Source organism: Amycolatopsis sp. NPDC058278, assembly GCF_042881395.1.
In the GTDB taxonomy this organism is placed as follows: Bacteria; Actinomycetota; Actinomycetes; order Mycobacteriales; family Pseudonocardiaceae; genus Amycolatopsis.
The window spans coordinates 1-51,940 of the sequence record NZ_JBHVXZ010000070.1 but is presented as its reverse complement, the minus strand read 5'-3'; the positions used below and the strand labels follow the sequence as shown (position 1 = coordinate 51,940).

Annotated in this window: 55 protein-coding genes; 15 read left to right on the top strand and 40 right to left on the bottom strand. The window is 69.2% G+C overall.

From position 1 onward, the window contains the following. Window positions 1-202: 202 nt before the first annotated feature. The 21 genes from ACFVYA_RS31140 to ACFVYA_RS31040 all read right to left on the bottom strand — a co-directional run bounded on the left by ACFVYA_RS31140 (window position 203) and on the right by ACFVYA_RS31040 (window position 18,845). A complete protein-coding gene (locus ACFVYA_RS31140) occupies window positions 203-706 on the bottom strand; it encodes a single-stranded DNA-binding protein (RefSeq protein WP_387050043.1) in 504 nt (167 codons plus the stop codon). 404 nt (window positions 707-1,110) lie between these two features. Continuing rightward, window positions 1,111-2,145 carry a DUF4192 domain-containing protein gene (locus ACFVYA_RS31135; RefSeq protein WP_387050041.1) on the bottom strand — a complete coding sequence of 345 codons (1,035 nt, stop codon included), beginning with the start codon at window positions 2,143-2,145 and terminating at the stop codon, window positions 1,111-1,113. Between the two features lie 63 nt (window positions 2,146-2,208). Next, window positions 2,209-2,646, bottom strand: coding sequence for a hypothetical protein (locus ACFVYA_RS31130; protein ID WP_387050039.1), 438 nt, complete (start codon window positions 2,644-2,646; stop codon window positions 2,209-2,211). A gap of 3 nt (window positions 2,647-2,649) precedes the next feature. Continuing rightward, window positions 2,650-3,057: a hypothetical protein gene (locus ACFVYA_RS31125; protein WP_387050037.1), complete on the bottom strand. Its 408-nt coding sequence runs from the start codon at window positions 3,055-3,057 to the stop codon at window positions 2,650-2,652. Window positions 3,058-3,267: 210 nt separating this feature from the next. Continuing rightward, the gene (locus ACFVYA_RS31120; RefSeq protein WP_387050035.1) at window positions 3,268-3,558 is read right to left on the bottom strand and encodes a hypothetical protein; all 291 of its coding nucleotides are present in this window, start codon (window positions 3,556-3,558) and stop codon (window positions 3,268-3,270) included. 29 nt (window positions 3,559-3,587) lie between these two features. Further along, entirely contained in the window at window positions 3,588-4,130 is a 543-nt protein-coding gene (locus ACFVYA_RS31115) for a hypothetical protein (RefSeq protein ID WP_387050033.1), read from the bottom strand. 70 nt (window positions 4,131-4,200) lie between these two features. Continuing rightward, window positions 4,201-5,007: a hypothetical protein gene (locus ACFVYA_RS31110; protein ID WP_387050031.1), complete on the bottom strand. Its 807-nt coding sequence runs from the start codon at window positions 5,005-5,007 to the stop codon at window positions 4,201-4,203. After that, window positions 4,995-6,296: a hypothetical protein gene (locus ACFVYA_RS31105; RefSeq protein ID WP_387050029.1), complete on the bottom strand. Its 1,302-nt coding sequence runs from the start codon at window positions 6,294-6,296 to the stop codon at window positions 4,995-4,997. The genes ACFVYA_RS31110 and ACFVYA_RS31105 overlap by 13 nt, the downstream gene beginning before the upstream one ends. Window positions 6,297-6,867: 571 nt before the next feature. After that, complete coding sequence (locus ACFVYA_RS31100; protein WP_387050027.1) at window positions 6,868-7,902, bottom strand: DUF4192 domain-containing protein; 1,035 nt, start codon at window positions 7,900-7,902, stop codon at window positions 6,868-6,870. A 56-nt stretch (window positions 7,903-7,958) separates the two neighbouring features. Further along, window positions 7,959-8,216, bottom strand: a complete 258-nt coding sequence (locus ACFVYA_RS31095; RefSeq protein ID WP_387050025.1) for a hypothetical protein — start codon at window positions 8,214-8,216, stop codon at window positions 7,959-7,961. A gap of 214 nt (window positions 8,217-8,430) precedes the next feature. Beyond that, complete coding sequence (locus ACFVYA_RS31090; protein WP_387050023.1) at window positions 8,431-8,655, bottom strand: hypothetical protein; 225 nt, start codon at window positions 8,653-8,655, stop codon at window positions 8,431-8,433. Window positions 8,656-8,850: 195 nt separating this feature from the next. Continuing rightward, a complete protein-coding gene (locus ACFVYA_RS31085; RefSeq protein WP_387050021.1) occupies window positions 8,851-9,243 on the bottom strand; it encodes a hypothetical protein in 393 nt (130 codons plus the stop codon). A gap of 5 nt (window positions 9,244-9,248) precedes the next feature. After that, a complete protein-coding gene (locus tag ACFVYA_RS31080; RefSeq protein WP_387050019.1) occupies window positions 9,249-10,268 on the bottom strand; it encodes a bifunctional DNA primase/polymerase in 1,020 nt (339 codons plus the stop codon). Beyond that, window positions 10,265-11,221, bottom strand: coding sequence for a PP2C family protein-serine/threonine phosphatase (locus tag ACFVYA_RS31075; protein WP_387050017.1), 957 nt, complete (start codon window positions 11,219-11,221; stop codon window positions 10,265-10,267). The genes ACFVYA_RS31080 and ACFVYA_RS31075 overlap by 4 nt, the downstream gene beginning before the upstream one ends. 152 nt (window positions 11,222-11,373) lie before the next feature. Further along, window positions 11,374-13,398 (bottom strand): hypothetical protein, encoded by a 2,025-nt coding sequence (locus ACFVYA_RS31070; protein WP_387050015.1) that lies wholly within the window; start codon window positions 13,396-13,398, stop codon window positions 11,374-11,376. A 367-nt stretch (window positions 13,399-13,765) separates the two neighbouring features. Continuing rightward, complete coding sequence (locus tag ACFVYA_RS31065) at window positions 13,766-15,262, bottom strand: ATP-binding protein (RefSeq protein ID WP_387050013.1); 1,497 nt, start codon at window positions 15,260-15,262, stop codon at window positions 13,766-13,768. 74 nt (window positions 15,263-15,336) lie between these two features. Continuing rightward, the gene (locus ACFVYA_RS31060; protein ID WP_387050012.1) at window positions 15,337-15,597 is read right to left on the bottom strand and encodes a hypothetical protein; all 261 of its coding nucleotides are present in this window, start codon (window positions 15,595-15,597) and stop codon (window positions 15,337-15,339) included. Beyond that, window positions 15,594-15,938 carry a response regulator transcription factor gene (locus ACFVYA_RS31055; protein ID WP_387050010.1) on the bottom strand — a complete coding sequence of 115 codons (345 nt, stop codon included), beginning with the start codon at window positions 15,936-15,938 and terminating at the stop codon, window positions 15,594-15,596. The genes ACFVYA_RS31060 and ACFVYA_RS31055 overlap by 4 nt, the downstream gene beginning before the upstream one ends. 345 nt (window positions 15,939-16,283) lie before the next feature. Continuing rightward, window positions 16,284-17,264, bottom strand: a complete 981-nt coding sequence (locus tag ACFVYA_RS31050; RefSeq protein WP_387050008.1) for a DUF4192 family protein — start codon at window positions 17,262-17,264, stop codon at window positions 16,284-16,286. A 166-nt stretch (window positions 17,265-17,430) separates the two neighbouring features. Next, a complete protein-coding gene (gene dprA / locus ACFVYA_RS31045) occupies window positions 17,431-18,405 on the bottom strand; it encodes a DNA-processing protein DprA (protein ID WP_387050006.1) in 975 nt (324 codons plus the stop codon). A gap of 41 nt (window positions 18,406-18,446) precedes the next feature. Beyond that, a complete protein-coding gene (locus tag ACFVYA_RS31040; RefSeq protein ID WP_387050005.1) occupies window positions 18,447-18,845 on the bottom strand; it encodes a hypothetical protein in 399 nt (132 codons plus the stop codon). A 685-nt stretch (window positions 18,846-19,530) separates the two neighbouring features. Here ACFVYA_RS31040 and ACFVYA_RS31035 point away from each other — a divergent pair. Beyond that, the gene (locus tag ACFVYA_RS31035) at window positions 19,531-19,977 is read left to right on the top strand and encodes a hypothetical protein (protein ID WP_387050003.1); all 447 of its coding nucleotides are present in this window, start codon (window positions 19,531-19,533) and stop codon (window positions 19,975-19,977) included. Window positions 19,978-20,134: 157 nt separating this feature from the next. Here ACFVYA_RS31035 and ACFVYA_RS31030 read toward each other — a convergent pair whose 3' ends face one another. From ACFVYA_RS31030 to ACFVYA_RS30990, 9 genes are all read right to left on the bottom strand, one after another. Next, the gene (locus ACFVYA_RS31030) at window positions 20,135-20,461 is read right to left on the bottom strand and encodes a helix-turn-helix domain-containing protein (protein WP_387050002.1); all 327 of its coding nucleotides are present in this window, start codon (window positions 20,459-20,461) and stop codon (window positions 20,135-20,137) included. A gap of 241 nt (window positions 20,462-20,702) precedes the next feature. Then, window positions 20,703-21,944: a tetratricopeptide repeat protein gene (locus ACFVYA_RS31025; RefSeq protein WP_387050000.1), complete on the bottom strand. Its 1,242-nt coding sequence runs from the start codon at window positions 21,942-21,944 to the stop codon at window positions 20,703-20,705. A 121-nt stretch (window positions 21,945-22,065) separates the two neighbouring features. Then, window positions 22,066-22,497 carry a hypothetical protein gene (locus ACFVYA_RS31020; protein WP_387049998.1) on the bottom strand — a complete coding sequence of 144 codons (432 nt, stop codon included), beginning with the start codon at window positions 22,495-22,497 and terminating at the stop codon, window positions 22,066-22,068. A 220-nt stretch (window positions 22,498-22,717) separates the two neighbouring features. Next, window positions 22,718-23,521, bottom strand: coding sequence for a Scr1 family TA system antitoxin-like transcriptional regulator (locus ACFVYA_RS31015; RefSeq protein ID WP_387049997.1), 804 nt, complete (start codon window positions 23,519-23,521; stop codon window positions 22,718-22,720). A 269-nt stretch (window positions 23,522-23,790) separates the two neighbouring features. After that, the gene (locus ACFVYA_RS31010) at window positions 23,791-24,801 is read right to left on the bottom strand and encodes an SAM-dependent methyltransferase (RefSeq protein ID WP_387049995.1); all 1,011 of its coding nucleotides are present in this window, start codon (window positions 24,799-24,801) and stop codon (window positions 23,791-23,793) included. Next, window positions 24,798-25,271, bottom strand: a complete 474-nt coding sequence (locus tag ACFVYA_RS31005) for a hypothetical protein (RefSeq protein WP_387049993.1) — start codon at window positions 25,269-25,271, stop codon at window positions 24,798-24,800. The genes ACFVYA_RS31010 and ACFVYA_RS31005 overlap by 4 nt, the downstream gene beginning before the upstream one ends. Window positions 25,272-26,116: 845 nt before the next feature. Further along, entirely contained in the window at window positions 26,117-26,434 is a 318-nt protein-coding gene (locus ACFVYA_RS31000; RefSeq protein WP_387049991.1) for a hypothetical protein, read from the bottom strand. 68 nt (window positions 26,435-26,502) lie between these two features. Beyond that, window positions 26,503-26,859, bottom strand: a complete 357-nt coding sequence (locus ACFVYA_RS30995) for a hypothetical protein (RefSeq protein WP_387049990.1) — start codon at window positions 26,857-26,859, stop codon at window positions 26,503-26,505. Continuing rightward, window positions 26,856-27,044: a hypothetical protein gene (locus ACFVYA_RS30990; protein WP_387049989.1), complete on the bottom strand. Its 189-nt coding sequence runs from the start codon at window positions 27,042-27,044 to the stop codon at window positions 26,856-26,858. Before ACFVYA_RS30990 ends, ACFVYA_RS30995 begins: the two co-directional genes overlap by 4 nt. A gap of 116 nt (window positions 27,045-27,160) precedes the next feature. Between ACFVYA_RS30990 and ACFVYA_RS30985 the strand changes: the two genes are divergently transcribed. The 3 genes from ACFVYA_RS30985 to ACFVYA_RS30975 are packed head-to-tail and all read left to right on the top strand — an operon-like array spanning window position 27,161 to window position 29,314. Further along, window positions 27,161-27,643: a hypothetical protein gene (locus ACFVYA_RS30985; protein WP_387049987.1), complete on the top strand. Its 483-nt coding sequence runs from the start codon at window positions 27,161-27,163 to the stop codon at window positions 27,641-27,643. 27 nt (window positions 27,644-27,670) lie between these two features. Beyond that, entirely contained in the window at window positions 27,671-28,969 is a 1,299-nt protein-coding gene (locus tag ACFVYA_RS30980; RefSeq protein ID WP_387049985.1) for a hypothetical protein, read from the top strand. A gap of 57 nt (window positions 28,970-29,026) precedes the next feature. Then, the gene (locus ACFVYA_RS30975; protein ID WP_387049983.1) at window positions 29,027-29,314 is read left to right on the top strand and encodes a hypothetical protein; all 288 of its coding nucleotides are present in this window, start codon (window positions 29,027-29,029) and stop codon (window positions 29,312-29,314) included. A gap of 235 nt (window positions 29,315-29,549) precedes the next feature. On the opposite strand, the gene ACFVYA_RS30970 is transcribed toward ACFVYA_RS30975, so the two are convergent. Further along, window positions 29,550-30,743, bottom strand: a complete 1,194-nt coding sequence (locus ACFVYA_RS30970) for a helix-turn-helix domain-containing protein (RefSeq protein ID WP_387049981.1) — start codon at window positions 30,741-30,743, stop codon at window positions 29,550-29,552. A gap of 87 nt (window positions 30,744-30,830) precedes the next feature. Here ACFVYA_RS30970 and ACFVYA_RS30965 point away from each other — a divergent pair, with 87 nt between their 5' ends. Continuing rightward, window positions 30,831-31,538 (top strand): HAD family hydrolase, encoded by a 708-nt coding sequence (locus ACFVYA_RS30965; protein WP_387049980.1) that lies wholly within the window; start codon window positions 30,831-30,833, stop codon window positions 31,536-31,538. 100 nt (window positions 31,539-31,638) lie between these two features. Here ACFVYA_RS30965 and ACFVYA_RS30960 read toward each other — a convergent pair whose 3' ends face one another. After that, window positions 31,639-33,147, bottom strand: coding sequence for a peptide deformylase (locus ACFVYA_RS30960; protein WP_387049978.1), 1,509 nt, complete (start codon window positions 33,145-33,147; stop codon window positions 31,639-31,641). A 116-nt stretch (window positions 33,148-33,263) separates the two neighbouring features. Between ACFVYA_RS30960 and ACFVYA_RS30955 the strand changes: the two genes are divergently transcribed. The 7 genes from ACFVYA_RS30955 to ACFVYA_RS30925 are packed head-to-tail and all read left to right on the top strand — an operon-like array spanning window position 33,264 to window position 40,049. Continuing rightward, window positions 33,264-35,570: a Gfo/Idh/MocA family protein gene (locus tag ACFVYA_RS30955; protein ID WP_387049977.1), complete on the top strand. Its 2,307-nt coding sequence runs from the start codon at window positions 33,264-33,266 to the stop codon at window positions 35,568-35,570. Further along, window positions 35,567-36,469, top strand: coding sequence for an LLM class flavin-dependent oxidoreductase (locus ACFVYA_RS30950; RefSeq protein ID WP_387049975.1), 903 nt, complete (start codon window positions 35,567-35,569; stop codon window positions 36,467-36,469). The genes ACFVYA_RS30955 and ACFVYA_RS30950 overlap by 4 nt, the downstream gene beginning before the upstream one ends. Next, window positions 36,466-37,260 carry an NDP-sugar synthase gene (locus ACFVYA_RS30945; RefSeq protein ID WP_387049974.1) on the top strand — a complete coding sequence of 265 codons (795 nt, stop codon included), beginning with the start codon at window positions 36,466-36,468 and terminating at the stop codon, window positions 37,258-37,260. Before ACFVYA_RS30950 ends, ACFVYA_RS30945 begins: the two co-directional genes overlap by 4 nt. Next, window positions 37,200-37,769: an AAA family ATPase gene (locus ACFVYA_RS30940; RefSeq protein WP_387049973.1), complete on the top strand. Its 570-nt coding sequence runs from the start codon at window positions 37,200-37,202 to the stop codon at window positions 37,767-37,769. The genes ACFVYA_RS30945 and ACFVYA_RS30940 overlap by 61 nt, the downstream gene beginning before the upstream one ends. A gap of 48 nt (window positions 37,770-37,817) precedes the next feature. Then, window positions 37,818-38,774 carry a zinc-binding dehydrogenase gene (locus tag ACFVYA_RS30935; RefSeq protein ID WP_387049971.1) on the top strand — a complete coding sequence of 319 codons (957 nt, stop codon included), beginning with the start codon at window positions 37,818-37,820 and terminating at the stop codon, window positions 38,772-38,774. Next, the gene (locus ACFVYA_RS30930) at window positions 38,771-39,358 is read left to right on the top strand and encodes a histidine phosphatase family protein (protein ID WP_387049969.1); all 588 of its coding nucleotides are present in this window, start codon (window positions 38,771-38,773) and stop codon (window positions 39,356-39,358) included. Before ACFVYA_RS30935 ends, ACFVYA_RS30930 begins: the two co-directional genes overlap by 4 nt. Beyond that, complete coding sequence (locus ACFVYA_RS30925; RefSeq protein WP_387049968.1) at window positions 39,345-40,049, top strand: HAD family hydrolase; 705 nt, start codon at window positions 39,345-39,347, stop codon at window positions 40,047-40,049. The genes ACFVYA_RS30930 and ACFVYA_RS30925 overlap by 14 nt, the downstream gene beginning before the upstream one ends. Before the next feature lie 12 nt (window positions 40,050-40,061). Here ACFVYA_RS30925 and ACFVYA_RS30920 read toward each other — a convergent pair whose 3' ends face one another. The 7 genes from ACFVYA_RS30920 to ACFVYA_RS30890 all read right to left on the bottom strand — a co-directional run bounded on the left by ACFVYA_RS30920 (window position 40,062) and on the right by ACFVYA_RS30890 (window position 44,900). Then, complete coding sequence (locus ACFVYA_RS30920; RefSeq protein WP_387049966.1) at window positions 40,062-40,508, bottom strand: HIT family protein; 447 nt, start codon at window positions 40,506-40,508, stop codon at window positions 40,062-40,064. Between the two features lie 623 nt (window positions 40,509-41,131). Next, on the bottom strand, window positions 41,132-41,740 hold the full coding sequence (locus ACFVYA_RS30915) for a DUF3558 domain-containing protein (protein ID WP_387049965.1): 609 nt from the start codon (window positions 41,738-41,740) through the stop codon (window positions 41,132-41,134). Continuing rightward, window positions 41,737-42,462 carry a hypothetical protein gene (locus ACFVYA_RS30910; protein ID WP_387049963.1) on the bottom strand — a complete coding sequence of 242 codons (726 nt, stop codon included), beginning with the start codon at window positions 42,460-42,462 and terminating at the stop codon, window positions 41,737-41,739. Before ACFVYA_RS30910 ends, ACFVYA_RS30915 begins: the two co-directional genes overlap by 4 nt. Before the next feature lie 3 nt (window positions 42,463-42,465). Next, window positions 42,466-42,834: a hypothetical protein gene (locus tag ACFVYA_RS30905; protein WP_387049961.1), complete on the bottom strand. Its 369-nt coding sequence runs from the start codon at window positions 42,832-42,834 to the stop codon at window positions 42,466-42,468. Then, window positions 42,831-43,136, bottom strand: a complete 306-nt coding sequence (locus tag ACFVYA_RS30900; RefSeq protein ID WP_387049959.1) for a hypothetical protein — start codon at window positions 43,134-43,136, stop codon at window positions 42,831-42,833. The genes ACFVYA_RS30905 and ACFVYA_RS30900 overlap by 4 nt, the downstream gene beginning before the upstream one ends. Further along, the gene (locus tag ACFVYA_RS30895) at window positions 43,133-43,567 is read right to left on the bottom strand and encodes a YbaB/EbfC family nucleoid-associated protein (protein WP_387049957.1); all 435 of its coding nucleotides are present in this window, start codon (window positions 43,565-43,567) and stop codon (window positions 43,133-43,135) included. Before ACFVYA_RS30895 ends, ACFVYA_RS30900 begins: the two co-directional genes overlap by 4 nt. 331 nt (window positions 43,568-43,898) lie before the next feature. Beyond that, window positions 43,899-44,900, bottom strand: coding sequence for a DUF4238 domain-containing protein (locus ACFVYA_RS30890; RefSeq protein ID WP_387049956.1), 1,002 nt, complete (start codon window positions 44,898-44,900; stop codon window positions 43,899-43,901). A 391-nt stretch (window positions 44,901-45,291) separates the two neighbouring features. Here ACFVYA_RS30890 and ACFVYA_RS30885 point away from each other — a divergent pair, with 391 nt between their 5' ends. Continuing rightward, on the top strand, window positions 45,292-47,442 hold the full coding sequence (locus ACFVYA_RS30885; protein WP_387049954.1) for a PxKF domain-containing protein: 2,151 nt from the start codon (window positions 45,292-45,294) through the stop codon (window positions 47,440-47,442). 167 nt (window positions 47,443-47,609) lie between these two features. Next, a complete protein-coding gene (locus ACFVYA_RS30880; protein ID WP_387049952.1) occupies window positions 47,610-48,047 on the top strand; it encodes a hypothetical protein in 438 nt (145 codons plus the stop codon). 78 nt (window positions 48,048-48,125) lie between these two features. Here the strand turns inward: ACFVYA_RS30880 and ACFVYA_RS30875 are convergent, their stop codons facing one another. Then, window positions 48,126-49,559, bottom strand: a complete 1,434-nt coding sequence (locus tag ACFVYA_RS30875; RefSeq protein WP_387049950.1) for a sialidase family protein — start codon at window positions 49,557-49,559, stop codon at window positions 48,126-48,128. A gap of 487 nt (window positions 49,560-50,046) precedes the next feature. On the opposite strand from ACFVYA_RS30875, the gene ACFVYA_RS30870 reads away from it, so the two are divergent. Further along, window positions 50,047-51,900 carry a sialidase family protein gene (locus tag ACFVYA_RS30870; protein WP_387049949.1) on the top strand — a complete coding sequence of 618 codons (1,854 nt, stop codon included), beginning with the start codon at window positions 50,047-50,049 and terminating at the stop codon, window positions 51,898-51,900. Window positions 51,901-51,940: the final 40 nt, after the last annotated feature.

Here is a 51,940-nt window from a genome sequence, read left to right as displayed (position 1 = left end):
CTGTTTTTTAGTGTGGTTCACTTCTCTCACTCCTTCTTGGCCGGGGGTGGGATTCTTATGGGGGGGGCCCTCCGGGTTGGGTGGCCCCGCCCTTGGGGTAGGTGTCCGGCCGGAGGGGTAGGTGTCCGGCCGGAGGGGTAGGTGTCCGGCCGGAGGGGAAGGTCCGGCCGGAGGGGAAGGTCCGGCCGGACACCGGGTCTCATCAGAACGGCGGCTCGTCGCTGAACCCACCGGCGCTCGCGCCGACCAGCTCCCGCTCGTCGGCCGCACCCCACGGGTCGCCGGCTGGGGCGGCGTCCGTGCTGGTGACACGGTCCGGGTTCACGCGGGCCGAGGCGTTCTTCGGGTTCTTGGTGACTGCGGCGGTGGCGTAGCGGAGCGAGGGCCCGATCTCGTCGACCTCGAGCTCGACGACGGTGCGCTTCTCGCCTTCCTTGGTCTCGAACGAGCGCTGCTTGAGGCGGCCCTGCACGACGACGCGGGCGCCGCGGGTCAGGGACTCGGCGACGTTCTCCGCCGCCTGCTTCCAGATGGTGCAGCGCAGGAACAGCGCCTCGCCGTCCTCCCACTCGCCGGTGGCGCGGTTGAAGGTGCGCGGGGTGGAGGCGACGGTGAAGTTCGCGACCGCCGCCCCGGAGGTGGTGTAGCGGAGTTCGGGGTCGGCGGTGAGGTTGCCGATGATGGTGATGGTGGTGTCGCCGGCCATGGTGGCCTCCCTTGGGCTTGTTGGGGTGTGGAACGCGGCGCAGCCTGAGCACGCGGCGGCCCGGGGGTCGCCGTGAGGCGACGTCCCCGGCCTGGCTCATCCGCCCGCGTGTGAACCAGCCAGGGCCTGGCTGACGCCGGAGTTCGAGAGGCGAGGAGGCTGGTTCACCCGGGCGGATCGGGCCGGGCTTCGGGGACGCACGGCCCCCGGCCGGGGTGTGCTTACCTTCGGGCGATCCACGACCCAGCGAGCCAGGCGAGGCCACCGCCGGTGACACCACTCTCACCAACGCGCGGTCATCGGGACGGCCCCTGGGCACGTGTGCCGTTCGGCTGGCGACGGCGTGCCTCTGCCACCACTGCGAGTGCTACGGCCGTCAGCGCGTACGGTGCGGAAGGCAGGTGTCATGCTTGTTCGACCACGGGCTCGCCGAGAAGGGTGCGGCGAGCGTCGGCGCTGGCTTCCTGGACCATGTCGCGGACCTTCGACGGGGCGACGGCTCGGTCGAGCAGGCAGGCAAGCAGTCGCACCAGCGGCTGCTCGGGGTCGGCGTTCTCGAGCGCGATCCGCGCGCCGGCACCGTCGCCACGCAGGTAGGCGTGCATCGCGATGACGGTGGCGAGCTGGCCGGCGACCGGGTCGCAGCTGTGACACCACAGGTGCAGCAACAGGTTTTCGGCAGCGAGGCGCTGACCGTAGTCGGAGGGTGCGAACAAGGCGTCGCGGAACGGGGGCGTGGCGAAGGTCGCGGCGAGCGCGACGATGTCGTCGCTGTCGGCGGGCAGGACCCCGCGGCCGGCAGCGCGCAGCGCGGTGTCCGCGCGTGCGATCCGCGCGGCTGCGGCGGCGGGCCGCTGCGCGTCGATGCCCAGGTCAATGACTGTGTCGGCGATGTGCTGCTGGAGGCGTTCGCGGAGGTGCTCAGGTGCTGGGGTGAAGCGGGCCGCGAGGTCTTCGCGCCGGGCGGCGACGGTGTGGCCGGCGACGGTGGTGGCGACTGCGGCCGGTGTGGTCGCGGGGTCGGGCAGGACGCCGGTGCGCTCGGGGTCGCGGTAGGAGCGCCAGCGGGCGCCGTCGGCGATGGCCGGTACGTGGACGATGTCGGTGTCGGTGAAGCCGTGCTCGGCCAGCAGCGCGACGACGGCGTGGACATCAGCGCGCAGCGGCAGTGAGTCACCGGCATCGTCGACGGCGCAGACGACGATGCCGGTGACGCAGAGGACAGGCAGATCGGCGCACTGCCGGTTGAACTGCCGCACGCAGTCGGCGGCGTTGTCCGTGAGGTGGGCGAGGTCGGCTCGCATGAGCGGGCCGGTGGTGACCGAGCCGTCGTCGTGCGTGAGCGCGGTAATCAGCAGCAGGGAGTCGTGCGGCACGAAGCCGGTCAGCGCCGGGATGCTGGCGACGATGGAGGTGGTGCTGGCGACGGTGAGGGGCATCGATCAACGTCCTTTCTGACAAGAAGGAGCAGGAGGGGCCGTTGGTGGGGACCGAGGCGGTGATCAGCGACCGAGTTCGGCGTGCAGCGTTTGCCGGGCGGTGTGGGCGATCCACGGCGGCGACGGCCGCACTACGTCGTGGCCGGTGGCGGAGATGAACCCGTTCACCGCGACGCTCCAGAACTCCGGCCAGGGCTCGGCGTCGCTGCGTTCGCTGCGGTAGATCACGATCACGTCCGTGCCGGTCGCCGTGCGGGCGCGGGCGGTGATCCGGATCGCGGTCCGTGTTCGGTCGCGGCACTGGACGGGTTCGTCGTAGAGCAGCGAGACCGGCGCTGCGGGCAGCGCGCGGCACAGCTCGACGAGGACACCGCGCGCTACGTTGTGAGCGCCGTAGCCGCCGATGCCGCCGCGGTGTGGGATGTTGCAGGCGACCGACTCGGGCAGCAGGTAGGAGCGGCTCCAGTCGTAGGGGGTGAACCACAGCTGACGTCCGGACATGGGTCAGGCCTCCGCCGTGTTCGCTTCGGTGATTGCGTGGGTCAGGCACTCGCCGGTGAAGCAACGTCGCTCGTCCTGCAGCTGCTCGGGCCAGGTGTCGGCGTCGGGCGCGATGATGTGCCAGGCGGCGGTGACGGCCGCCTCGGTGCAGAGCCCGTCGGCGTCGAGATAGGGGTAGACCGCTTCGACGACCCGGCACGCCTCCACGAGACCGGATACGAGGGACCTGTTCAATACGGCGGTGATGAACGCGGCCTTGTGGCGGCGGCGGCGGGCGAGTGCGTCGAGCCAGTGCCGAGGTTCGGTGGTGATGCGGCGGCCGCCGAGATCGGTTTCGATCAGTCGGCATGCCCAGGCGTGGGCGGACTCGGCGTAGTCGGACGGTCCGGTGTGGACGGTGGGTGCGGTCACGGGAACCTCCGTGTCGGGTGCGGATGACCGTGCCCCTCCAGCACGCCCGGGCCCCGGCGCCGGCCACGCGGCGCGGCCGAGGGACGGAACCCCGGCGCCGGGGCCCGGGTGTGCTTTCCTGGCAGCGAACGTCCGCGCCGAGCACGAGGCACCCGGCCGCCATCCCTGTGGCTGGCGCCCGCAACACCGGACACCGATCGAGATGTGGCGCTACCGCGGGCGGCGCGTCGCGGCGGGCCGGGATGTGGTGTGGTCGCGGATGATGCGGATCTGGTGTTCGCGAAGGACGTCAGCGTGGCGGCCGTTGTCCGGCACGTACACGAACGATGTGGGATCGTCGATGTTCTCGGTGCTGTAGCACAGCATGTAGCTCGGGCCTGCGGTGCGGCGGTCGCTGCAGATCTTCTTGGCGTCCTCGACGCTGACGCGCCACAGAACCCGCCGTCGGCTGGAGGTGGTGCGTTTGCTGGCGATGAACACCAGCGCTTCGGCAGGCGGCACGAAAGGTCCTTTCTGGACTGAGCTGACGGTCAGGAGCTGCGTTGCGGGGCGGCGCCGATGGGACGGATGCGCAGCGGCGGGATGAGCAAATAGGAGGCGGCGGGGTGGCCGTGGAGGGTGATGACGGTGTAGCGGGCGAGCCAGACGGCGTGCCAGGGTTCGGCCGGGGCTCCGAGACGCTGGTCGAGGTCGGCGCCGTGGACGGCGTCCTCGCCGATCTGGTGGGCGCTGGCGCGGTAGTGGCTGCGACGCCCGGCGACCATGGGACAGGCGGCGGTGGTGTAGGCGGCGCAGTGCGGATGCACCCCGGGTTCGGTGCTGGCGTAGCGGGGCAGGTCGGACTCGCGTAGGAGCAGGACGAGGCGGTCGGTGAGGCAGCTGCCGCAGACGCCGCAGAGCCGCCGGTGGATGGCTGTGCGGGTCTTGGCTGCGTCGACGGCGCCGAGCAGGTAGCGGCCGTCGGCGGTGCGAGGCGTGACCCAGGGGACGACGAGTCCGCCGATGGTGGGCAGGTGGGCGAGTGCAACAGGAATTGGTGGCGCGGTTTCGGGAGGGCCGGGCCGAATGGGCATGGTGAACCTTTCCGGCTGGGCGCAACGGCATGACCGCCGTGCCCAGCCAGCAGTAGAGAACGGGGAGCGGTCAGCGGTTGAGCGCGGGTGAGATGACGCAGACGCAGTCGTCGAGATCCTCGCCGCAGCCGAAGCAGGAGACGCCGGCGAGCAAGCGAAGACACCAGGATGGGCATGGCTGGTCGTCGGCGGCGCAGAACGGACAGGCCCCGCACGCCAGGCACAGCCCCGTTTCGAGGTCGAGGGCGTCGGGCACACCGCAGTAGAGACAACCGTCATCCAGCCCCCACCAGGCGGTGTGGCCGGGGTGAAGGTCGAGGTAGTCGCGGTTGGAGTACCAGATCTGGTTGTCCCAGTTCCCGGCTCGTTCGTTGAACAGGTATCCGTGATCGGGATAGCGCGGGTTGACGGTGAGGATGACCATCTTATTGAGCGTGCCGAGCCAGTTCTCGATGCGCCGCCGGGTGGCGGGGCGTTCGAGGGTGAGAAACCGGTCGGTGGAGAGGATGTCCTCGGCGGCGATGCGGGTATCCGACCGCGGATCCCGCCGGGACGGATGCGCCTTCTCCGGCAGGACTCCGTTGTGGGCCAGCACGGTGCGGGGATCGCCGCCGACGGGGAACGGGTGGATGTTGTCCTCGGTGACTAGGCCGTGTGTGGCGAAGCGGCTGTGGAACAGTGCGGGCTGCTCGGGGTGCAGGCCCCGCAGGGCCGCGAACTCGTCGATGACGGCGGCGGCGTTCATGCCGCGGCCGGTGATGATGCGGTCATCGGTGACGATGGCGTAGCCGTGGCCGTCGTTGTTGTGGACGGCGCCGTTGGCCAGCGCCGTGGTGTCGGGCTGGATGCCGGCGGGCAGGTAGGTCAGCATGCACATGCCAGGTCCTCCAGTTCGGCGGTCAGCGGCGCGTACTGCGGACGGGTGTGCAGCCACTGGGTGAAGGCGGGCCAGGTCCACCCGGCCGCTTGGGTGATGTCGGGCACGGTGAGGTCGCGGGTGTAGGCGACGGAGGCGTCGGCGAAGGCGAGTGCGGCCTGCACCTGCTGGATATCGAGGCTGGAAGCGAAGACCCGCAGCTCGAAGGTCTTCTCGGGCTGAGCGTTGATGGCAGAGCTGCGCTGCCCGTAGTAGGTGCCCTTGCAGGCGTCTTTGATGCTGTCGCGTTCGGAGTCGCGGAACGCGGCGTAGCTGCTGGAGCGGCGGGCGAGGGTTTGGACGTCGGGTGCGTTGCGGTAGACGAACTTCATCCACCGGAAGACGTGGCACGGGCCAGTGAATGCGGCGCGGCTGATGTGGACGTGCAGGCCGTTGCCGTCACCGCTGCAGCCGGCGCGGTCGAGCTGGTCGAGCAGATGCCAGGGGAAGGAGTCCAGCGCCCAGCGGTAGGCCATCGGGTGGGTGACGAGTTCGAACCCGTAGTCGATGCTCTGGTCTTCTTTGAGGTAGCCGAGTCCAGCGAGGGAGTCGACGGTGTCGTCGATCCGGTCGGACAGGTGCCCGGGCGGGACGCTAATCTCCAGTTCAAGGCCGAGGTAGCGAGGGCCGATTCCGTGGAAGACCGGGGTTGGCTTGTACCAGTAGCCATGGAGGCTGTCGATGTCGTCATCGTCGTCGCGGTGGTCCTCGCAGTAGGTCCCGCTGTCGATGAGCGTGGTGCATACGCTGCACTCGTAGTAGTCGAGCCGGCCGGCGCAGTCGTCGCAGAGGTCGCGGCCGGTCTCGGTGCTGCGTAGTGCGTCGTCGTAGAGGTCACAGTGGTCGCAGAGTTTGAAGCCGTCGTCGGCGCAGGCCGGGCACAGCTGGCGATCGCCGGTGGCGTGAAGCGGTTCGTGCAGCCGCAGCGGCACGATGTCCGAGCACCGGCCACAGGTAAAGGACTCGTCGGCCTCGTCGAGGGCGTGGGCACGGCACAGGTAGCCGTCGCGGATGAGGATGTCGCAACGATCGCAAAGGTGGTAACGCTCGGCGCGCTCGCAGTACTCGCAGATCCGGCCGTCAACGTCGGTGAGCGAGGTGACGTCGGCGATCTGCCCGCATCCGCTGCACTGGTGCAGACCGCGGACGCAATCATCACAGGTCGCCAACGCGGGTGAGAGGTAGAACGGTGTCGAGGTCGTGCTGCCGCAGTCGCCGCAGCGGACGGTGTCGTCGACAGGGGTGGTCACGGTGATGGCCTTTCGCGCTCAAGACGGGAAAGCGCCCCTCCCGGCGGGATCCGGACAGGGGCGCATGGACATGAGGAGGGCCGGTAGTGCGGTGTTGGGTGTTCGGCGCGCACCGCGCTACCGGCCCTCGGGGACGGTGTCTCGGCCGGGTAGGGAAGCCTCGGCCGAGACACCGAGCTGAGGAGACCAGCGAGATAGACTGACCGGCACGTTAAGTCGCGTGTGGACGGTCGCCCTGATTGCTGTGTCAGATGTGTTGGACTCCCGGGGTCTTGTCGGTGTGCGGGACGTGGCCGTTCTGAGCGCCCGCGGGCCCGGGGCGTGAAGCCCGGCGGGCTCGTCCGGTCGGTGTGGACCGGCGATGACCGACGTGAGCGGGCGTGCGGTGCCGCGGCGCCGGTTCACCCGCGCCGGATGCGGCCGGGCGCCGGGTTCAGGCCGCCCCGGCGCGTGGGTGCTGTGCTCTCGATGGCCCGCAGCGCCGAAGAGAACCGGAGGAAGTACGGCAGGGTGATTGACTCGATGACCGCGACGAAGATGCCGATCTGACGGTCGAAACCGTTGGTGTTGCTCAGGAATGCGGCGTCGTTGAGGTGAGCTCGGTCCGCAAAGCCCGGGAATTGTCGGCTAAGCCTGGGAGAATGGTGGCGGGGTCGATGCCGTTGTGATGCAATGCGCGGATCAGCTGGCTCAACCGTGTTGGCTGCGAATCAGTGTCGAAGATCGCGCCGGCGGTGGCGCCGTCGCGACGCAGGTAGGCTGTCGTGGCGACGAGGGCGGCGATCACGGGCGCGTACGGGGCGCGGGCGTGGCGCCACAGCTGCAGCCACAGCGCTTGCGCGGCCGCAGTCCGTTCTGCGGTGGATTGGGTGAGGTGAATGTCACGGAGGCGGAGGCAGGACAGGGCGGCGAGCAGGTCGGCGATGACGTGCTCGTCGGTGGGCAGCCGGCCGCTGGTGGCGGCGGTGATGGCATCGTCAATCCGCGTCAGGCGCCGATGGAGACCCGGGCTGTCGTCGGCGAGTTCTTCTTTTCTGATGTCGTCGATGATCGGGGCCGCGAGGGCCTGGATGCGGTCGCGGACGTCGGCGGGCACGGGGACGAATTGCTGCAGGAAGTCGTCGCGGCTGCGGTAGACACGGTTGCCCCGGGCGATCTCATGCGCGGTGAGTGGTGACGTGGCGGGGTCGGTCAAGGTGCCGGTGTGGCTGTAGACGTCGTAGCAGGACCATGTGACGCCCGGTGTGAACCCGGGCAGGTGCAACAGTTCGACGTTGGTGAAGCCGAAGTTGTGCAGCCAGTGGGTGAAGGTGGCCAGCTGCGGGCGGTACGGCAGGTCGCCGGTGCTGGTGTTGTCGTGGACGATGGTGCTGATGAGGCGTTTGACCGGCGTTTCGGAGAGAACTTGCCTGAGGTAGGCGACAACGTGCCTGGGGTGGTGGATCACGGCGTCGAGGTCGAAGCGGGTGATCGGTCCCATGCGTGCGGTGCCGTCGGGGTGGGCGGCGGCCGCGACGACGACCACGGAGTCGGTGGGCACGAATCCCAGTGCGGCGGGGATGGCGGCGAGAAGGTCGGCGTCGGTCAGATAGATGGGTGCAGGCATCGAAACCTCACGGAGTAGCGGCGAAGGGCTTCTGCGGGCGGTGACGGGCAGTGCGGTCACGCAGAATGTGTTGCGCGGCAAGCGGTTTCCGGGGTCGGCGGTGTCGGGTCGTCGTTGGTCGCCGCGGTCGTGTTCCGGTTGGCCTTGGTGCGTACGCGCTCGATGACCGCTTCGCCCAGTTCGCTCATGAAGCCGATGAGCTTGAGTCCGAGCCAGCAGGCGAGGTAGGTGCCGGCGAAAGTGAGGCTGAGCTGGACGAGCTGTGAGAGCGTCGTGGTCCAGAATGCTGCTGGCGTGTAGCAGACGGTGGGCATGAGGTTCTTTCCCTTCGGGTTGAGGGATGTCCGCGTCGGGCGCGGATGACCCGCCATCCCGGAGCACGCCGAGGCTCCGGGCGCTCTGCTCCCGATGAAGCCGGTGAAGTGGCTGCGGGCGCCCGGAGCCGTGGTGTGCTCTCCTGACGGCGGACCTGCGCGTCGGACGGCCCAGATCCATGTCCGGTCGCCGGCCGGTTGGGCGACTTGTCGCTTACTGACCGCCGGTGTCCCTGGACTGAGCCAGCGTCCGACAAGCCCGGCGCAGGAAGGCCGTCAGCTCTGCGTGCGTGCCTTGGATCACCGCGACACCGGTGGCATGGTCGCCCAGAAGCAACGCCATGTGGGCGTCCGGAACGACTTCTGCGCCGACGTCGTCCCCGGAGTGTGCGATTTCGATCTCCGAGTCCGCCGGAATGTCGATGTAACTGTCACTCATCAGCTACCCCGTGATTCGACTGTGACGCTGTGGATACGGCACCTGAAGAAGTCTTTCGTCGTTGGCGTCGGCGGATGCGTTGCAGCGCATCTGGGTTGAGCTGGGGATCGGTGTGCTCGGCGACGTACCGGATCAACGGCGCGACCGATCGGGGACAGTCCTGGAACAACAGGGTCAACGCTGTGCGCGGTGTCGTCAAACCGCTGCACGGCGGCGTCGAGGTCGTTCCACAGCCACCCGTCGAAGAAGTAGCGGCCAGCCATCGGTATCGGGCCGGACGCGTTCGACAAAGGGCGTGCTCGCCGGATCGCCTGGGTCGAGGGCGGCGTCGTCGATGACGATCAGATCGTCGCCGTCCCAGCGAAACGTCAGGTGGTCGGAGGTGGCTTCGGCGGTGATCGCGACCCATTCCGCAACGACACGACGAAACCGAGGTGTCGCGGTGTAGAACTTGTCGCCGAACTCGGTTTCGAGAACAAGCTGCGGCTCGCCGAGCCGGGCCGGAAAGTAGGGCTGGCTGTCTCCGCTGACGAGTTGTTCGTCCGCGCGGATGACGCCTTGGTCGTGCTGGTGCTCTTGCTCGGACATGGCGATCACCTCTCGGTGTCTCGTGTGGACACGGTGGCTTCTAGCGGTGTCGAGATCGGGGTGCGGGGACGGTCGGTGAGGACGCGGGGGTGTTCTCGGCCTGCGGCGATGCCATCGCGGATGGTGCGGGTCAGCTCGTCGCGGTCGAAGTCGGCGACGCCGAGGTGGTGGCGGGCGGCGTCGGTGAGGTGGTGGGTGATCGCGGCGTGGCTGATCCAGCCGTTGCCCAGCAACTCCCCGAGCGCCGCGGCAGCGGCGAAGACGGTGATGTGGCGGTGGCCTTCGGTGGCGGTGGCGACGTTGCGGCACTCGGCGGCGACGGCAGCCTGGACGTAGGCGGTGACCCGTCGGCTGGTCGCCGGCAATGGTGGCGGCAGATTCGCAGCCAGCGGCGGTGGTGGTAGCGGGGTGAGGGCGGCGACTAGCCAGCCGGGCAAGACAGCGACCGGGAGATCCCAGGTAATGGCGTAGGGCACCGGCACGCCGCGAACGATGGCCAGCGATCCTGGTGCGGTGACGAGTGCGCCGTGGCCGCGGGTGTCGACGTGCCAGCCGAGCCCGTGGCCGCGAGCGCCGACGGTGCTGCGCAGCCGTGACCCGGGCGGCCGGGAGAAGTAGCGGTGCTCGCCGCCGCGCGGGGTCGCGACGGTGAACGTGTCGACCGGGTCGGGCTCGCCTGCCTGCTCGGCCAGCAGCGCGAGGACGTCTCGGCCGTGGGTGACTCCCAGTCGTGCCCAGTGCGGCGGGATACGCCCGTGGGCGGCGTCGAGGTCGAGCACGAGAAGACCCGCTGGTCCGCAGGCGATGCCCAGGTTGCACATCGGGTGGCGCAGCCACCATCGGCGGATGCGGTCGGGATCGCAGGTCGCTCGCTGCTGCCAGCCGGGAATGGCGGGCCTCTTACTGCGCGGGGCGAGCGGGAACACCGGCCACCCGCGCTCGGCAGCCTCCAGCGCGGCGCCCAGCAGATTGGTGGCGTCGGTGGCGAGCGTGGTCGCCCACGCAGTTGTTGTAGACGTGGTCATGGCACCAGCTCGGGCGCGATCGGGGCAGGGACGGGGTCGATGACCATGGCGGCGGCGTTGTCGGCACCGCGGAAATACCGCGCGGCGAGAGTCAAGCGGTTCGCGCACGCCATGGGGTCGCTGAAGGTCCGTGCGGCCCGGGTGAGGGAGGCGTGAGGTACGGGTTTGTGGACGCCGTCGCTTGTCAGCAGCAACCGCCGGCGCGGCCCGGTGGTGGTGACGTGGCCGATGGCGCCGTTGTCGGCGGTGGCGACAGAGCTGGTGACGACGTGGTCCTGCCCGGCGGCTAGGTCTGCGAGGAACTGTGGCCGGTCGCGGTAGCGCTCGGCGAGGCCGTCGCGCAATTGCTGGCCGAAGGTGTGATCGACCGTGAGCTGGGTGAGAGTGTCGGTGTCGGGGTCGAATTCGTAGGCGCGGCAGCTTCCGACCCACGCGATGTCCCACCCGCCACGACGCTCGGCTGGCAGTGGGGTGGCGACGACCATGACGGTGTCGCCGTCGAGCACGGTGGCGAGGGTGGCGGTGGCGGCGAGCAGGCCGGCGCGGGCGCCGCGGTCGGCGGCGACGGAGGCGGCGGTGGCCGCCGCGCTGCCGGCGGCGTGGGCGGCGAGCGGGTTGTCGCCGATGCCGTCGGCCAGGGCCCAGCCGTGGCGGGTGCCGGTGATGGAGACGTGGGTGCCGGTGGCGTCGGCCTGGTGTGTGCGGCCGCCGATGCGCAGGGCCGCGCCGGGCAGGTAGGCGGGGTGTTCGGCGGCGTAGCGGCGGTGGTGGCGGGCCAGGACGCGGGCGTCGCTGTGGGATTCGGCGACGTCGGCCCAGCCGCAGCGGCAGGTGGCGTGCGTCCATGCCGGGCCGGGCGGGAGCGGGGCGTACGGCCAGACGGGATGGTGTCCGGCGGCGTAAGTACTGGTGTGGTGGACGTGCTGGAAGACAGCGGGAAGCTGCGGGTGCATCGGCAGAACTCCGTTCTGCGCCCTGAAAGCACGCCGAAGACGGCGCGGGACGGCGCGGGGCGACGCGGGAGGAAGGTGACGGCCGGGGCGGGCCCGGCACGGCGTGCGCGGGCCCGCCCCGGTGAGGCGGCAGCGATGCGGCGGTGGGCTGCCTAGAACGCGGCGCCGGCCAGCTCCGCGTCGGCGACATCCAGATCAGCCAGGTCGCCGGCGTCAACGGCGATCTCCTGGGCGACGTCATCGCCCCCGTCGCTCGTGCTCTCGGCGTCGAGTCCGCCGTTCACGGGCTCGACGTCGGCACCAACGTGCTCAGCGTCGGACTCGTCGGAGTCACCGGCATCGTCGCCGGTGGGGCCATCGTCGGGCGTCCCGGATTCGGGCGCCTTGCTCAGCTGATCGCCGGAATCCTGTTCGTCGCCGACGATGGTGGAGGTGGTCGGGTCGAGCTGGGCGGCGATGACGTCCTGCTCGCTCTGCGGGGCGAGAACCAGCCGTTCCACGTCGGAGGCGTCGTAGCCGGCGCTGGTGAGGGCGGCCATGTACTCCTGCTCCGACTGCTGCGGATACCGCCACGCGTTGCGCGAGAACGTGTCCTCCATCGCGCACAGCGTGAGGAACATGTCGTAGACGGTGGCCTTGCCCGGGGTGGGCGCGGCGGCGATCTTGTCGGTCAGGTCGGCCAGCGTGCTGCCGACGGGCATGCCGAGCAGCTCGCGGGCGAGGGCGTGGTTGCGCTCGAACGCGCGGCGTAGCTCGTACCCGCCGTGGACCTTCTGCCTGGCGAGGAACAGCTGCGCGCCCTTGGGTGCGGTCTTGCGCAGCGCGAAGCCGGCCAGCCACTCGCGCCGCGGCGCTTGGGAGGCGTCGATCTGCTTGTTGTGGTCGATCACCCACCGGCGGATGATCCGCGCCTCCGTGCGGGCGCGCTCGTCGGCGGCGAGTGCGGCCCGCGCGGCCGCGATCTCGTCCTTCTCGCCGGCGGTGGCCACGCTGTCTCCGGCGGTGGTGCTGCCGGGTGTGCCGGTGGCATGGGTAGTTAGGTCGGGCCGCCCGGTCGGGGCGTGGCTGAGGGCGTGGCCGTGGCCGCGGAAGTCGGCGCAGCCGTAGACGGCCACTGGGACCCGGTTGCCTTCGTCGTCGTGGTGGTCGTCCTCGATCCACGCGCCGTGGCCGGGGCAGGCCGCGTGGTCTTCGGCGGTCAACATCGTGTAGGGCGCGTCCTCCGGGGTGGGGCGCAGCCGGTCGAGAGAGCGAGCCTCGCCGGCGTCTACCGTGAGGCTGCCGCCGAAGATCGTGACTCCGGCGGCGGTCAGCTCCCGGGTGAGCTTCTCGACCAGGGTGGCGAGCCGCTGCTTCTCGGCCCGTTCGGTGCGCTTGCTCTGGGCGAACACCTGGAAGTTGTTCGGTTCCATGCGCGCGATGCGGATCAGTTCCGTGGCGGTGTCGCGGTCACCGGAGTTGTCGAACTCGCCGACCACTGCGGCCTGCACCAGGTCGAGGTCGAAGCGTTCGGCGGCCTTGACCGCCAGCTCGCTCTCCCCGGCCTGCAGCACCTGCTTGACGTAGGCGGTGCCGTTCTTGCCGCGGGCGAGCTTGCGGGCGATGCCGGCCGGGGTGAGGTTGAACGCCGCCAGCTGCTGGAGGGCCCGGGCGGTGTCGCGGAGGGTCAGCGGCTCCCGGACGTCGTTCTCGTCGAGCTGGGTGACGATCCGCGCGATCGTGGCTTTGCGCTCGTCGGCGGGCGGCGGGGTCTTCATCCACACCGGCAGCAGGACGCCCGCTTCGCAGGCGTTGTTGCGGCGGCGCTGGCCCTCGGTGATGAAGATGATGCCGGTTTCGTAGTTGCGGTAGCCGTTGGTCGCGGTGTTGACGCCGTGGTTCTTGAGGTTCGCCGTGGTCGCCGGGTCGGCCTCGGCGTTGTCGGTGCGCACGTTCTCGTCGACGAGCACCTCGTGCGGGTCGACGAAGATGACGGTGTTGATTTCGGCGTCCCACTGCGCGTGCAGTGCAGCGCGTTGTTCGTCGGACAGTCCGGCGAGCGGGTGGGCGCCGGTGTCGTCGGACACCGCCTCGTCGGTCGTGGTGTTGTCCAGCTCGGTGGGCGTGAGGTCAGCATCGGAAGCGGTCGCGGGGTCGTCGGTGGTGCGCTGGGTCGGCAGGTCCATCGTGCTGGTCACTGGGCGGCTCCTCTACACGGGCTGGCCGGCCACCGTGTATCTCGGTGACCGGCCACGAACCCCGCACACCGCCCGTCCTCGAATCGTCGTACGGCTGTGGAGAAAGGGCGGAGTGCGGGTGTCCCGGTCGGGACGCACTCGCCGCAGCGGGGCCGCCCGTGTCGGCGGCAAGCCCGCCCTTTGTGCTCAGCCGGAGCCGGTGCCGTGAGCAGGCGGGCGTCCGCCGGCGCCAGGCTCCGCTAGAGTGCGTCGGCCCGACCGGGACACCAGCACCGCCTTTCTCGGTGCGGCCCTGCCGCTTCATCGCTTCTCCCTCACTGCCCGCCCCGACAGCGCATTCGTCGTCATCGGTTGCTGCTGCGAAGCCTCAGCGCGGAGCTGGCGTCCGCATCAGGTGAGAGGCGCGCTGCCGGCTCGTGAGGATCGTCCGGAGGTCGTCGATGCTCGGGTGCGGCCGGCTGTCCAGATCGGCCAGCGTCCAGGCCAGCCGCAGGCACCGGGTGGCCGTGCGGACCGACAGCTGGCCCCAGTCGATGGCGTCGTCCAGCTCCCGCACCGCATCACGGGGAAACCCGGCTACGGCTTGTGCGTACCCGGCTTCGGCGTCGGGCTCGGGTGCGGCGCCCCACCGGCGGCGCGCCCGTTCGCGGGCGCGGGCGACGTCGTCTCGGACCGACTCCAGCGACGGCAGCGACGGATCCGGCGTGGCGGCGGTGACCTGCTGGACGAACAGGTCGGTCCGGGCCACTAGCCACCGCGGGATCCGCGCGAGGTAGCGGGCCCGTTGCGCCGCAGTACAGTGGCAGTCGGCGACCCGCACGCACCGGCCGGGGCAGTCCCGCGCGGTGAACACGATCCGCGCCCCGGCCGGGCGGGACGCATTGCCTCCTGCGCCTAAGACGGTGACGGTCGCATCGGTCAGGGCCGAACGCAGTGCTTCGACGGTGCGGGCGGAGCACTCAGGCAGGTCCTCGACGGTCAGCACACCGCGGTGGGCCAGGGTCAGCAGCCCGGGCCGGCCGGCGGAACCGACGATCGAGGAGATCGTGCTGCTGGGGTGCACGGACTCGGCGGGTGGCCGGGTGTGCGGTCCGTCGCCGGGGAGCGGTTCGCCGGCCAGGGAATGCCACCGGCTGACCTCGAGGGCTTCGGGGTCGGTGAGGTCGGCCATCAGCGCTCGGATCACGTGCGGCAGCAGCAGGATCGGGGTCCCCGGAGGGGACAGGTGCAGGACGTGGTGCCCACCGGCTGCCACAGCGGCGGCAGCGCGCACCGCCTCGGGGGCCACGCGGCCCCAGACTTCGGAAGTCCACACCGACGCTGTTGCCCGCTCGCCGGAGCGAGGCACGCTCGCCGGAGCTGGTCCGCTGTGCAACCAGTCGACGAGGTCGGCTAGACACCCGACGGGGACGGTGGTGATCCCAGGGACATTGGTGACTTCCGCGGCCGTGGAGGCGGGGATGACCAGGTGAGTGACGCCTGCCTCGGCGGCGGCGATCGCGCGTGTCAGCACATCGGGGACCGGCCGGACCGTGCCGTCGAGACCGAGCTCGCCGACGAACGCCGTGGTCGCCAGCCGGTGGACCGGCGTGGCTTCGGTGAGTTGCAGGACCGCAACCGCGGCCGCGAGATCGACATCGGATCCCGCTTGGCCGGCGGGGGCGGTGATGTGCACGACGCCATCCGGCCAGGAGAATCCGGCGTTGCGGATGGCTGCGCGGACGCGATCACGAGATTCGCGTGAGACGCCCGAGCCCAGGCCGTCCACCGGCAGTTCGGAACCGCTGGCTGCGAGCGTGGCGTGGAGGTCGACGATGTGCGGCTGCGGCCCAGCGAGGGCGACAGCGCGGGCACGAGCATGCATGAAACGGGTCCTTTCGGGCGAGAATGTGCGCGAGGCAGCGAAAACCGGCAGACGGGCAGTGCGCGGTCGCGGGGCTACCTGACTGACGCGTGGCCACGGCAGCCGTAGAGCAAGGTCATCGATGTGGCTAGGCACTCGGCGGCGGTTCCGGCACCTGTGGCTGACAACGTCGCCGCGCCCCGCACGATCAGCGCGGCGTCCGCGGGATCTCGCATGAGGAGCTCACCGATCACGCTCTCGGCGTCGGCGCCGACATCCGCGTCGTCGATGACGAGCGCCAAGCTTGGGTCGTCGAGGTATGTCCGCGCGACGGTGGGGCGGTCGGAATCGGTCATCGTCGTCCTCCCGACGCGGGGTTGCGCCCGGCGGAGCGGCCGGCGGTCGGAGTGTGCGCGGAGCTGTCGCGTCGGCACGGCGCCGGGGAGGTCGGTCGCGGTATCGCCTGTGTCAATGGCAGGTGCGGAACCTGGCATCGGAGGATGCCGGTGTCGTAGGCGATGGCGACGGCGTGTGCGCGGTTGCGGGCCCGCAGCTTGGCGAAGATGTTCTTCATGTGGGTGCGGATGGTTTCGGTCGAACGGAACTGCTTCAGTCCGATTTGGATGTTGTTCAGGCCGCGCGCGACGTCGTAGAGGACTTCTCGCTCGATGGCGGTCAGTTCGATCGTGCGTGACATGCTCGAACCTCCGAGGATTTCCGGTGAAAGGGGTGGGGCTGGCCGGGGCAGCGCGGCGCGTGCGCTGTTCCCGGCCAGCCCGAACCGGGGTTCGGTTCGCCCGGGGAAGGCGTGCCGAACTCGGGGATTCCCGGTTCATTCGGGTGGTCTCGGGCGGGTTGTGCGGACAGCCCGGGACATCCAGGCCACGCCGGAGCACCGGTCAAGGCCACGCCCTGCGGCGATGAGGTCGACGCCGTCACACGGGCCTTGACCGATGCCGCGGGCCTGGTTTCGTGATCAAGGCTGCGCGCTAACCCCGCGAGTCCAGCTGCAATCGGTCGCTGGCGACGTCGCGGGCGTGGACTACCAGCACGCCGCACCGACCCGAGCAGCGATCAGGTCCAGCTCACGCTCGATGACGTCGGCGCCTGCGTGCTGCTGGAACAGCAGCCCGACGGTGGCCGCGCCCGGCGCGCCGTGTGCGTGAGTCAGGGCGCACGCGGTGAGGTGGCGGTCGCCGCGGCGCACAGCGCTGGCCGCGACCAGCGTGGCCAGCCGAGCACGAACGTTGGGCTCGGAGCTGCCGGCGTAGAGGGCCATCCACAGTTGCTCGACCCGCTGCGGGTCGAGATCGGCAGGCGGCAGGAGCATCGGTCCGTAGACAGCGTTGTTGGTCAGCGCGGTCGCGACGGCGAAGGCTGCGATGTCGTCAACGAATTCGCCGCGGCTGGCCTGGATGGTCGCATGGGAGACGATCCGGTTGGCCTCGTCGCCGCGGCGCACCAGGAACGGCACGATCCGGCGGGCGAATCGGCCAGCGCGGGTCGGCAGGGTTTCGCCGGATTCGGTGAACGGCAACCCCCAGGTTGGGGTTGGTGCGTCCCCGCCGAGCTTGATCGACTCGGAGAAGTCGATCGACGAGCGCGGCGCGATGACGGTGCCGAGGTGAAGGGGACGGCGGTAGTCGCGCCAGGGAGCGCCGGGGAGGGTGTGCGGCGCCCAGTAGCGGCCGATGACGGTGTGCCCGGCGGGGCGCAGGGCGGACTCGAGTGCGGCGATCGCGGCGCGGAGCGGCAGCCACTGCTGAGCGCGGTCCTCGGCGATCACGACGACGACCAGGTCGATGTCGTGGTCCGCGGGCAGCGCGGCCTGCACGTGTCCGGCCATCTCGCTGGTGCTCATGCCGCGGACATGGGTGGCGGGGAATGCGGCGCCAGCCGGCGAGGTGAGCCGCCCAGAGGTCGTGGCGTCTGCGTGGGGTGGCAGAGCGATGACGTGCAGGGTGTCGGCGCAGGTGTCGGGCAGGGATCCGATCAGTTCACCCGGGGTCAGGTACACGGTCACGGTCGGCGCTCCTCGGGTCGGCTCCCCGGCGTGTGGGCCGTGGGAGGCGGTGGCGGCCCACGAAGGCGTGAGCCGCCACCGCCCGAGCGCGCGTCCCGGCGGCGGTCTGTGGCACTCTCCGACCTCAGCAGGGCAGCGGCGGGTCCGGCCGCCGCCGGAGCGTGCGCTAGCTTCGGCCGGTCTCACCCGCCGGGGCGGCCGTCTCCGGTTCCGTGTTCGCCTCGTCGCTTTCCTCGATCACCGCGATGACGTCATCGGCCGAGGTGACCAGGTGGGCCATCCCGTCCTGGATGAGCCGGTGGCACCCGGCGGATGTCGCTGAGGACAGCGGGCCCGGCACGGCGAGGACGGGCCGGCCGAGCTTGTCGGCCAGGAGCGCGGCGTGGTGGGCGCCGCTGCGCCGTCCGGCTTCGATCACGAGGGTGGCGCGAGTAAGTGAGGTGAGCAGGCGGTGGCGGACGAGGAAGCGATGCCGAGCCGGCGGAGTGCCGGGCGGGTACTCGGACACGACGGCGCCGGTCGTGGCGATCCGCTGGAGTAGGCCCACGTGTCCGGCCGGGTAGCCGACGTCGAGGCCGCAGGGCAGAACTGCGACGGTGCTGGCCGGACTGTCGGTCGCCAGCGCTCCGCGGTGGGCGGCGCCGTCGATGCCGTAGGCGGCGCCGCTCCACACCGTGGCGTTGCGGGAGGCCAGCGCGTAGGCGAACTCCGCGGCGTGGTGCTCGCCGTACTCGGTGGCGGCGCGTGCTCCCACGATCGCGACCGAGCGCGCGGTCGCCAACTCCTCCAGCCGCGGCTCGCCTTGGACCCACAGACCCAGCGGCGGCCCGGCAAGCGTGTCGCCGTCGATGGCCACGGTGCCCAGGTCGGAGAAGACCTCGGCTGGCCACTCGTCATCCTCGGGGATCACGAACCGGCCACCGAGACCGGCTGCAATCTGCAGCCAGGTTTCGGCGAGCTGCCAGCTCGCATCGCGGCGGCACTGATCCAGGACCCCGGTCGGAGCGGTGCGTTCGGCCACGTGGTGGGCTGCATCGACGGGCCCGACCTTGGTGACGTAGCGCGCGAGAATCGGGTTGGTGGGTTCGGCGGCGTGCTGGAGGAACGCGCGGGCACGCCGCACGTCGTTGTAACAGGACATGAACGCTCCTTCGAACGAACTGCTGAACAGGCGGCGGGCGATCACGATTCGTCGGGGAAGCTCCGCACACGGATCTCGCGGCCGCGGCGTTCGACGACGGTGCCCACTGGCCACATGGCGGCGAGCAGCAGCAGCTCCACTGCGGCATCGATGACACCGTTGCGCGTGTCGGCGTTGTCTTTCCAGCCAAGGGTGAGGAGAGCGGCGTGGAAACGGCCGATGTACTCCGCGGCGGTCATGTCGGTCGCGATGACCTGTGCGGTGGTGGAGGTCTGCCGGCTGTTGATGCCGACGAAGCTGCGGGCGCAGCCACAGAACGGCGAGTCCGGGTCGTCGTGGCATTCGCCGGGAAGGTCTACCAATTCCGTACCCGGAATGCTGTTGGAGTCGTTGTCCCGTTCGCCTTGGGTGCGGTGGGTGGAGACGAAGTACTTGAGCACGGATTCCTCCTCGGTGGCCGAGGCCCGGGTGGGCTGTGGACGCGGTCTTGGCCAGCGGGCCCCGCGGGTCCGGGGCAAGCCGGCCGCATGGTGACGGTCGTGTCCCTCGTGGACTGTGGGCTTGTCCCGGTCCGCGGGTCTGCTGCACTGAGCTGCAGCCAGGCCCAGCCGGCGCTCACTCGGGGGAGGATGTCGTGGGAGCTGCGTTTAGCGCATGACCTGACACTCAAAGTTATCACCAGAAAATAGTCAACACTTGTGGCGAATTACTGGTTTCTGGGGCACTCTGGTTTCAGAAGGTGATCCACGGTGGTCCACAGGGAGCGACCACAATGGACCCTTCTGGGGATCCGGTCCGCTCAACCCCCGGCGACAAACGGGTTCCCGGCTCGGGAGGGGGCACTGGGGAGGGCGCCCCTCCCGAGCCAATTTCTACAACCGACACCGACCAGTCGTCTGTGCAGAGCGGTCGCACCTGGCCGAAGTGACGTGACGGCCTGGCTCCACTGCCGGTTTCCGTACGTGCGTTGACGAGCCGCTGCCCTCACGCTCTAGACGAGCCCGCCAAGTGAGCGATCGGCGACGCGCGAAATTCGACGGGAGTCTTTGAATGACAACCAGTCTTCTGTGTGCGAAGCGGATCGCGGTGTCAGTGTTGATGTTTGGTGCACTCGGAGGCGCGACGATGGCCGCGGCGCCGGTGCAGGCCGCCGGATGGTCACCCGCCGCCGGCGTGGTGTCCGAACAACCGGACGTGGGCCCGCCGGGCGAAGGCGAGGCCGGTGCCGGGACGCCGGCAGTCGCACCCGACGGAACCCTCGTCTGGCCTGTGCCCAACTCGCCGCACGCTCAGCCGTTGTCGGCCGCGTCGGTGCAAGGCTGGATCGCTGTCACTGCGACCGTGGACGGCGCGCGCATCCGATCGCGGCCGGTGGACGGTCCGGTGCTCGGCACGATCGGCTACGGCGCCGGGTTCTGGGTGTCGTGCACGCGCGGTGCGTCCGATGGACATGCGTGGGGCTGGTCCTACCGCGGCGGCACCTACGGCTGGGTCCGCAGCGACCTGTGGGAGGTCGAGCAGCACACCGGCCCGGGCGGAGGCGGTACACCGCAGGTTCCGCGTTGCCCGTGACGTCACGAACGCTGCGATATCCGCCGGGTGTCGTGCGTGGGACGGGGCGGCCCGGTCGGTGTGCATTCCTGGCCGGGCCGAAGTCTCGCCCCAACTCCAGCTGACGAGCAGGGGGTGCTGTGGCACGTCGATCTCGGAACCGTGCCCCGGTTCGAGGTCACCGGTTGCCATGCCGGTGGATCCAGTCGCGGACGACGTGCTCGGGCAGGCCGAGACGGGCGGCGATCTGAGGCCACCGCACGTATCGAGCACGCAATTCCATCACTTCCCAGACCCGGTACGGGGTGCGCTCATGCCGCGGTAGGGGCAGGGGGCAGTTTCGGGCAGTCGGTGGCCAGGGAAGCCAGTCCGGGTCCGGCAGATCATCGGTCGCGGATCGTCGGTGCGTGGCGGTGACGTGCTCGCCGATCGTCAGCCACCTCCGGCCGGCTCGCGTGGAGCTTGCTTGAGAACGGTGGGTGTCCCGGGGAAACGCAGTCGACATCTGTGTCCGATTCCTTTCTGAGCCGGCGTAACCCGGACACGAACAGGCCGATGCCCCAACCGGCATCGACAATCACCGCGTCCCGTGTTTGAGCGCGCGAAGACCGTGACGATGATCGGATGACCAGAGCCGCAACGCACGGGGCGCCGAGGGCACGGCCCACGGTCAGGGATTCCCGGGCCGTCATGGCAGGCGATCGCCTTGAAAGAAAAGTTCCACAGTGGACTCCCGATGTGGTGGGTCAGAGCCGGTCGTGTAGTTCGGTGGCGGCGGCGAGGTCGCCGGCGGCCCCGAGACCGGCATGGCGGAGTCGCCGGATGAGGTCGTCGGTGATACGGCGGGCCGCTGTGGGCTCGGCCAGGGCGCAACGGGCGCGGGCGGCGGCCAGGTCGAGGCCGGCCCGGTAGCGCGGGGCCGCGGTGTTGCCCAACAGGCCGTGGGCGCGGCCCACGGCCGTCAACGCTTGGGGCGCCTGCTTGTCGGCGGTGAGTGCGTCGGCCAGGTAGGTCATGGCTCGTGCCGCGGCGAGCCGGTTCCCGGCGCGGGTCAGGGCGCTGCTGGCGGCGTCGAGGAAGCGGACGGCGTCGGCGGGGTGGCCGAGGGCCAGGTGGGTTTGACCGATGCGGCGCTGGGCGAGGGCGTGGCCGTGGTTGTCGACGATCGTGCGGTAGTGGCGCAGGGCGGTGGTGAATTCGTGCAGAGCCTCGTCGGGATCGCCGGCGGCGAGGCGGACGCGGCCGCTGTGGGAGTAGGCCAGGGCGAGGATGCCCGGGTCGTCGATGTCTTGGGCGAGGGTGACGGCGTCGGCCGCGGCGCCGAGTGCCGCTTCGTGGTGGCGGAGGTCGGCAAGGGCGGAGGCTTCGCGGGCGCGGAAGACCGCGGCGATCGGTTGCCGGGTTTGGTGGGTGTGGGTGTGGCCGGTGTGCTGGGCGTGGGCGAGGTCGTCGTGGTGGTAGGTGGTGCGGGCCAGGTGCCAGGTGGCTTCGGCCAGCTCGAGGGCGAGGTCGTCGCGCCCGCGGTCCGCGGCGGCGGTGAGGATGGTGCGCAGGACGCGGTGTTCCCAGGTGTACCAGTGCAGGGCGCGGCGCCCGTCCCCGTGGTCGTGCGGCACCGTCTCGTGCTTGGCCGGGGTGCTGAACCGGAATGCGTCGCGGGCGAGGAGCGGGACCGCGGCGGAGGCTGTGGCGGCGTACCAATCGATCAGGCGGGTGTTCTGCTCGGCGCGGGCCGGGTTGGGCAGCCGGGCGCGCCGCTGGGTGGCGTGCAGGCGCGCCCAGGGCGCAATCGTGTACCGGTCGCCGGGCGGGTGCTGGTCGAGCAGGCGGGCGGCGCGCAGGCGCTGCAGCGCCGCGGCCGCGTCTTGCTCGCCGATACCGAGGGCGGCGGCAACCGGGAACGCGGTGGTGTCGGGGCCGGGATGGTCGGCGAGCAGCTCGTAGACCTGCCGGGTCAGCGAGGGCAGGTGCGCGTACGGGACGGTCACCGGCACCACCGCCGAGTCTCCGCGTGGTTCGAGACGCGAGACATCGGGCCGTGGTTGCCGCGCGGCGAGCGGGGGCGGCACGGCGCAGGCTTGGACCGGACGCCGCCGGAAGGGCGGGCGGTCATCGCAGGACCAGCGCGAGGCCGAACGCGGTGCCCTGGAGCAGCCAGGTCGCCCGGATGACCGGAGCGAGCGGCTGCCTCCGGTCGTGCTCGATCGCCACGATCTGCGCTCCTGCCTCCGACAGGGCAGACAACGTGGAGTGGCGGGCCCAGAGCGCGACCCCGCCGGTGCCCAGGTCCAGGAATTCGCGGACCTGCCGGTCGACCACCATCTGGGCGGCATCGAGGTCCCAGCTGACTGTCGCGACCACAAGCTGCGGCAGGCACTGGTGGGTGGCCCTCGGGCTGGTAGCGACGATGCAGCCGACGGCGGAGTTGCGGCTCGTGCCGAGCAGGCGGCCGCCGCTGGTGTTCCGGCGAGGCGGCTCGACATCGACGATTCCGTGTTCGCAGCTGTGCGTCCGGGCATGGCTGAGGAGCAGTGGAGGCATCGATGTGCTGCTTTCTTGGTTGGTCGCCGGTCTGCGGTGGCGCCGTGGCCGGCGGGTCGGGCTGAGTCGGGGTGCTGCGCGGCCACTCCGCGGCCGGTGTGCTGGGTTCAGCTGGTGCGTGCGGCGGCCGGCGCGAAGTGCGTGGTCGCCTTCAGGAAGCCCGCGCAGCTGGCGAACGTGGCGGGGCGATCCGCGGCTGGCCGTTGAGACGGCGTCGTGGTCAAGCGCGCCTGTATCTGGGCGACTCGCTTCGATCAAGGTCGGCATCGTCGATTACTTCTCGCTCTAGCGACCTGAACCGCGACCGGTACCTCTGCACCACGTCTCGCTCACTGACGAAGATGACGTTGTCGTGGTGTCGCAACGCGACAGTGAAGGTCTTGCCCGCGGTCTCATAGATCGTGAAGGGCTCCATCGTTCGTGCGCCTTCGGTGCTCGCTGGGACGATCCTTATCTTCACGTGGAGACGATCCGCCGTCGCACCGATTGCGTGTAGCTGCGACGCGGCCGCCGGCGCCAAGGCTGCTGCGCCTAACAGCACAGTCCGGCGTCGGGGCTGCTTGCGGCCCAGCTGCTGGGCCTGCCGGATGAAGACTTCTACGTCAATATCGTCAGGCTGGGTCGCGTCGCGCTGCAGAATCGCGCGGGTGTACTCCGGGGTTTGCAATGGTTCCGGGACCGTGTGTGGTGCCCATTCCCAGGAACGGACGGCGAGTTCATCCAATTTCTGCCGCAGGCTAGCGGTGCCTGGAATGAGATTTTCGATGAAAGTCGGGGAGTCGAGCTGGTGCCAGAGCCACATGATGCGCTGGTACTCAGCCGGGCTGACCCGGAGGAATCCGAGAATGTGTGCCACAACGTCGATCTCCGGCTGCCGCTTGCCGGTTTCCCAGCTCGACAAGGTCGCGGCCGGGACTCCCAGCGCATCCGCGAACCTGCGAAGACCCAGTCCTTGATCTGTTCTGGCCGCACGGAGAGAGTCACTCAAAGCGAGCAGCGCCGGAAGTGATTTTACCTTGGTCATACAGGTTCTCATTCCAAGTGGTGGGGCGTCGGGACGATTCCGGCACCCGACGTCCATGGCTCCGGAGCCTCGAGCACCGCATGCACCATCGGCTGCCGCGCCGTAGTCAAGTCGGTCTCTTGCCGTGTGATCACGAGACGGCGGAGTTGAGGCTCGCGCCGAGCGGGTAGCGGCCGACGGTCTTCCGGCGAGGGCGCTCGAGTTTCGTGTGATGGCATCGTCTCGGATCTCTGACTGTCCGCGATATCGGGACAGGGACAGTCAGGCAGTCAGCTATTTTTCGGCCGCCACGGAGGTTCCGGTAAGTCCCTGTCCGGTCCGGGTTTCTGGGCAAGGACCGCGGCGGCGAAGTTTCCGCAGACCGGCGGGTCTGTGGGCGGCCCGTCGGGGTACCAGGTGAACGCCGGGACGATTCCCGGTGGTAGCTCCACCGTGCCGTCGAGCATCGTCTGGATCTCGCGGCGGGTGGCGAGGCTTCCGGTGCCGGGACCGGAAAACTGGAGTGCTTCTTCGAACTCGCGGGCCTGGGCGGCGAGGTCGGGGTGCTCGGGCATCAGCAGGTGCGTCATGGCCAGGAACGAGCCGTTGGGCAGTCGTGCGAGATGGCCCTGTACCACCTGGGCGACGTCGGCGCGGCTGCCACCGTGGAAGGACATGACGCCGCCCAGCAACAGCGCCACGTGGTCGTGGTCGGCTGATACGAGACCTGGATTCTCGCTCCCGGTGTTGTACAGGGTGTCCCACATTCTTTGCGGATCCCAGGGGTCGGCCTCGACGACGTAGACGCCCTTGTCCTCGTCGGCAATCGTGCGTAGCTGCGCGAGGACGAGCGGGTCGCGTTCGACGTAGATCACGTTGGCGCGGGTGAAGCCCGGGGAGCGGTTGCGGTTGTTTTCTTCGCCGCGGCGGACGTGGGAGTGCAGGTCGTCGTCACCGGCGATGTGGGGTAGCCCGGCGCCGGCGACCACGATGGTGCTGACGCGCTGGTGGGTGACGAGGTAGGTGGCGACGCGGTCGAGGAACGCGCGTTCGGAGCGGAACACGAAGCCCGCGTCGGGGACGCGGGTGGTCATCCGGCGGGCGGCGTCGCGTTCGCTGGTGTGCGCGAACTTCACGGAGGCCACGGAGCGGCCATCGCTGTCTTTGGCTTCACGGAAGGCGTCGAAAAGATACGCGAGGTTGATTCTCTTTTGGTCGATGCCGCATGGTCGCCACCACGGCGCCCGATTGGCTTCATGCTGGCGGGTCGGTGTGCGTTGTGTCGTTTCTGTTGGTGTCATTGGTGTACTGGTGCCTCGGTGGAAAGCAGGATGGTCAGGTGCGCGACACTCAGGCGGCACCGATCCGCGAGCCTCGCGAGGTCGACGGGCCTGAGCCCGCGAAACGGTGGTTCACCGGCGCGGAGCTCGTCTTGTGCCCAGCGGGCCGCGGGGCGTAGCGCGTCGCACTGAGTGGCGGCCAGGGCGGCGAGGTCCACACCGAGGTCCGGGTCCCAGGGGATACGGCGTTCAGCGCGGGCCAGCAGCTCGGAGGGCCGCAGCTGATAAAGCAGGCCGGCGTCGCCGAGCTGGCGCAGGGACATCGAGCGGGTCGCTTTCTCCCACGTGATGAGTGTTCGCACCTTCGCCCGGCCGTCAGACCACGCGGCGAGTGCAGCGCGGGACCAGCCGCGGCTTTCCCGCTGCTGCTGTAGTTCCGCGCCCACGGCATGGGCGAGCTCGCCGGTATCGGTCCTGGTCATCAGAGTCATCCAAGGCTTCCTGGAGCGGGTAGATGGTGAACGGGAAGTCGGGATCGCGGGTCGGCCAATGCCGTAGCCGGGCCGTGGTTGTGCGCGAGTCGAGGTAGTCGTGCAGCGGCCGCGCACGCACGATGCTCCACCAGTAGGTCTCGGGTCTCGCGCCGTCGGTCACTGGCATGGTGGCTCCGCGGCAGCCTCAGACTCGGTCGCATCCTCGGGCGGGTCGCTGCCGGCGTTGTCCTCACTGCATCGAGTTCTCTGGCAGGTCACGGCGGCTGACGTTTCGCGGTAGCGCGGGCGGCGGGACCGTGCGGCATGGACGGTGTCGCGGCGGTAGTCCGCTGACGCGCATGCGGGTGCGAGCAAGCCGGTGGCGTCGAACGTGACGCAATGGACGCGGTGGATCCGCGGATCGTTGGTTGCGGGTGATCTCAGAACGGTCCCGGTCGGCCGACCGGCGTTAGGCGCGGTCACGCCGCGACGCCGCACTCGGGTTTGGTCAGTCGGTATCGGGTCCGCGGAATACTGGACGAACCGCCACCGGATGGTTTCGCGCAGGTGTCCTTTCCCTTGCAGGGCGCCGATCGTCGCTGTTGTCTCACTGCCGGTGGCGTTGACGACGGCGGCGAGACGGTCGACGCTCAAGGCGTGGCGCTGCGCGGTAGGAGCCTCGTGGTGGCTCGGTGTTGTGGTTGAGGTGTCGTGCATGGTTGATCACGTTCCAGGTCGGGAATGAACACGTTGGATGCGCCTCGACCGCCCGGAGATTGAGCGTTCGCGTTCGGTCGAGGCGCGCAGACCGGACAGGAGGGAGGTACGCACATCGCCTGTCCGGGCTGGGCTTTCGGCTGTGTTCACGGTCGAGGTACGGGATCGTCGGGGTTCGTCGGCGGATCCGCGTTCTCGTTCGTTGCCAATCTGAGGGAAAGTGTGCGCAAAGCCGCCTTGAGGCTCTGGTACATGGCGACGAGGTGAATCGGTGCGATCAGGCCGGGGTCGTCCCAGCCCTCCAGAAACGCTGTCAACCTCGCTTGCGCGTACTTCAACGCGCGCGCTTCCTCCGATGACGCATGAACTCGCCGCAGTGCCTGTTCGACGATCGCGGCAACCTCCTGAAGCTGCGTGCGTGCCTGTTCTTCGGACTCGGGATCGCGCCAGTGGACGTCCGGCAAGGACGCCAGCGCCTGCCGTGCCTGGACGACGGTGAGCTGTCGTCGCGCGCGTCGCGCCCACGGCCACCTCACGGTGTCCACAGCCGCGGAGCCGCGCCGATCACGAGACGAGGCGCGCGCGGGTCACTGGGCGCGGGAAGCTCGACGAGCTGGTGCAGGATGTTGAGGGTGTCGCCTTCGCGTTCCCAGATCTTCCCGCCGGCGCGATCCACCCGCAGGGCGGCGGCGTCGGTCTCGCCTTTGACGCGGACAGCGTCGACGAAGCCGTCTGCCTCCCAGGTGAAGGAGCCGGTGATCCGCTCGAGGCGGCCGTCGGCGTCGAACTCGGGAAGGAAGTCCCAGCGGCGTTTCAGCAAGGTGGTGAACGGCTCGCTGGCCGGCTCGTCCCAGAGGAACGCGAACGGGCTCGTGATGGGCGTGATCATCGGAGGTCACGTCCCGAGTCGTCGAGTCGCCTGTGGCGCGGAGGAGCGTTTCGGCTACCGGACACGCGTGCTCGCCTTCGGCTGGCTGCCCATTGCTGGATCAGGCCGATCGCGAAGGCGATGGCGAACAGCGCGGTGAAGGTGATCGGCAGCAGCGTTGCCAGCGATTCGAAGTCCACTGTCATCGTGCGCACCTCGCATTCCCGGGGACTCCGCCGCTGCGAGGGTGAGAGGTAGTCTCCGCCGCAGTCAGTCCGTTCATAAGATCGTCACCGAGCGCGACAGCGACAGATGACATTCGATGACATTCGATGAGGTGCAGGCGAGCGTGACCCGACATGTAACGATCACCGGTACTCGCTCGGTCCCCGCCGAGTCCCAGCTTCCCGGACTGTTTGACGACTACCTTCGACCGTTCGCCGCCCCGGACGCTCACTTCTACCTTGGAGGTGCCGTCGGCATCGACACCGCCGCTCTGGATTGGCTGGCCGATCACAGCCAGGCGTCGTTGACCGTCGTGGTGCCCTGCACCGTGGCTGATCAGCCAGCTGCGGCGGCGGCGTCCATCCGCCGACACTGGGACGCGGGCCGGCTCGTCGAGGTCGTGGAGCTGGACGCTGATCGGCTGGGCACCGCCGCGTACTACGCCCGCAACCGCTGGATGGTCGATCGCAGCGACTTCGTGGTCGGCTTCCCCCGAGGTACCGATCCGACCAGCGGTACCTGGTACACGGTGAACTACGCAGCCGAACAGGGCAAACCCCGGCTGATTGCACCCGTATGACATCGTCCGGATGGTGTACTGGTCATCGTGACCACGACTGATCGGGAATCCGCGGCCGTGCTGCTGCGGCGGCTGCGCGAAGGACGCGGCTGGTCCTGGGCTGAGCTCGCCCGGGCGCTGCGGGACACTGCACGCCGACTCGCGGTGACCTCCCTGATGGACAGGCAGGTCGCCAGCGTCCAACGCGCGGTCGCTCGCTGGGAGAGCGTCTCTGGCCGAACCAGCCCCAGCGACCGCTACCAGTTCCTCCTGGTGCACCTCTACGCGCGCACCCCAGCCGGCGACCTGGCGATCGGACCCGGATCCGATTTCGCCACCCTGCTGGACGCCCTTCGCCTCTTCGGGACGCCGCCGGAGCGAGTGCAGCAGCTCGTCGCTCTCGTCACTCACCGCACGCACGGCGGCAACGGAAGGCTGAGCGACCCTTCGCAGCTTGACCAGAAGGACATCAGGCGGCTGCAGGAGTCGGTCACGGCGATCAACGGACAGATCGGAGCCGTCCCGTTCGTCCGCCTCCAACTCCAGCTCGCGCCCATCGTCGAGTCTTGTCGCCGGCTCGTGAAGCATGATCAGGTCAGTCGGCGGCAGGAGCTCGTCCCGCTCGCCGCAGCTGCATACTCGCTGGCCGGTCGGCTGGCGTTCGAAACTCACGACGACGAGGCGGCCATGGCCCTGTACACAGAGGCGACCAAAGTAGCCTCGCACCTCGAGGACCGCAGCCACCGCGCCGCAATCCAGACGAGCCACACCATGGTGACCTTGCATGCGACTGACGACCTGGAAACGGCTCGGACGATCGCCCACGCCGCGACCGTCGAAGCTCACCGGGGTCCCAGCTACGCGATTCGCGCTCGTGCTCATGCCGTGCATGCGGAGATCTGCGCTCGGGCCGGCCAGGCCCGTAAGGCGGCCGTCGCCCTCGACCGTGCCTGGAAGACGGCAGAGCAGCTGAGCATCGACGACCCGCACGGCGGCTTCAACACTGACCGGTTGGACGGGTTCGACGGCTTGTGTGCCCTCCATGCAGGAGACGCCAGCCGCGCACATGACCGTCTTGACCGGTCGATCTCCGCGTTGGGGTTCTCGCGGGACGCCGTGCAACGCGGCATCGTCAGCACCGATTTGGCGCTCGCTCGGCTGCGCCTGGGCGACCCGGCAGCCTGCGTTGACTTGCTGCACGAGGCCGTCGACATCACCGCCGCGACGGGCGGCCGAGTCCCAGCGCAGCGAATTCGCCTCGCTCGGCGTGATCTCCGACCGTGGCGAAACGAAGACTTTCTGGCCGAACTCGACGACCATATCCACGACAGCCTGATTGGGCGATAACTGAGGGCGCTGCGATCGACCTGTGGATGCGTTCTGGACCCCAGATGGGTGTACTGGATGTCCCGGGAGGAGATCGATGTCATGCCTGACCGCTGCCTGATCGAGCTGGGCGATCCGGTTACCGCGGCGGCGCTGCCCACGGCTGCAATCGACCGCCATGACCACGCGCACGCCCGCGAGGTGGCGTTGTATCGCACGTGGTTGGCTGAGTCGTACGTCCGTGATGGTGAACTCGAGGCAGCACGAGTCGCTCTCGCCGAGGTGAGAGCTGGCTCCTTCGACGTCAACTCCACGGGGCTTGAGCGCCGAATGGGTGAGGTCGAACTGCTTGCCCAGGGTCGATGAGTGTTCGCCTTGGTACACCGGGATCGCCTCGTTCGTTGCTTGCGGTCGCTGGGTGGCACCCGACGACCGGGACGCATCACGGCGAACGAGAAGTAGCGCATGCGGGAGTTCGCCCGTGACCTCGGAGGCGAGAGGAAGATCATCCGGCCGCCGGGGTGCCAGAGCCCGACGGTATGACGATTACTTGCGAGTAACCCGAACTGTCAGTTCGGGTAGGTACCGGCGAGGGGTTGCCCTATTCCGGCAGGCCGACGCGGCTGGCGAGTTGTACGGCAGTGGCTGCCTCGGTCCGTCGCCCGCGTTTCATGACGGTGCGGATAAGCGAATGGGCTGCAGGCCGGAAGCTGATGTCTTCCGGTGCGTCGGTTTCGGCGGTGGTCAAGAGGGTCAGGGTTTGGGCGAACTCGCGTCGCTGTGCGTAGCCCTTCGCCTGGTCGAGCAAGAATGCCACCCGTCGCTCGATCGAGGGCGACTGCTCGTGGTCGATGTGGGCGGCCAGCCGCAAGCCCTCTACGGCTTCGCCGGACTCCATCTCGATCGAGACGGCGTACATGGCCACGTTGGTTGGCCCGAATGCGGTCCAGCAGACGTTGCGGTCGCCGACTCGCTCGGCCAGCGGCGCCGCTTGTCGGAGTCGCTCGCGGCCAGTCCAGGCATCGCCGGTCCGGACAGCGGCGACAGCAGCGATAAGGAGAAGCGCGCCGGACAGCGCCGCAGCGTCGAGGTGGTCCGGGCCGAGCGCGGTCTGAAGCTCGGCGAGCGCCTTCATGGCTTCGTCTTCAGCGGCCTCGGCGTGGCCGTCGGCGAGCATGACCTGGATGAGATTCCATCGGGCTCCGGCTAGCCGGACCGGATCGTCCGCTTGTTCCGCGGAGCGCTGTGCCCGGTCGGCAGCCAGAAGGGACAGATCAACGCGACCGATGCGCTTCGTCACAGTCCTAACGAGGCCGTACAAGTCGGCGGCTATGGACTGTGCCTGCCGTTGATGCTTGCCCGAGGTGCCGTGGACCGTCGCGTTGGTGGTAGCGATGAGCTCTGGCAAGTCGGTGGTCAATTCGCTGTAGCGATGGCCGGACGTTTGCCAGGTGTTCCAGGCCTCGCGGACCTGGCGCCCGAGATCACTGACAGGGGCTGGATTGGCTGTCTCCGGTGCAGTCATGGCGCGGTAGATCGCGTCACCGGCGACACCAGAGGTGCGCCGGGGCGCCGCCGTTGGCTCGGCGCTTAGCAGGTCACCCGGCTTGACGCGCAGGACTTCGGCCAGCTGCGCGAGCACTGGAATCGTGGGCAGCTTCTGGCCGCGCTCGATTTGGTAGAGGTAGTCCGGCGTAATCCCAGTGAGCCCGGCGACGACCGTCTTCGTCTGGTGGGCGGCTGTGCGGTAGAACCGCACCCGATCACCCACCAGCCGCGCCAATTGGTCGTTCACGATCTTATGCCGCCTCCCGTCAGGCTTCTGACCAGCCCGAATGGTATCTCGCCGCACTCAATTCGTCACGGATGGCACACTCACGACATGACCACGCCTGACGCTGCACCTCGAACCTTGGTGCTGTGGGACATCGACCACACACTCATCGAGACGAGGGGCGTCGGACGGGCCATCTACGACCGGGCGTTCCCTGCAGCTACCGGTCGGCCGTTGGCCAAGCTGGCGACCATCGCGGGGCGGACCGAGCTGGACATCATGGCCGAATCACTCAAGGTCAACGGGATCGAAGCGACCGACCAGGCCGTCCAGAAGCTGGCCGACGCCCTGGTGCAGGGCTACGAGGAAGCTCGCGAAGAACTGGCCACCACCGGACGCGCTCTGCCCGGCGCTCCGGAAGCGCTCGCGCAGTTCGCTGCTGACCCCGCGATCCACCAGGCGATTCTCACCGGCAACCTGCGGGATGTAGCGCGTATCAAACTGGACGTATTCGACCTCGCAAGCTTTCTTGACTTCGACAGCAGCGCATTTGGCGACGATCACGCTGACCGCTCGGAGCTGGTACGGATCGCACGACAGCGAGCTGAGGCGCGGACTGGCGCACGTTTCGACAACATGCAGGTCGTCCTGATCGGCGATACGCCGAATGACGTCAAGGCCGCGCTGTCCGCGGGCGTGCGGGTTATCGGCGTGGCCACCGGCAAGACGAGTGAAGCTGGGTTGCGTCACGCTGGGGCGACTCGGACGGTGTCGACGCTGTCAGAACTTCCGGCTGTCATCTTCTCCGAGTTCTGAAGTCCAGCCAGTCGTGTGCAGAACCGTGCAAGATCCGAGGTCGAGGGCGCACTACGAGCAAGAAAGACGTCAACGTCGCGAACACCGAGTTGATGGGCCGTCAGTACTTCCAGGTCGATCCTGTGCCGCGGTACTGCTCGACCGGGATCGGCTCGACGCCGTCCCGCATCTGGTCGGTGTACAGCGTGCCGTGCAGGTGGTCGACCTCATGGGCGACGAGGCGGGCGACGCCGCGCTCGAACTCGGTGATCTTCGTCTGTCCGTCGATAGTGGTGTGCTCGACATGGATCACGTGCGGGCGCGGGACCTGGCCGCGGACATCGAAGAAGGACAGGCAGCCTTCGTACTGTTCGTCGACGTCTCCTGCGGACTCGATGATGGTGGGGTTGAACAGGGTGATCGCTTCGCCGTCGGGCGTGCGCACGATCGCTGCGGCCCGGTCGATCCCGATCTGCGGCGCTGCAATCCCCATTCCTTTGCCGAACGTGTGGGCCTGGGCGACGCGCTCACACGCCGAGTTCAGCTCGGTCACGACTCGGCGGGCGTCCTCGGCCTCGGCCGGCAGGTCGAAGCGGCGGGCGATGCGGCGCAGGGCCGGGTCGGTGTCCTGCACGATGCCGAGTGCGGCCATCACGGTACTCGGCGCGGGCGGCGGACCGTGGCCCGCAGTTGTGCGGCCGCGGAAGTCCCATTCGAGCCGGTAGCGGGCGTGCAGCGGCGGGTCTTCGCACGACCAGGAGAACACGTGCCGGTCGCCGGTGTCGTCACGGGCAATGGCGGTGGCGAACGGCATGGCCTGCGCGGTCATCGAGGTGTGCAGCCCCCACACGGCGGCCGCCAGGTCTGCAGGGAAGTCCAGTGTTACCGACAGGGTGCGGGTCGGCAGCCGGACGGCACGTTGGAACCAGTTGCCCCAGTGGACTTCGCTGACGGTGTACTCGTACTCGATCCAGCAGGATTCCCCAGGGTACAAGGGAAAGTGCCCGTACTCGCCGGCGAAGAGCAGCCACACTTCCTTGAACGCGTCGCGGTCGTGGTGGGGAGTCCAGTCCATCGCATTGGCTCGGTTCTGGCCGTGCCAGGCGTGCAGGTTGATCTCGTCCCAGGCGAGCGGGTTCTCGCTGTAGAGCCGGTTGGAACGTTCCGGGTCACCGGGATACCGATCGACGGAGATACGGATCAGGTAGCGGGTGATCGGTTCGGTGCCCTGGTTGACGAGATGGCGGCGCTGGGTGAGCCGGTAGACGCCGTCGTCGTAGCGCAGGGTCGCGTCGTCGTGGTCGACCACCAGGCTTCCGGTTCCGGCCGCCGGGTCAGGTACCGGCGGAACGGCAGGCCGGGTTTTCGGCGGGCGGTGGGCTTCGAAGTCACGGAACGCGGTGTGCAGGGCGCCGCCGGCGCGCAACGCGATTTCGGCTTGCCTGGCGAAAGCCTCCGAAGGGCGCTCGGCGCCGGAGAGCACCTTGGAGACGTAGGAGCGGTCGTAGCCCATGGCTAGCGCCAGTGCGGCGCGGGAGAACCCGCGTACATCGCGCCAGCGTTCGAACTCGACGGCGAACACGTTCACCTCGGCGTCCGGTCCGCCGGTGTTGGTCGTGCCCGTCGTCATCGCCGCCTCCGCCGATCAGAACCGTGAGTGTGCGTGAACGTACCGTGAGTCGCTTCTCAGTCTAGTTGCCCACCCCGATCTCGCGGTGTTCTCGAGGCACACCGTGAGGAGGGGTAATGAAGACCAGGATCGGAGATGACGGCTCGACGCGTCCGGTGCGGATTGGTGTGGTGGGGCTGCGGCACGGCATGCGCCATGTGGTCGGCTTTCACACCACCGCCGGGGCGGAGGTGACCGCGGTGTGCGATCTGGACACCGAGCGGGCACAGGAGGCACTGCGGACGGCTTCACCCGGCTGCAGGGCGGTGAGCTGGACGGAAATGTTCGAGGGCGACCTGGTGGACGCGGTGGTGGTGTCGCTGCCCAACGACCTGCACGCCACCTACGCGCGTGAAGCCCTGCAGGCCGGCGTGCACGTGGCAGTGGAGAAACCGCTGTGCACGAGCGGAGTCGAGGCTCACGAACTCGCGCAGATGGCCCAGCAGCAGGGGCTGGTATTGGCTGCGCTGCATGACTTCCGGGTCGAACGGGCCCACTGGATGGCCCGCGAGCTGGTCCGCCGCGGTGTGCTGGGGCAGGTGTATGCCGTGCGGACCCGGTGGCTGCGGCGGGACAACGCCCCGGGTGCGTGGTATCGGGACCGGGCACGCGCCGGCGGTGGGGTGCTGCTGGACCTGGGCACTCACCGCCTCGATCTTGCGCTGTGGATGCTGGACTTCCCGCAGGTGCTCGACGTGCGCGCAGCGACGAGCCGGGCCCTGCTGCAGCGCCGGGAGGACGGCGGCGACGTCGAGGACAGTGTCACGGCGTGGCTGGAGCTGGACGGCGGTGTCACCGTGCACGCGGAGATGTCGTTCCTGGGGCACCTGCCGCGCGCGGAGGACGTGCTGCTCGAACTGCGCGGCACCGAGGCGAGCCTGCGCGTGAGCAACGTCGGCGACTCCTACCGCGACTACGACCTCACCGTGTTCCGCGGCGGCCCGGGGACACACGAACAGGTGACTTATCCGGTTCTTCCCAACCCACCGTCGCTCTACCGCGACTTCGTCGCCGCGGTGGCCACCGGCACCTCCGCGATCTGTCCCGGCGGCGAGGCTGCTGCGGTGGCCGAGCTGATCGACCGCCTCTACACCGCCACCGGCCCGATGAACCGCGCGCTGGCCACCCCGGTGCGGGACCGGGTTCTCGATGTCGACCTCGACACGCTGATGGCGCCCTCCAACGACGTGACGGGGCTACGGACGCGGGTGGAGGACGCGCTGCACCGGCACGACTTGCGGGTGCACCTGATCGTGTTGTGCCACGGCACCGATCCGCAGCGATTCGCCACCACGGCGCGGCTGTGCCGGGCACTGGGACCAGCCCTGCGCACCGACCGGGTCGAGCTGGTCGTGTCCTACCAGGGCGGCCCGGCACCGCACGAGCTCACCGAGCTGCTCGCGCCCGGGCAACCGGTGTGGTCCGAGCACCCTGAGCTGGTCGGGCCGGATGAAGTACGGTTGCCGGAGACGGGCAAGACCGAGCACGTGCTGGCCTGCCTGGGAATGCTGCGATCGCGGCCTGGCGATCCCGGCAGGCGCTTCGTGGTGTTCCTCGACAGCGACTACCTCGTCTACGACCCGGTCGACGCGCTGGCGCTCTATGCCCCCTGGGCCCTGGGTTTCGCCTCTCCGCCAGGTGGAGCGCCCGCCGAGGCCCAGTTCTCAGGAGCGGAATTCGCCAAAGGCAGCGGCCTGCGGCTGGTGGTGGACGCCGAGCTGACAACGAAGGCGACCGACCGGACGCTGAGCTTCCTGGATCTGCTCGACGCCGCGATGGCGCACGCCGTGCCGCACGCGCCCGCGGTGAGCGCGACGCTGCCGACCGGGACCGTTCCGACCCCGCAGGCGCTCCGCCGGGCGCTGGAGCCGGGGCTGCTGGCCGAGCTGACCACGGCGATGGGCCGCTACACCCAGGCCGGCGGCCGATCCTCGCGCGGGCTGTCGCAATACCTGGCCAGCCGCAACGCGCACCCGCTGGAACAGGCCCTGACCCGGTTCCCGTTCCTGCTGCACGGCGACCAGGGCGCCACGCTGGCGGCTTGGTCGGAGATGCCCCTGGCTCCGGGCTACGGGCTGGAGCTGTCGTTTCTGACCGCCGCCCTGCGTCTTGGCCGGGGCCGAGTGGTCTCCGCGGTGACGTTGCCCCACGCCCACTTGCCCAAGAACGACAGGAGCAACTTCGCGCTCGGCGTCGACATGTTCGCGCTCTTGCAGCACCTGATCGGCGCCGGCGATCCCGGCGCAGTGCCAGGCCGGGCTGTTCGGCGCGCGTCGGCGACCGCTCTGGGCTACCGGTTCGTCGACCTCGCCCCGTCCTCGCCGGTACCTGCCCTCTACCCGCCTCTGACCGCCTGGACGACCGTTGAGGAGAACCGGCGATGACTCCGAGCCTGCGCGTCGGCGTGCAGTACACCCCGCGCGCCGATCAGAACATCAGCAGCATCGTCCGGGCCGCCGTCGAGATCGAGGCGATGGGCTACGACACGATCTCGCTGCCGGACCACCTCGCCCGCGCCGACGGCGGCCAGCCGGTCGCGCTGCCCGACCCGGTCGCGCTGCTGGCGCGGCTGGCCGCCGACACCCGCACCATTGGCTTGGGCACGATGACCCTGCTCGACGCGCTACGCCACCCGGCTCAGATCGTGCGCAGCGCAGCCACGCTGCAGCGGATCACCGCCGGGCGGTTCGAGCTGGGGCTGGGTGCGGGCTGGCTCGGCAGCGACCTGGCCGTGCTGGGCGAGACCGCCCGGACCCGCCTCGACACCCTGAACCGCACCCTCACCTTGATCCGCCACGCCTGGCCCGGACCCGGCACGCCGGACACGGGAGAGGAACAGGGCGACACCGCGGCCCGGGCGGCGGCCGCCGCGAACGCCGCCGGGATCCCGGCGCCGACACTGGTCGTCGCCGCCGGCGGCCCCCGGATGCTGCGCCTGGCTGCGGCGACCGCCGACGTCGTCGCGCTCACCGTGCCGACGTGGGACCGCGCGACCGGTCGCCCCACTGCCGCGTCGATCACGGCTCAGATGGACATCGTGCGCCACGCCAGCCCGGCCGGGTGGCCACCGCCGGGGTTCCACCTGCAGATCCGGGAGCTGCCGGCGGCCGCGCTGGCCGACCCCGATGCCGACTGGTGGGTCCTGGGCGGCAGCCCCGCCGAGGCCGCCGAGACGCTGCACCGCCGGATCGCCGCCGGCGTCGGCTACCTGAGCGTCTGCACGAACGACCTGGGGCTCCTCCGTCGGTTCGCCGACACCGTGCTCCCGCTGGTGATGTCATGACCGCGGTCATCGTGCTGTGCGGCGGGCCAGGCACCCGGATGGGCGCGGTATCGCAGGACCAGCAGAAGTGCCTGTCACGGCTGTGGGGCCTCCCGCTGCTGCACCTGGTCCTTGCGCGGCTGTGCCCCGCCGTAGCCGGGGCCGACGTCCCGATCGTGCTGCTGACCGGCCACCACGGCCACCAGGTGGCCGACCTGGTCGGACAGTGGCGCACCCAGCTCGATCCGCGGATCCAGGTCGTCGCCGAGCACGGCCCTGGCTGGGTCGGCGTCGAACATGCCGCACGCGACCTGCGCGGCCCGGTCCTGATCGTCGCGGGCAACGTCCTGCTCGACTACGAAACCCTCATTCCCCAGATGCTCGATGAGCACCAGCGCGGCGGGCGGCCCGTCGTGGCGGCGAGCGAGCAGTGGCGCACGACCGGCCACTACACCCTCACTGCCGCCCACGACACCGTCACCTCCTGGCACCGCGCCGCCGACACCAACGGCGCGACACGCCCCGGCCGGTACGAGGTCGTGGACACCTACCTGCTCACCGACCCGGTGCTGGCCCTCATGCGCGCTCGCCAGATCAGCCACACCCGCGCCCTCAGCTCCTTCGTCGCAGGCGCGGCGTTAGGTTTCTGCGCGGTCCCCGGCGACTGGCTGCACGTCGAGACGCCGGCCGACCTCATCGTCGCCTCCAACAGAAAGGCCAGTCTGTGCCCAGCGCTCCCACCGTCATCGTCGTGTCCGGTCCGCCCGCCGTCGGCAAGAGCACCCTCGCCCGCGGACTCGCGACGCGGCTGACGCTGCCGCTGCTGTCCCGCGACGCGATCAAGGAAGCCCTGTTCGACACCCTGGGCTACGGCGACCGGCTGCAGTCCAAGCGATTCGGGGCCGCCGCCGCAGCTGTGCTGTTCACCCAGCTCACCGACATCCTCGGCGCCGGGGCTTCGTGCCTGACCGAATCGAATTTCCGCCGGACCCATTCCAGTGACGACTTCCGGCGGCTGGTGAAGGACACCGGAGCCCGCGTCGTTCAGGTGCAGCTCACCGCCGACGGCCCGACCCTGCTGGAGCGGTTCACCGCGCGCTCGGCCACTGCCGAACGCCATCCCGGGCACGGCGACCAGAACAACCTCGACGAATTCTCCGCCGAGCTGCTCGCCGGCGGCTACGAGCCGCTGGACGTGCCCGGCGAGATCCTGACCGTCGACGCGACTGACCCGGCCGCGGTGTCCCTCGACGACCTCGCGGCCCAGCTGGCCGTCCTGCTCGATCACACGACACATCCGCCCATCGCGCCGCCCGCCTGAGCACCACCTCAGGCCGCGGTCTCGCCACGAGTGAGGAGCCGCCCGACAATGCACGCCCTGCAGCTGAAAGGTCCCTTCGACTTCGACCACCGAACCGATGCACCCACCCCGCAACCGGGTCCCGGCCAGATCAGCGTCCGGCTGGCTGCCGCGGCGATCTGCGGCAGCGACATGCCCAAAGTCCGCTCCACCGCCGATCCCCGCAGCGGAACCACCGGTTTCCCGATCCATGAATGCGTCGGCTACCTCCTCGACGCCGACCCGGCCACCGGACTGCGACCTGGGAGCCGCGTCCTGGCGATGCCCGTGCAGGAACAGGGCCTGGCCGAGATCTACCTCGCCGACACCGCAGCCACCCACACCGTGGCCGGCGACCACCTCACCGACGCCCAGGCCACCCTGATCCAGCCGATCGCCACCGTCCTCTACGCGGCCGGCAAGCTCGGCGCCGACCTCACCGGCCGCCGTGTGACCGTGCTGGGCCTGGGGTCGATCGGGCTGCTGGCCGCCCACGTCCTGTCCCGCCGCGGCGCGGTGGTCACAGGCGTCGACCCCATCCACCGCGATCCCGCTATCACCGCCGCGTTCGGCGTCATCCATCACGTCCGCGACACCGCCGCCGCCTGGGCCCGCCGCGACCCGGAACCCGCCGAGATCTGTCTCGAAGCGGTCGGCCACCAGCAGCGCACCCTTCGAGACGCGATCACCCTCACGGGCCACAGCGGCACCGTCCTGGCGATGGGCGTGCCCGACGAACCCGACTACGTCGTCCCCTTCGAGACCCTGCTCCGCCGCAACCTGACCCTGATCGGCAGCATCACCCCGCCCTGGCAAGACTGGTTCGGCCCGGCCGAGGACTACCTGTGCCGCCACCTCGATGAGCTGGCTCTGCTGCTGACCCACCGGTTCACCGTCATCGATGTCGCCGCGGCGTACCAGCTCTACGACCGGCCTGCCGCGGATCGCCTGAAGGTCATCCTCACCGCGGATTGGACCCGGTCATGATCGCCGCGCCCAGGCTGATGCTCATCCGGCACGGCCGCACCCACGCCAACGCCGCCGGGCTGCTCATGGGCCGCACAGACTCCCGCTTACTACCCGAATCCCTGCAGCAAGCCACCACCCTCGGCCAGTCCCTGGCCCTGACCGGACCGTTCGCCGTCTACAGCAGCGACCAGCCCCGCGCCCTCAACACCGCCCACCGCCTCACCCACCCCCACCATCGACGCCCAATTCAGGACCCGGCCCTGCGCGAACGCGACTTCGGCAGCTACACCCTCACCGCGTTCACCGACCTCGCCCGAGACCCAGCCTGGGCCAACGTCGACACCCACTACGACGCCCGGCCACCCGGCGGCGAGACCCTGCTCGACGTCGAAAAGCGGATCTTCGCTCACCTGCTGCACCTGCACGACACCCTGCCCCCGGAGACCACGCTGGTCGCCGTCGGGCACAGCACCTGCTGGCGCCTCGTCGAATCCGTCCTGTGTGGACGTCGCCACGACCCGCTCGACGAGCCGATCCCGCCCCCACTGACCGTACTGGAACACCCCCGCGACTCCCTGGAGGTGCTGCGTGACCACCTCTGAACGCCAGTCCGTCAGCGCCGTGGTCTTCGACCTGTTCGGCACGCTCGTCGCCGCGCCCTCCCGCCGGGACCGCGCCGACGCGGCAACCGAACTCGCCGACGCCTTCGGCGTATCCCCTGACGCGGTGCGCGACGCGCTGGGACTCACGTGGCGCGAGCGCCACCTCGGCCAGTGGGCCACCGTCGAGGCGATCGCGGCAGGCCTGGCCGAGAAGTCGGGCGCGCACAGCCCGAACCTGACCGCCGCCGCGCAGCGGATCCGGCACCGGGCGCGGCAACGCCTCCGCTGGAATCGGGCGATTCTGAGCATGCTCAACGACCTCGCCGGCCACGGGGTGGCCGTGGCAGTGCTGTCCGACGCGTCCACCGACATCGCCGACGCCTGGCCCCGCTACGCACCGCCGCTGCCCGCGTTCTTCAGCTGCCGGGAACACGTCGTCAAACCCGACCCGGTGCTCTACGAGCGCGTCCTCGACCGGCTCGGCCTGCCCGCCAGGGCGGTGCTGTACTGCGGCGACGGGGGCGGCGACGAACTCGCCGGCGCGCAACGAGCCGGAATGACCGCGGTGGGCGTCCCGGTACGCGGCGGCCCTACCGCGGTGGCCTACCACCGCGCCACCTGGGACGGCTTGCGTCTCGACGCGGCCGAGCACATCCCGCGCCTGCTCGAGACGTTGACCAGGGCACGCTGAAGGCCCCAGCGGTCACGTGACGGGGACGTCGTCCCCGTCACGCGGCTTGGCCAGGTAGGTCACCAAGTCCGCTGCGCAGCGTGCCACCTGCTCCTCGTCCTGCGTTCCCTGATCGAGGTACCGGTGCGGCAGCGGACGGCCAGGCCGGGGATCACCGACCGCGTACCGCGGGATCACGTGAGCATGCAGATGCGGTAATCCGTTGCCCAGAACTGAAAGATTGACCGTAACCGGTCGGCAGACAGCCTGAACCGCGCGAGCGGCGTCGACCACATCCAGCCAGAAACCCGCCGCCTCGGTGGCAGTCAGCTGCGTAACCTCGGCGACGTGCCGTCCCTGCCAGATGAGGTGGCTGTAGCCGCGCACCTGCCCCGATCGCTGCAGGTAACCGTCGGCGTACCGGCCAACCAGGTACCGGACACCGAACCCAGTATCCGGATGACCTCGGTCGGCGCACATACCGCACCCTTCGCCATCACGAGCGGCGAACCACGCTGAACTCCATTCCACGCGGCACAGTTAACTACGCACCGGGCGGATCCTGACGAGCGGGACAAAAGTCCGGAAATTGGAAAGAGATCGCGTGGCCATCACACGCTGCAGCGGGTACGCCAACTGAGGCGGATCAAAGATTGGAAATCACTGAGTTTCCCGGATAGCGCGCCGACGTGGGACCAGCGCGCCGCGGCGGTTGGAGGCGCCCCGCCCCCTGCCCCGCCGCTGAGAGTATCGCTGTAGCACAATGGCCGGACCCATCTCGACACCGCGAAGGAGCGGGCTTGATCGTCAGCATGACTGATGCCGACCACCTGTGGTGTCGACGTCGTCAGCTGCTCGTCAGCGAGGCCGCTCACCCGCAGGTCGTTTTCTGCTGAGCATAGGGGTTCAGGTCAGGTACGAAGTCCGTGGTGAAGTCCGGCGGTAACGCGCGGTGTAGTGCCCTCCGGAGACCGCGGCAGGACTCGGCGACCGCGACGACGGCACGTCGAACCATGCGGTGCAGTGATCCGCTCGTCGGCGTTTGAAAGCGTGCCTACCAGACGCCGGTTCAGCGCGACCGAACCTGTAGTAGCCAGTGGCTGCTATTTTTGGCGGAGGTTGCCGATGACGGCTTCGGCCATTTTGGCGACCCCGCCGCAGCGGTCGTTGGCCCAGTAGTTGCGGGGCAGGTCCTTCCCGATGATTTCGAAGGTCAGCATCTGCTGGTCGGTGACCTGGACGGCTACCGAACAGTCGTCGGTGCTGCCGCGTTGGTGGTAGACGACGGCGGGCAAGTCCTCGATCGAGGTTTCGGTCCACGGTTCGAACATGTCGGCTTTCCGCGCCGCTGACTCAGACAGCTCGGTGAGTGTGCGCGGGCTCTTGGCCGGTTTTGACGCGGTGGCGTTCGCGCCGAGAGGCGCGACCCACGAGCAGCCGTAGATCGGCGCGGCGGCCTTCCTGAACGCGCTAACGTCGCCGGGTGGATCGGCCACGGCGGCAGCCACCTGGTCTTTCGTCAGCAGGCTGCACGGGTCGGCGTCGAACTTCGCCAGGTCAAGGGGCTTGTCGACCTGGTCCAGTGGCAGCGGGGCGCCGGTCCGCGCGGGGCCTGGTGGCTGGGTCAGCACGCGTTCAGGTGTCGAAGGGCCGCAGCTGGTGAGCAAACTTGTCGCCACGAGTACCGCGCAGCTGAGGACTCGTGTCTTCATGCGGGAGCTGCGCTGGGGTCGATGCGCCATTGCTTCTCGTTGTCCATTCCGGAGTTGGTGGGCATCGGGGGCAGGTCGGGGAAGTCGGTGTCGCCCTGCACGATGGCGGTGGCTTGCGCACGGAAGTCACCGAGGGTGGAGACGGCCTGGGCGAACAGCCCGTTGATGGCGGTGACGAGGTTGGCGAACGCGTCCACGACCGCGTCGATGACCTCCTTGGAGGTGAAGACGTCGACGATGGGAATCGCGGCGGTCGCGATCGCGACGATCGTCTTGTAGCCGAGCTTGCCCAGCTCGACGGCGCAGGTGCCGATGAACTCGATGGCTTTGCCGTAGGTCTCGATCACGCAGCCGGCGATGCCGGAGAGGATGCCGGACATGCTGCCGACGACGTCCTGCTGATCCCCGAGCGCTTTCCCGACGTGGTCGGCGTAGGTGTTGAACTGGGCGGCGGCACGCCCGCTCCAGGTGCCGGCCACCGCCTGGACTGCGTTGTCGATGTCGTCGCCGGCGTCGGCGAGGGTGTGGTTCTTCGCGAACTCCATGGCCATGTCCTGCACCTGGAAGGCGTTGCCCAGCAGCTTGTTGCGGACGTCGTCCAGCAGCTGAATGATGTCGCCGCGACCGAGCAGCTCGGCGATCCTGCGGATCTTCCCGTCGGCTTCGTCGGGATAGGGCTGCGGCGCGGCGGCCGGTGTCGGCGGGGCAGTCGGTGCGCTCACGGGTCAGCCCATGCCCTTCTCCAGGTCGCGCAGACGCTTGAAGTCCGCCTCGTCCTGGGTGTCGTAGTAGTCGGCTGCCTTGTCCAGTGCTTCGCCGAATTGGCCCAGCTGCATCGCACCTTTGCCGGTCTTGTCGCGGATGTGGGCGATGGCGTTGTTGAACATCTCGACGACACCGGCCTGGGCCCCCAGCATGCCTACGTCGTCATCGCGCAGGACCACCTGGCCCAGGTCTTCCTGGCCGAACTTGAGCACCTTGTCGCGGGCGGCGAACACGTCGTCGGTGGCCGCGCGCAGGGCTTGGGGGTAGACCTCGAAGCCGGAGCCGGCCGCGGCGGTGCCGAAGGGGTTGGTGAAGTTGCCGTCGCTCATCGGACCTCCCGTGCGGCGTCGTCGATCATGGTCTTGCGCCGGGTGGCGGCGGCCGATTCGGCGCCGGCGATCGCGCGCAGGACGTGCGCGGCGAGGCTGGCGCCGGTGTGTCCGGCGACCGCGTCGCGGGCGAGATCCACCGACACCAGGCTGCCTAGGCCGTCCACTGTCACGGTGCCGAGGCCGGCACCGATCTCGAGCACCAGTGGCAGGGCCTCACCGGTCTGGGCGGCCTGCTCCACCGCAGCTACGCGCGCGTCGATTTCCTTCGCGCGGTGGTACAGCTGCTCTTCGCTTTTCACCAGCGTCGACCTCCTGGCTCCGGCTCGTCGGTCAGGAAGTCCAGCTCTTCGAAGTTCTCCTCGTCCTCCGGCTCACCTTCGCGCCGGGCAGCCTGCGCACCGGCCGACGGGTGCGCAGGTGCGGCCGGAGTGACCGGCGGCGGTGGCGGTTGCTTGCCGAACAGGGCGTTCAGCTGCGGAAGCGCCGAGGAGTTGGCCGCGGCGCGGGCAGCGCGGACCGCTTCGACGATGCTCAGGCCGAGCTTCTGCACGTGCGTGCCGTGCAGCGCTCGGTCCTCGATCCGCAGATCGAGCAGCTTTCCCTGACCGGTGACCACGGCCGTGACCAGCCGGTCGCCGGAGCGGGCGGTGTGTCGGGCGGCGGCAAGCCGTGCGTCCAGCTCACCGGCCTGCTGCTGCATCAGCCGCAAATTCCGCCTGGGTGCGATCATGACCGCATCACGACGCGACGCATCCATTCCCCCTACTCCAGGTCCCGCAAATGTGACGGAACGTGCCCACCCGGCACCCTACTGTGCGCCAACGGCGACGCAACCACACCCCGCACCGAGACCGCGAGCCGCCGGCCACCCCGATGGGGCAACGGCCCGCCTATGGACGTCGACGCCTGTTCATCGTGCGCCTCAGCGCGACCATCGGCGCCCTGAACGGCTCCTACGTCCGCGACGAGGAGGGAGCAGACGCAGGTACTTGCGCGAGGTGCCGGCCAGTGCGACCCCACCATTTTTGAAGAGAGCGAGGCGCCGCCGTGCCAGGAACGGCTCATGGCGAAGACGGGCGCTGTGTTGCCACTCGATATCGATCGGCGGCCGTCTCGGCGAACGCCCGCAATTCACCGGAAGGGTGGTAGTACACCTGCTTGCGGGCGATTCGAACCTGGATCGTATTGAACATGTCGACGGCTTCAGGGGTGATCTCGGCATCGAGGGAGTCGGGACTGATGACGGCGAGGCAGTCTCGCGCGAGTGGTAGCGCAATGCCGTGGGAATCACCGATCGCCATGTTCACTTGAGTGATTCCAGTGCGGCCGTCGGTGCAGAACGTGAAGGCGGGGGCATCGGAGATGAGCAGTTCGCAGCCCGGCGGTACGTGCAGGATCTCAAGGGACAGTGGCTGTAATGTTGCGCGCACTCGTTCGAACATCATCTCCATGCTGACGCGCGCGAGCGCTCCGTCGTCGATGAGCTTCTGCCAGTCGTCGAGCGGTTTGTCCAGCAAGACGCGGAGCGCTTCGACTCCACCTGCGTGGAACCCATACCGTCGATAGAATTCTGCGGCGAGCAAGTCTTTCCTGATGTACGGAGTTTCTCGCCTGACGCCGGTCATGGCCTCGGCGGCGCTGGCTTGATTGACATCGAGGAAGCGAGGGCTGCGGACGAAGTGCAGGGCTATGCCATCCTTGATGACGTCGTTGTACGGATGGCTCGCATGAAGATTCCCGCTGCGTGCGACGTCGATCGGCGGGCCCAGTCGTGTTTCAACTTCCTGCCAAAGGGCCTCTGCGGACTTTGACGCAAACTTGAGAAAAGCGGGAACCTTCGCGCAGCCGCGCAACCCTCGCGTAGTGAGTTCGCGACCGCGTTCGACGTCGAATGCAGTGAGCTGACATCCTTTGGATGATCCATGCCCCCTGGAGGCGAAACCCTTCAACAGGATCCGGGAGACAATATGTTGGTTGGCAACATGGCTGCCCGCATCCGTGGTGAGTGTGTCGATGCGTTCGCGGTAGTCCCGGTCGGGTGCAGGAATCTCCCACTTCGCCATGGGGCAAGTCTACCTGTGGCAAATCGCTGCACGTCGGGCTGCTGCCCCGGTTCGTTTGATTGCGCTCCTTATTGCGTGGTCGGAAATAACCAACTCATCTCGTCGACCTGGATATTCTGCGATGAGCTAACTGGGTGACGCTGTAACTGTTTCAAGCTTGAAAACGACTCCGTTCTGATCGATGAAAGGTGTCCTGTCTCCGCGCAGATCGAGTACGGGTCTGCGGGCACGCGATTCGGTGAATGGTGTTCACGTCTACGGGCATGAGGAGTCGGGAATGTTTCGAAGATCAAGTCGGAAGCGGATCGCGGCGACGGTAGCCGCGGTTGTGGCACTGGTTTTGGGTTCTGTGGCCGGTTCTCCGCCGGCTTCGGCGGCCAACGGGGACCTCGTGCAGCAGACGAACTTCGGCCAGTCGTGCGGCAGTGGGATCGGGGTGGGGATCGCCTTCGACGGCACGAACCTCTGGTACAGCTGCTACGCCAGCAGTCCGGACCTGTTCAAGGCGAACCCGTTGACCGGTGCGGTGATCTCCTCCTACACCGTCGCGGGCGGACTCGGTGCGCTGGCCTGGGACGGCAAGCGGAAGAAGCTGTGGGCGGGCTGGGGTGGTGCCGGCACCTCGGGCGACGTCCGGTTGATCGACCCGGCGACCGGCAGCGGTGGGGTGGCGTTCAACGCTGCCGCGGCGGCGTTCGACGAACTCGACGACGGTCTGGCCTACGACGCGCAGGACGACACGCTGTTCATCAGCCCGGACACCTCGACGTCCGTCCACCACTACACGATCGCCGGCGGCTATCTCGGCAGTTTCCCGTGGTCGGGCAGCGGCTGTTACAACAGCGGCGTCGCAATCGGTGGGCAGTTGCTGTTCGAGGGCTCGGATGGCTGCAACCACATCTGGGTCGTCCAGCGAGACACTCACGCTCCGGTCTTCGATTTCGGGACCGGAGCCGGCGGGGTGCGTGACGAAGACCTCGAATGCGACAGCGTGACCTTCTCGCCGAAGACCGTCATGTGGTCGATGGAAGCCTACGAACCCCGCCGCGCGGTCGCCTTCGAGATTCCGCCGGGCTCCTGCGCCACCGGTGGTGGCGTGGACAGCGACGGCGACGGTCTGCTCGACGAATGGGAGGAAAGGGGCATCACGATCGATCCGGACGGAGCCGGCCCGGTTGCCTCGCAGTTCGTCGATTTGCCCGCGATGGGTGCGGACAAGAACAAGCCGGACATCTTCCTGCAGGTCGACTGGATGGCCGACGCGTCGCATTCCCACGCGCTGACGGCGGCGGCGATCAAGAAGGTGGTCGACGCGTTCGCGGCTTCGCCGTATCACAGCCCGACCGGGTCGACCGGGATCAACCTGCACGTCGACGAGGGACCGTCGAGTGTGATGAACCCTGCGACCGGTGCGACCTGGGGTTCGCTCAGCCGTGCTCACCAGCTGACCCACGTGGCCAACCTCGGCACCTCCGGCGCGGGCGGCTACGACTGGAGCGCGTTCCAGACCCTCAAGGACGCGAACTTCACCCCGACCGGGCGGACGCCGCTCTTCCACTACGTCGTCTCGGCGCACAACTACGACAGCACCACGTCCTCGGGCATCTCCCGCGGCATCGGCGCCAGCGATCTCATCGTCAGCCTGGGGTCGTTCACCAACAGCGTCGGCACCGACAACGAGCAGGCCGGCACCCTGATGCACGAACTGGGCCACAACCTCGGCCTGCGCCACGGTGGCGGTGACGACACCAACTACAAGCCGAACTACCTCAGCATCATGAGCTACGGCTTCCAGCTCGGTGGCGTCATCAAGAACGGCGTGGCGGGAACGTTCGACTACTCCCGCTCGTCACTGGCGACCTTGAACGAGAACAGCCTGTCCGAACCCGCCGGCATCGGCGCACCCGGCTACGGCACCCGCCACTGGTGCCCGGCCGCCAACGCCTACGTCGCGGTCAACAACGCCGGCGGAGCCATCGACTGGAACTGCAACGGCAACTCCACCGAGACCGGTGTGGCCTTCGACGTGAACAACGACGGCACCCGCGGGAACCTCACCGGTCAGGACGACTGGTCGGCCTTGAAGCTCAAGGGCGGCGCAATCGGCCTCGCCGGCGCTACTCCCACTCTGCCGACCGTGACCGACGACGAAACCCTGACCGTGGCGGAGGCCAGCAAGATCCCGCCGATCGGCTACACGTTCACCGGGTTCTTCGCACCGGTGGACAACCCGCCGACCGTCAACGTCGCCAAGGCGGGCAGCGCGATCCCGGCCAAGTTCAGCCTCGGCGGTGACAAAGGCCTGAATATCCTGGCGGCCGGCTCGCCGTCGAGCCAGCAGGTCAGCTGCGACAGCAGCCAGCCCCTGGACGACATCGAGCAGACCGTGAACCCGGGCCAGTCGGCCCTGACCTACGACCCGGCGACCGGCCAGTACACCTACGTCTGGAAGACCGCCAAGTCGTGGGCCGGCACCTGCCAGCGCTTCACCCTGACGCTCAACGACGGCACCACGCACTACGCGAACTTCAAGTTCAAGTAGCCAACCCGGTCGTGGGGGGGGGGGGGGGGGGGCCCCCCCCCCCCCCCCCCGCGCGGGGGGCCGCTAATAGGCCCGCACGGGTCGGGGGGGCCCGTGCGCGTGGGGCGGCCCCCGGGGGGGGGGGGGCCCCCCCCCCCCCCCCCGCGACCCGAAGGCAGGGTAGAACCATGATCCGCACCTTCGTGATCGTCGCGACCGTGGCACTGGCAGCGACGGCGTGCTCGTCGGGCACCTCACCGGACCCCAGCCAGTCACGCCCGCCGTCGCCATCGGCTGCGGCCACGCCGACCACGACTGGGATCGATCCGTCGGCGGCCGCGCACGTCGCACCCGTCGCGCCTTCCCAGCTCGAGGCCACCGCCGAGGCGGGCATCGTGCGCCTCCAGTGGCCGTCCACCGGCGAGGACGTCGCGTACTACGAGATCCTGCGCCGAACTGCCGGCGTCGTCGACTGGACACCCATCGGCCGTGCTGCCGCGACCGACCGGGCCTATCTCGACAAGGCCCCGAGCTCTACGGCGAGTGCCTACGGCATCCGGGTTGTCAACGGCTACGGCACCTCCAGTTCTATCACTGAAAGTCGGCCGGTTACTGCCGTCAGCTGATCATCGCGGTCCAGCCGCCTGCCGGGGCCTGTGCCCACGTCGGTTGCGCGACGTGGGCGCAGGCTCAGCGGACTGCGGTCAGAAAGCGGTCAGCACGGATTGTGCGGCGGCTGCCGTCGACACGGGAGCTTCGGCGGTGCGGCGGGCGCCGCCGGTCAGCGGCAGGCCACCGGTGGGGGCGAACATGCCCATGGTGAACGTCGAGCCGCTGGGGGCCGAGGCGATCGGGACGATCGGGAAGGCGTTGCCGCCGGCCCGGACGGAGGTGGAGATGTAGTCGCCGAACATGCGGCCCTGGGAGGTGTTCGGGATCCACGACAGGCTCATCGGCCCGGCCACCTGGGCGGCGGTTCCCCAGCTGGTGCCGCCGTTGGTCGAGGAGATGAACCCGACGTCGAGCTGGCAGGTCGCGGCGGTGCAGTTGGCGGTGGGGTAGAAGTAGTACGTCAGGCCGATCCGGGCGCTGGTGCCGGACGTCGAGGGGTCGACGCCGATGCCGGGGACGAAGTGGTCGACAGTGCTGGTGGTGGCGTCGATCGGCACCCGCGTCGGGGCACCCCAGGTGGTTTCGCTGGTGGACTTGCTCAGCACGATGTCGTTGCTGGGGCAGCCGGCGCGGAACCGGCAGTCCGACCACGCGACGTAGGCGGTGCCGGCGCTGTCGATTTCCGCGCTGGGCAACGCTTCCTCACGCAGGCCGCCGGCGGCGTCGTGGTGGCTGATGCTGGAGACGAGGACGGTGGAACGCCAGCTGGCGCCGCCGTCGATGGAGCGGAACGAGCGGATCTGGTCGTTCAGCGAGAGGTAGGCCACGAGGACGGTCCCGTTCGGCCGGACGACGGGCTGGCCGCCGAGGCCGGTGGCGCTGTCGCCGGTCGCGCGGGCCGGGCCCCAGGTGAGGCCGCCATCACTGGAGGTCTTCATCCGGATCGAGTCGCCGGAGCTGGTGATGTCGTATTCGGTGTAGCAGTTGCCGAAGAACGGGCTGCTCGCGGTGTTGTCGCAGACGATCCAGTTCTTGTCCAGCGAACCCGTTGCGGTGGTGATGGGGTTGCCGAAGGTCTTGCCGCCGTCGGTGGAGCGGCTGGTGAACACCGGGTTGCCGGGGCAGTTCACGCCGAGCGAGGAAATGAGCCAGACGTTGTGCTTGGCGTCGAAGGCGACGGCGGCGTCGCTGATCTGGCCGCAGGGGCCGCCGGTGTTGGCGGTGGTGCCGGGCAGGAAGCCCTGGGTCCAGGTGGCGCCGCCGTCGGTGGAGGTGGCGAAGCCGATGTCGGACGACCCACCGCCGGACACCCGGCCGACCTGGAAGGCCGAGACGATCGTGGAGCCGAATGCGAACGTGTCGGGTTCGACCTCGGTTCTGTGCTGGGCCTGGGCGTCGGTGAACAGATCGGAGCTGACCTGGGTGACGGCGACGTTCGCGGACGCGGACGTCGCGGAGACCAGCAGGCCGCCGACCACGACGGCCGGCAGCAGGGTGGCGGTGAGGAGTTTTCGGGATAGCGGCATGGCGCGTTCACCTTCTCCGGGTGAGGTGAGGCAGTGAGGCGGGCAGCGGTGTCGCCGCTGCCCGCCGTGGCGACTGTCGATCCAGCCACTCAAGTCCATCGCGGTAAATCCGCCATGTGGAGGAGCCCGCCACGCGAGACCGGCCATCCGCTGATCAACTGTCCCATTGAGACGGATATGGGTAGTTCCACCGACGGGTGAGGCGAATTCGAAGCTGCGATTTCCCAGTAAGGCATGTTCTGCATGGGCCGCCGGGTGCTCGACCGATCCAGAACGTTCGTCGGCGGCCGAACGAGGGACGAGTTGGCCATGCGCTTACCTAGTCCCGAATGGACAGTCGACATAATGGTAACGGTCAGGGGGTTGGCGGCGACGATCCGAGCGGCGGCCAAGGCGCGGCGGTTCCGTGTGGCTGGCCGCGCACCGGACATCCGGTCAAGCAAGGGAGTACGCCGTGTCGCGTCCCCGCACCATTTCCGTGATCAGTGTGACGATTCTGAGTACGGCCGCGCTCGGCGTGTTCGCCGTGGCCCCGGCCACCGCGCAGCCGTTCGGCTACCGCCAGCTCAACCCGGTGCAGCAGCGCCACGTTTCCGGCCTGCTGTCCACCGTTCTCAACGGGGAAGATCCCGCCAACGCCGCCAGAGCTCTGGCCCCGAACCGGGCCACGCCCTCGGCCGCCGCACCGTGCGCGAACCGCTTCGGCGCGAACGTCAAGGTCAACCAGAACTGCCTGAACCTCACCGACGCCGATCTCCAGGGCCGCGCCCAGGCCCAGAACGAGACCTGGGCCGCCGCCGACCCGAACAACGCCGACCACGTCATCGCCACCTACAACGACTACCGCCGCGGCGACGGCACCTGCGGCGTCAGCTACTCCCTCGACGGCGCCCGGACCTGGGCCGACGCGACCACGCCGAACGGCTTCAGCCGCGGCACCGACTTCGGCGGCGCGCCCCGGGAGTACTGGCAGTCCGGCGGCGACACCTCGGTGGCCTGGGACTCCCGCGGCAACGCCTACCTGTCGTGCCAGGTGTTCAACCGCGGCAGCGCTGTGTCGGCGAACCCGGACCAGTCCAGCGCGTTCCTGGTCTTCCGCTCGACCGGCACCAACGGCGCGTCCTGGAACTTCCCCGGACGTCCCGTCGCGACCCACGACGACACCGCGGGCGCCGGGAACTTCCTGCTGGACAAGCAACTGCTGGCCGTGGACAGCAACCCGCGCAGCCCGTTCCGGGACCGGGTGTACGTGTCGTGGACGACCTTCGCCGACGACGGCACCGGCTACATTTACGAGGCCTACTCCGCCGACTACGGCGAAACGTTCTCGGCGCCGGTGCTGGTGAGCGCCGACACTCCGCTGTGCGCCAACCCCCTCGGCTTCCCGACGCCACACGGCCGCTGCAACCAGAACCAGGACTCGCAGCCGTTCGTCGGCCCGGACGGCGCGCTGTACGTGGTGTTCAACAACTTCAACAACGCCACCGCGAACCCGGCGGACAACCACAACCAGGTCCTGCTGGCCCGCTCGGCCGACGGCGGCCAGAGCTTCTCCACGCCCGTGCTGGTCGGCAACTACCACGAGCTGCCCGACTGCGCGACCTACCAGAACGGCCAAGACCCCGGCCGCGCCTGCGTCCCCGAGAAGGGCCCGTCGGCGAACTCGGTGTTTCGCGCGAGCAACTACCCGATCGGTGGCGTCGACCCGCGCAACCCGCGCCGGATCCTGGTCACCTACGGCTCGTACATCAGCCGCAACTCGAACGAGAGCACCGGCTGCACGCCGACCGGGTTCAACCCCGCCACCGGCATCAACACCTACACCGGCGTGAAGAACGGCACCTGCAACAACGACATCGTGCTGTCGACCTCGACGAACGCCGGTGCCTCGTTCGCCGGCGGCACCACCGACGTCCGGCAGCTGCCGGTGGTCACCACCGCGCCCGGCCAGGCCCGGACCGACCAGTTCTGGCAGGGCGCCGCGTTCAGCCCGGACGGCACCTTCGCCGTCAGCTACTACGACCGCCAGTACGGCGCCGACGAGACCACCGGATTCTCCGACATCACGGTCTCCGCCGGGTTCACCCACACCCGGGCGACGTCGGGCAGCATGCCGCCGCCGACGCAGTTCACCGGCACCTTCTACGGTGACTACGCCGGGATCGCCGTCACCGCCCGGACTGCGTACCCGGTCTGGTCGGACACCCGCCCGCCGGACCTGTTCCTCTGCCCCGGCACCGGCACACCCGGCACCCCGCCGCGCACCTGCCAGGCCGGCGCACCGAACGCGTCGATCGCCAACGACCAGGACACCTACACCACCAGCGTCGGCATCCGCTGACGAAGAGCGCCGGTGGGTCACCTGCGGCCTCGCAGGTGAC

Bases quoted from the DNA above. Each gene is read 5' to 3' on its own strand.
- ACFVYA_RS31140 (WP_387050043.1), bottom strand. From the start codon at position 706: ATGGCCGGCGACACCACCATCACCATCATCGGCAACCTCACCGCCGAC.
- ACFVYA_RS31135 (WP_387050041.1), bottom strand. From the start codon at position 2,145: ATGCCCCTCACCGTCGCCAGCACCACCTCCATCGTCGCCAGCATCCCG.
- ACFVYA_RS31130 (WP_387050039.1), bottom strand. From the start codon at position 2,646: ATGTCCGGACGTCAGCTGTGGTTCACCCCCTACGACTGGAGCCGCTCC.
- ACFVYA_RS31115 (WP_387050033.1), bottom strand. From the start codon at position 4,130: ATGCCCATTCGGCCCGGCCCTCCCGAAACCGCGCCACCAATTCCTGTT.
- ACFVYA_RS31110 (WP_387050031.1), bottom strand. From the start codon at position 5,007: ATGTGCATGCTGACCTACCTGCCCGCCGGCATCCAGCCCGACACCACG.
- ACFVYA_RS31100 (WP_387050027.1), bottom strand. From the start codon at position 7,902: ATGCCTGCACCCATCTATCTGACCGACGCCGACCTTCTCGCCGCCATC.
- ACFVYA_RS31095 (WP_387050025.1), bottom strand. From the start codon at position 8,216: ATGCCCACCGTCTGCTACACGCCAGCAGCATTCTGGACCACGACGCTC.
- ACFVYA_RS31090 (WP_387050023.1), bottom strand. From the start codon at position 8,655: ATGAGTGACAGTTACATCGACATTCCGGCGGACTCGGAGATCGAAATC.
- ACFVYA_RS31085 (WP_387050021.1), bottom strand. From the start codon at position 9,243: ATGTCCGAGCAAGAGCACCAGCACGACCAAGGCGTCATCCGCGCGGAC.
- ACFVYA_RS31080 (WP_387050019.1), bottom strand. From the start codon at position 10,268: ATGACCACGTCTACAACAACTGCGTGGGCGACCACGCTCGCCACCGAC.
- ACFVYA_RS31075 (WP_387050017.1), bottom strand. From the start codon at position 11,221: ATGCACCCGCAGCTTCCCGCTGTCTTCCAGCACGTCCACCACACCAGT.
- ACFVYA_RS31065 (WP_387050013.1), bottom strand. From the start codon at position 15,262: ATGCATGCTCGTGCCCGCGCTGTCGCCCTCGCTGGGCCGCAGCCGCAC.
- ACFVYA_RS31060 (WP_387050012.1), bottom strand. From the start codon at position 15,597: ATGACCGATTCCGACCGCCCCACCGTCGCGCGGACATACCTCGACGAC.
- ACFVYA_RS31055 (WP_387050010.1), bottom strand. From the start codon at position 15,938: ATGTCACGCACGATCGAACTGACCGCCATCGAGCGAGAAGTCCTCTAC.
- dprA (WP_387050006.1), bottom strand. From the start codon at position 18,405: ATGTCCTGTTACAACGACGTGCGGCGTGCCCGCGCGTTCCTCCAGCAC.
- ACFVYA_RS31035 (WP_387050003.1), top strand. From the start codon at position 19,531: ATGGCCGCGGCGCCGGTGCAGGCCGCCGGATGGTCACCCGCCGCCGGC.
- ACFVYA_RS31030 (WP_387050002.1), bottom strand. From the start codon at position 20,461: ATGTCGACTGCGTTTCCCCGGGACACCCACCGTTCTCAAGCAAGCTCC.
- ACFVYA_RS31020 (WP_387049998.1), bottom strand. From the start codon at position 22,497: ATGCCTCCACTGCTCCTCAGCCATGCCCGGACGCACAGCTGCGAACAC.
- ACFVYA_RS31015 (WP_387049997.1), bottom strand. From the start codon at position 23,521: ATGACCAAGGTAAAATCACTTCCGGCGCTGCTCGCTTTGAGTGACTCT.
- ACFVYA_RS31010 (WP_387049995.1), bottom strand. From the start codon at position 24,801: ATGACACCAACAGAAACGACACAACGCACACCGACCCGCCAGCATGAA.
- ACFVYA_RS31005 (WP_387049993.1), bottom strand. From the start codon at position 25,271: ATGACTCTGATGACCAGGACCGATACCGGCGAGCTCGCCCATGCCGTG.
- ACFVYA_RS30995 (WP_387049990.1), bottom strand. From the start codon at position 26,859: ATGATCACGCCCATCACGAGCCCGTTCGCGTTCCTCTGGGACGAGCCG.
- ACFVYA_RS30990 (WP_387049989.1), bottom strand. From the start codon at position 27,044: ATGACAGTGGACTTCGAATCGCTGGCAACGCTGCTGCCGATCACCTTC.
- ACFVYA_RS30985 (WP_387049987.1), top strand. From the start codon at position 27,161: ATGACATTCGATGAGGTGCAGGCGAGCGTGACCCGACATGTAACGATC.
- ACFVYA_RS30975 (WP_387049983.1), top strand. From the start codon at position 29,027: ATGTCCCGGGAGGAGATCGATGTCATGCCTGACCGCTGCCTGATCGAG.
- ACFVYA_RS30965 (WP_387049980.1), top strand. From the start codon at position 30,831: ATGACCACGCCTGACGCTGCACCTCGAACCTTGGTGCTGTGGGACATC.
- ACFVYA_RS30960 (WP_387049978.1), bottom strand. From the start codon at position 33,147: ATGACGACGGGCACGACCAACACCGGCGGACCGGACGCCGAGGTGAAC.
- ACFVYA_RS30955 (WP_387049977.1), top strand. From the start codon at position 33,264: ATGAAGACCAGGATCGGAGATGACGGCTCGACGCGTCCGGTGCGGATT.
- ACFVYA_RS30950 (WP_387049975.1), top strand. From the start codon at position 35,567: ATGACTCCGAGCCTGCGCGTCGGCGTGCAGTACACCCCGCGCGCCGAT.
- ACFVYA_RS30945 (WP_387049974.1), top strand. From the start codon at position 36,466: ATGACCGCGGTCATCGTGCTGTGCGGCGGGCCAGGCACCCGGATGGGC.
- ACFVYA_RS30935 (WP_387049971.1), top strand. From the start codon at position 37,818: ATGCACGCCCTGCAGCTGAAAGGTCCCTTCGACTTCGACCACCGAACC.
- ACFVYA_RS30930 (WP_387049969.1), top strand. From the start codon at position 38,771: ATGATCGCCGCGCCCAGGCTGATGCTCATCCGGCACGGCCGCACCCAC.
- ACFVYA_RS30920 (WP_387049966.1), bottom strand. From the start codon at position 40,508: ATGTGCGCCGACCGAGGTCATCCGGATACTGGGTTCGGTGTCCGGTAC.
- ACFVYA_RS30915 (WP_387049965.1), bottom strand. From the start codon at position 41,740: ATGAAGACACGAGTCCTCAGCTGCGCGGTACTCGTGGCGACAAGTTTG.
- ACFVYA_RS30905 (WP_387049961.1), bottom strand. From the start codon at position 42,834: ATGAGCGACGGCAACTTCACCAACCCCTTCGGCACCGCCGCGGCCGGC.
- ACFVYA_RS30895 (WP_387049957.1), bottom strand. From the start codon at position 43,567: ATGATCGCACCCAGGCGGAATTTGCGGCTGATGCAGCAGCAGGCCGGT.
- ACFVYA_RS30890 (WP_387049956.1), bottom strand. From the start codon at position 44,900: ATGGCGAAGTGGGAGATTCCTGCACCCGACCGGGACTACCGCGAACGC.
- ACFVYA_RS30880 (WP_387049952.1), top strand. From the start codon at position 47,610: ATGATCCGCACCTTCGTGATCGTCGCGACCGTGGCACTGGCAGCGACG.
- ACFVYA_RS30875 (WP_387049950.1), bottom strand. From the start codon at position 49,559: ATGCCGCTATCCCGAAAACTCCTCACCGCCACCCTGCTGCCGGCCGTC.